At 64.2% G+C, this 55585-nt stretch carries 55 protein-coding genes, 1 tRNA gene and 1 pseudogene (2 of these 57 only partly in view); 31 read left to right on the forward strand and 26 right to left on the reverse strand.

The genetic code is table 11. The annotated features are described in order from the left end of the window. From lepB to rpoE, 6 genes are all read right to left on the reverse strand, one after another. Window positions 1–623: the 5' portion of a signal peptidase I gene (gene lepB, locus AC1MHZ_RS09270; RefSeq protein ID WP_084855944.1), read on the reverse strand. It extends 232 nt beyond the left edge of the window; the window shows 623 of its 855 coding nt (coding positions 1–623); its start codon is at window positions 621–623; its stop codon lies beyond the left edge, outside the window. A 5-nt stretch (window positions 624–628) separates the two neighbouring features. Continuing rightward, window positions 629–2428, reverse strand: coding sequence for a translation elongation factor 4 (gene lepA / locus AC1MHZ_RS09275; RefSeq protein ID WP_084855941.1), 1800 nt, complete (start codon window positions 2426–2428; stop codon window positions 629–631). A gap of 320 nt (window positions 2429–2748) precedes the next feature. Beyond that, window positions 2749–4149, reverse strand: a complete 1401-nt coding sequence (locus AC1MHZ_RS09280; protein ID WP_411969629.1) for a DegQ family serine endoprotease — start codon at window positions 4147–4149, stop codon at window positions 2749–2751. Window positions 4150–4351: 202 nt separating this feature from the next. Continuing rightward, entirely contained in the window at window positions 4352–5317 is a 966-nt protein-coding gene (locus AC1MHZ_RS09285; RefSeq protein WP_482966287.1) for a MucB/RseB C-terminal domain-containing protein, read from the reverse strand. 12 nt (window positions 5318–5329) lie between these two features. Continuing rightward, complete coding sequence (locus AC1MHZ_RS09290; RefSeq protein WP_084855936.1) at window positions 5330–5920, reverse strand: sigma-E factor negative regulatory protein; 591 nt, start codon at window positions 5918–5920, stop codon at window positions 5330–5332. Window positions 5921–5951: 31 nt separating this feature from the next. Further along, a complete protein-coding gene (rpoE, locus tag AC1MHZ_RS09295) occupies window positions 5952–6533 on the reverse strand; it encodes an RNA polymerase sigma factor RpoE/AlgU (protein WP_010220971.1) in 582 nt (193 codons plus the stop codon). Between the two features lie 435 nt (window positions 6534–6968). Between rpoE and nadB the strand changes: the two genes are divergently transcribed. Beyond that, window positions 6969–8573, forward strand: coding sequence for an L-aspartate oxidase (gene nadB / locus AC1MHZ_RS09300; RefSeq protein WP_084855934.1), 1605 nt, complete (start codon window positions 6969–6971; stop codon window positions 8571–8573). A 56-nt stretch (window positions 8574–8629) separates the two neighbouring features. Here nadB and AC1MHZ_RS09305 read toward each other — a convergent pair whose 3' ends face one another. Both AC1MHZ_RS09305 and AC1MHZ_RS09310 read right to left on the reverse strand, forming a co-directional pair. Then, on the reverse strand, window positions 8630–9088 hold the full coding sequence (locus tag AC1MHZ_RS09305) for a protein YgfX (RefSeq protein WP_482966288.1): 459 nt from the start codon (window positions 9086–9088) through the stop codon (window positions 8630–8632). Continuing rightward, the gene (locus AC1MHZ_RS09310; RefSeq protein ID WP_043206462.1) at window positions 9072–9326 is read right to left on the reverse strand and encodes an FAD assembly factor SdhE; all 255 of its coding nucleotides are present in this window, start codon (window positions 9324–9326) and stop codon (window positions 9072–9074) included. The genes AC1MHZ_RS09305 and AC1MHZ_RS09310 overlap by 17 nt, the downstream gene beginning before the upstream one ends. A 133-nt stretch (window positions 9327–9459) precedes the next feature. Between AC1MHZ_RS09310 and ygfZ the strand changes: the two genes are divergently transcribed. Next, complete coding sequence (gene ygfZ / locus AC1MHZ_RS09315; RefSeq protein WP_084855930.1) at window positions 9460–10401, forward strand: CAF17-like 4Fe-4S cluster assembly/insertion protein YgfZ; 942 nt, start codon at window positions 9460–9462, stop codon at window positions 10399–10401. A 53-nt stretch (window positions 10402–10454) separates the two neighbouring features. After that, window positions 10455–11261 (forward strand): HDOD domain-containing protein, encoded by an 807-nt coding sequence (locus AC1MHZ_RS09320; RefSeq protein WP_084855928.1) that lies wholly within the window; start codon window positions 10455–10457, stop codon window positions 11259–11261. Between the two features lie 167 nt (window positions 11262–11428). Here AC1MHZ_RS09320 and AC1MHZ_RS09325 read toward each other — a convergent pair whose 3' ends face one another. Both AC1MHZ_RS09325 and AC1MHZ_RS09330 read right to left on the reverse strand, forming a co-directional pair. After that, a complete protein-coding gene (locus AC1MHZ_RS09325) occupies window positions 11429–12808 on the reverse strand; it encodes a sensor histidine kinase (protein ID WP_482966289.1) in 1380 nt (459 codons plus the stop codon). Further along, complete coding sequence (locus AC1MHZ_RS09330; protein WP_368829526.1) at window positions 12801–13472, reverse strand: response regulator; 672 nt, start codon at window positions 13470–13472, stop codon at window positions 12801–12803. The genes AC1MHZ_RS09325 and AC1MHZ_RS09330 overlap by 8 nt, the downstream gene beginning before the upstream one ends. A gap of 199 nt (window positions 13473–13671) precedes the next feature. Here AC1MHZ_RS09330 and AC1MHZ_RS09335 point away from each other — a divergent pair, with 199 nt between their 5' ends. The 5 genes from AC1MHZ_RS09335 (at window position 13672) to AC1MHZ_RS09355 (ending at window position 19154) form a co-directional block, all read left to right on the forward strand. Beyond that, window positions 13672–14961 carry an OprD family porin gene (locus tag AC1MHZ_RS09335; RefSeq protein ID WP_368829527.1) on the forward strand — a complete coding sequence of 430 codons (1290 nt, stop codon included), beginning with the start codon at window positions 13672–13674 and terminating at the stop codon, window positions 14959–14961. A 32-nt stretch (window positions 14962–14993) separates the two neighbouring features. Further along, window positions 14994–15974 carry a Bug family tripartite tricarboxylate transporter substrate binding protein gene (locus AC1MHZ_RS09340; protein WP_368829528.1) on the forward strand — a complete coding sequence of 327 codons (981 nt, stop codon included), beginning with the start codon at window positions 14994–14996 and terminating at the stop codon, window positions 15972–15974. 179 nt (window positions 15975–16153) lie between these two features. Continuing rightward, window positions 16154–16612 (forward strand): tripartite tricarboxylate transporter TctB family protein, encoded by a 459-nt coding sequence (locus AC1MHZ_RS09345; protein WP_084855918.1) that lies wholly within the window; start codon window positions 16154–16156, stop codon window positions 16610–16612. 3 nt (window positions 16613–16615) lie between these two features. Next, window positions 16616–18130, forward strand: coding sequence for a tripartite tricarboxylate transporter permease (locus AC1MHZ_RS09350; RefSeq protein ID WP_368829529.1), 1515 nt, complete (start codon window positions 16616–16618; stop codon window positions 18128–18130). Beyond that, window positions 18123–19154: an AbrB family transcriptional regulator gene (locus AC1MHZ_RS09355; RefSeq protein WP_084855914.1), complete on the forward strand. Its 1032-nt coding sequence runs from the start codon at window positions 18123–18125 to the stop codon at window positions 19152–19154. The genes AC1MHZ_RS09350 and AC1MHZ_RS09355 overlap by 8 nt, the downstream gene beginning before the upstream one ends. A gap of 87 nt (window positions 19155–19241) precedes the next feature. On the opposite strand, the gene ung is transcribed toward AC1MHZ_RS09355, so the two are convergent. Beyond that, window positions 19242–19934 carry a uracil-DNA glycosylase gene (ung, locus tag AC1MHZ_RS09360; protein ID WP_084855912.1) on the reverse strand — a complete coding sequence of 231 codons (693 nt, stop codon included), beginning with the start codon at window positions 19932–19934 and terminating at the stop codon, window positions 19242–19244. A gap of 126 nt (window positions 19935–20060) precedes the next feature. On the opposite strand from ung, the gene AC1MHZ_RS09365 reads away from it, so the two are divergent. Continuing rightward, the gene (locus tag AC1MHZ_RS09365; RefSeq protein ID WP_368829532.1) at window positions 20061–21167 is read left to right on the forward strand and encodes an enoyl-CoA hydratase/isomerase family protein; all 1107 of its coding nucleotides are present in this window, start codon (window positions 20061–20063) and stop codon (window positions 21165–21167) included. 60 nt (window positions 21168–21227) lie between these two features. Here AC1MHZ_RS09365 and AC1MHZ_RS09370 read toward each other — a convergent pair whose 3' ends face one another. After that, on the reverse strand, window positions 21228–21677 hold the full coding sequence (locus tag AC1MHZ_RS09370; protein ID WP_084855909.1) for a hypothetical protein: 450 nt from the start codon (window positions 21675–21677) through the stop codon (window positions 21228–21230). 205 nt (window positions 21678–21882) lie between these two features. Here AC1MHZ_RS09370 and AC1MHZ_RS09375 point away from each other — a divergent pair, with 205 nt between their 5' ends. From AC1MHZ_RS09375 to AC1MHZ_RS09390, 4 genes are all read left to right on the forward strand, one after another. Continuing rightward, a complete protein-coding gene (locus AC1MHZ_RS09375; RefSeq protein WP_084855907.1) occupies window positions 21883–22104 on the forward strand; it encodes a cysteine-rich CWC family protein in 222 nt (73 codons plus the stop codon). 29 nt (window positions 22105–22133) lie between these two features. Next, the gene (locus AC1MHZ_RS09380; RefSeq protein WP_084855905.1) at window positions 22134–22826 is read left to right on the forward strand and encodes a pseudouridine synthase; all 693 of its coding nucleotides are present in this window, start codon (window positions 22134–22136) and stop codon (window positions 22824–22826) included. A gap of 348 nt (window positions 22827–23174) precedes the next feature. Beyond that, complete coding sequence (locus AC1MHZ_RS09385; RefSeq protein WP_084855904.1) at window positions 23175–24059, forward strand: alpha/beta fold hydrolase; 885 nt, start codon at window positions 23175–23177, stop codon at window positions 24057–24059. Between the two features lie 116 nt (window positions 24060–24175). Continuing rightward, window positions 24176–24249: transfer RNA gene (locus tag AC1MHZ_RS09390), tRNA-Gly, on the forward strand. A 165-nt stretch (window positions 24250–24414) separates the two neighbouring features. Here the strand turns inward: AC1MHZ_RS09390 and cynS are convergent. Beyond that, window positions 24415–24885 carry a cyanase gene (cynS, locus tag AC1MHZ_RS09395; RefSeq protein WP_084855902.1) on the reverse strand — a complete coding sequence of 157 codons (471 nt, stop codon included), beginning with the start codon at window positions 24883–24885 and terminating at the stop codon, window positions 24415–24417. 29 nt (window positions 24886–24914) lie between these two features. Continuing rightward, a complete protein-coding gene (locus tag AC1MHZ_RS09400; protein ID WP_224458109.1) occupies window positions 24915–25574 on the reverse strand; it encodes a carbonic anhydrase in 660 nt (219 codons plus the stop codon). A gap of 112 nt (window positions 25575–25686) precedes the next feature. Between AC1MHZ_RS09400 and cynR the strand changes: the two genes are divergently transcribed. Then, window positions 25687–26577, forward strand: a complete 891-nt coding sequence (cynR, locus tag AC1MHZ_RS09405) for a transcriptional regulator CynR (RefSeq protein ID WP_482966290.1) — start codon at window positions 25687–25689, stop codon at window positions 26575–26577. A gap of 111 nt (window positions 26578–26688) precedes the next feature. On the opposite strand, the gene AC1MHZ_RS09410 is transcribed toward cynR, so the two are convergent. The 4 genes from AC1MHZ_RS09410 to AC1MHZ_RS09425 are packed head-to-tail and all read right to left on the reverse strand — an operon-like array spanning window position 26689 to window position 29408. Then, window positions 26689–27156, reverse strand: a complete 468-nt coding sequence (locus tag AC1MHZ_RS09410; protein WP_084855896.1) for a nucleoside deaminase — start codon at window positions 27154–27156, stop codon at window positions 26689–26691. A 26-nt stretch (window positions 27157–27182) separates the two neighbouring features. Continuing rightward, window positions 27183–27518: a hydroxyisourate hydrolase gene (gene uraH, locus AC1MHZ_RS09415; RefSeq protein WP_465001767.1), complete on the reverse strand. Its 336-nt coding sequence runs from the start codon at window positions 27516–27518 to the stop codon at window positions 27183–27185. A gap of 45 nt (window positions 27519–27563) precedes the next feature. Beyond that, window positions 27564–28067: a hydroxyisourate hydrolase gene (gene uraH, locus AC1MHZ_RS09420; RefSeq protein WP_084855893.1), complete on the reverse strand. Its 504-nt coding sequence runs from the start codon at window positions 28065–28067 to the stop codon at window positions 27564–27566. A gap of 3 nt (window positions 28068–28070) precedes the next feature. Beyond that, complete coding sequence (locus AC1MHZ_RS09425; RefSeq protein ID WP_084855891.1) at window positions 28071–29408, reverse strand: MFS transporter; 1338 nt, start codon at window positions 29406–29408, stop codon at window positions 28071–28073. A 318-nt stretch (window positions 29409–29726) separates the two neighbouring features. Between AC1MHZ_RS09425 and AC1MHZ_RS09430 the strand changes: the two genes are divergently transcribed. From AC1MHZ_RS09430 to AC1MHZ_RS09450, 5 genes and pseudogenes are all read left to right on the forward strand, one after another. Then, a complete protein-coding gene (locus AC1MHZ_RS09430) occupies window positions 29727–30665 on the forward strand; it encodes a LysR substrate-binding domain-containing protein (protein WP_084855889.1) in 939 nt (312 codons plus the stop codon). A gap of 130 nt (window positions 30666–30795) precedes the next feature. Continuing rightward, window positions 30796–31323 (forward strand): 2-oxo-4-hydroxy-4-carboxy-5-ureidoimidazoline decarboxylase, encoded by a 528-nt coding sequence (uraD, locus tag AC1MHZ_RS09435; protein ID WP_084855887.1) that lies wholly within the window; start codon window positions 30796–30798, stop codon window positions 31321–31323. A 342-nt stretch (window positions 31324–31665) separates the two neighbouring features. Continuing rightward, window positions 31666–31898: pseudogene (locus tag AC1MHZ_RS09440) on the forward strand (type II toxin-antitoxin system RelE/ParE family toxin). Continuing rightward, entirely contained in the window at window positions 31895–32182 is a 288-nt protein-coding gene (gene nadS, locus AC1MHZ_RS09445) for a NadS family protein (protein ID WP_084855885.1), read from the forward strand. The pseudogene AC1MHZ_RS09440 and the gene nadS overlap by 4 nt, the downstream one beginning before the upstream one ends. Before the next feature lie 95 nt (window positions 32183–32277). Continuing rightward, complete coding sequence (locus AC1MHZ_RS09450; RefSeq protein ID WP_084855883.1) at window positions 32278–33294, forward strand: DUF4917 family protein; 1017 nt, start codon at window positions 32278–32280, stop codon at window positions 33292–33294. A 75-nt stretch (window positions 33295–33369) separates the two neighbouring features. Here AC1MHZ_RS09450 and AC1MHZ_RS09455 read toward each other — a convergent pair whose 3' ends face one another. After that, on the reverse strand, window positions 33370–34587 hold the full coding sequence (locus AC1MHZ_RS09455) for a class I SAM-dependent methyltransferase (protein WP_482966291.1): 1218 nt from the start codon (window positions 34585–34587) through the stop codon (window positions 33370–33372). 98 nt (window positions 34588–34685) lie between these two features. Beyond that, window positions 34686–35303 (reverse strand): TPM domain-containing protein, encoded by a 618-nt coding sequence (locus AC1MHZ_RS09460; RefSeq protein WP_084855880.1) that lies wholly within the window; start codon window positions 35301–35303, stop codon window positions 34686–34688. A gap of 223 nt (window positions 35304–35526) precedes the next feature. Here AC1MHZ_RS09460 and bglX point away from each other — a divergent pair, with 223 nt between their 5' ends. From bglX to AC1MHZ_RS09490, 6 genes are all read left to right on the forward strand, one after another. After that, window positions 35527–37818, forward strand: coding sequence for a beta-glucosidase BglX (bglX, locus tag AC1MHZ_RS09465; RefSeq protein ID WP_368829539.1), 2292 nt, complete (start codon window positions 35527–35529; stop codon window positions 37816–37818). 156 nt (window positions 37819–37974) lie between these two features. Then, complete coding sequence (locus AC1MHZ_RS09470) at window positions 37975–39732, forward strand: ATP-binding protein (protein ID WP_084855877.1); 1758 nt, start codon at window positions 37975–37977, stop codon at window positions 39730–39732. Beyond that, on the forward strand, window positions 39726–41060 hold the full coding sequence (locus AC1MHZ_RS09475; protein ID WP_084855876.1) for a sigma-54-dependent transcriptional regulator: 1335 nt from the start codon (window positions 39726–39728) through the stop codon (window positions 41058–41060). Before AC1MHZ_RS09470 ends, AC1MHZ_RS09475 begins: the two co-directional genes overlap by 7 nt. Window positions 41061–41326: 266 nt before the next feature. Continuing rightward, on the forward strand, window positions 41327–42646 hold the full coding sequence (locus AC1MHZ_RS09480; RefSeq protein ID WP_084855875.1) for an MFS transporter: 1320 nt from the start codon (window positions 41327–41329) through the stop codon (window positions 42644–42646). Between the two features lie 333 nt (window positions 42647–42979). Next, window positions 42980–43267, forward strand: coding sequence for a hypothetical protein (locus AC1MHZ_RS09485; RefSeq protein WP_084855874.1), 288 nt, complete (start codon window positions 42980–42982; stop codon window positions 43265–43267). Between the two features lie 119 nt (window positions 43268–43386). After that, complete coding sequence (locus AC1MHZ_RS09490; RefSeq protein WP_084855873.1) at window positions 43387–43998, forward strand: flavin reductase family protein; 612 nt, start codon at window positions 43387–43389, stop codon at window positions 43996–43998. Here AC1MHZ_RS09490 and AC1MHZ_RS09495 read toward each other — a convergent pair whose 3' ends face one another. Continuing rightward, entirely contained in the window at window positions 43999–44232 is a 234-nt protein-coding gene (locus AC1MHZ_RS09495) for a hypothetical protein (RefSeq protein ID WP_084855872.1), read from the reverse strand. A 66-nt stretch (window positions 44233–44298) separates the two neighbouring features. After that, window positions 44299–44592: a putative quinol monooxygenase gene (locus AC1MHZ_RS09500; RefSeq protein WP_084855871.1), complete on the reverse strand. Its 294-nt coding sequence runs from the start codon at window positions 44590–44592 to the stop codon at window positions 44299–44301. Between the two features lie 198 nt (window positions 44593–44790). Here AC1MHZ_RS09500 and AC1MHZ_RS09505 point away from each other — a divergent pair, with 198 nt between their 5' ends. Further along, complete coding sequence (locus tag AC1MHZ_RS09505) at window positions 44791–45699, forward strand: AraC family transcriptional regulator (RefSeq protein ID WP_084855870.1); 909 nt, start codon at window positions 44791–44793, stop codon at window positions 45697–45699. A gap of 124 nt (window positions 45700–45823) precedes the next feature. Here the strand turns inward: AC1MHZ_RS09505 and AC1MHZ_RS09510 are convergent, their stop codons facing one another. Further along, on the reverse strand, window positions 45824–47461 hold the full coding sequence (locus AC1MHZ_RS09510; protein WP_482966292.1) for a 5-guanidino-2-oxopentanoate decarboxylase: 1638 nt from the start codon (window positions 47459–47461) through the stop codon (window positions 45824–45826). Between the two features lie 114 nt (window positions 47462–47575). Here AC1MHZ_RS09510 and AC1MHZ_RS09515 point away from each other — a divergent pair, with 114 nt between their 5' ends. Next, the gene (locus tag AC1MHZ_RS09515) at window positions 47576–48451 is read left to right on the forward strand and encodes a LysR substrate-binding domain-containing protein (protein ID WP_084855868.1); all 876 of its coding nucleotides are present in this window, start codon (window positions 47576–47578) and stop codon (window positions 48449–48451) included. A gap of 69 nt (window positions 48452–48520) precedes the next feature. Here AC1MHZ_RS09515 and AC1MHZ_RS09520 read toward each other — a convergent pair whose 3' ends face one another. Then, window positions 48521–49396, reverse strand: a complete 876-nt coding sequence (locus AC1MHZ_RS09520) for an MBL fold metallo-hydrolase (protein WP_084855867.1) — start codon at window positions 49394–49396, stop codon at window positions 48521–48523. A gap of 104 nt (window positions 49397–49500) precedes the next feature. On the opposite strand from AC1MHZ_RS09520, the gene AC1MHZ_RS09525 reads away from it, so the two are divergent. Then, window positions 49501–50406, forward strand: a complete 906-nt coding sequence (locus AC1MHZ_RS09525) for a LysR family transcriptional regulator (protein ID WP_084855866.1) — start codon at window positions 49501–49503, stop codon at window positions 50404–50406. A gap of 56 nt (window positions 50407–50462) precedes the next feature. Here AC1MHZ_RS09525 and AC1MHZ_RS09530 read toward each other — a convergent pair whose 3' ends face one another. Next, complete coding sequence (locus AC1MHZ_RS09530) at window positions 50463–51332, reverse strand: isocitrate lyase/PEP mutase family protein (protein ID WP_084855865.1); 870 nt, start codon at window positions 51330–51332, stop codon at window positions 50463–50465. A gap of 385 nt (window positions 51333–51717) precedes the next feature. On the opposite strand from AC1MHZ_RS09530, the gene AC1MHZ_RS09535 reads away from it, so the two are divergent. Then, window positions 51718–53169 carry an MDR family MFS transporter gene (locus AC1MHZ_RS09535; protein ID WP_482966293.1) on the forward strand — a complete coding sequence of 484 codons (1452 nt, stop codon included), beginning with the start codon at window positions 51718–51720 and terminating at the stop codon, window positions 53167–53169. A gap of 85 nt (window positions 53170–53254) precedes the next feature. Here AC1MHZ_RS09535 and ttgR read toward each other — a convergent pair whose 3' ends face one another. Continuing rightward, on the reverse strand, window positions 53255–53887 hold the full coding sequence (gene ttgR, locus AC1MHZ_RS09540; RefSeq protein ID WP_084855863.1) for an efflux transport transcriptional regulator TtgR: 633 nt from the start codon (window positions 53885–53887) through the stop codon (window positions 53255–53257). A 255-nt stretch (window positions 53888–54142) separates the two neighbouring features. Here ttgR and ttgA point away from each other — a divergent pair, with 255 nt between their 5' ends. Then, window positions 54143–55297 (forward strand): toluene efflux RND transporter periplasmic adaptor subunit TtgA, encoded by a 1155-nt coding sequence (ttgA, locus tag AC1MHZ_RS09545; protein WP_084855862.1) that lies wholly within the window; start codon window positions 54143–54145, stop codon window positions 55295–55297. A gap of 3 nt (window positions 55298–55300) precedes the next feature. Next, window positions 55301–55585: the beginning of a multidrug efflux RND transporter permease subunit TtgB gene (gene ttgB, locus AC1MHZ_RS09550; protein WP_084855861.1), read on the forward strand. Its footprint extends 2868 nt past the window's final position; only the first 285 of its 3153 coding nucleotides appear in the window; it begins with the start codon at window positions 55301–55303; the stop codon falls past the right edge of the window.

Genomic DNA, 55585 nt, shown 5'->3' on the forward strand with positions numbered 1-55585 from the left:
ATGCGGTAACGGCTCATCTCCTTGCGGATCAGGTGCTCGGCCTCGCCCAGCTTCTCCTTGTACAGCTGGGCGCTGCCCAGGGTACCCGGCTCGGCGCCGACCAGTTGCTCGGCTACCGGCTGGCCATTGACATACAGGCGCTTGTCGCTGGTGTAGCGAACCTGGTCGCCCGGCAGGCCGACCACGCGCTTGATGTAGTTGACGTTCGGGTCGCTGGGGTAGCGGAACACCATCACGTCGCCCCGCTGCGGGTCACCGATCTCGATGACCTTCTTGTCGATCACCGGCAGGCGAATGCCATAGGAGAACTTGTTCACCAGGATGAAATCGCCCACTTCCAGGGTGGGTTTCATCGACCCCGAAGGGATCTGGAACGGCTCGACCAGGAACGAGCGCAGCACCAGCACGATGAACAGCACCGGGAAGAACGACTTGCCGTACTCGACCAGCAACGGCTCCTTGTTCAGGCGCTCGAGCACGGCCATCTCGGGCTGGCTGACGCTGCCCTGGTAGTTGGCGACCGCCGCTCGCCGGCGCGGGGCCAGGAACAGCAGGTCGATCAGACCCAACAGGCCGCAGACGGCAACGGCGATGACGAGCAACAGCGGGAAATTTAGCGACATAGGACCTAGCTATCCAACCTGAGCACGGCGAGGAAGGCTTCCTGTGGGATTTCCACATTGCCGACCTGTTTCATGCGTTTCTTACCGGCCTTCTGCTTCTCCAGCAGCTTCTTCTTACGGCTGACGTCACCGCCATAGCATTTAGCCAGTACGTTCTTTCTGAGTGCCTTGACGGTGGTACGCGCCACGATCTGGCCGCCGATGGCTGCCTGGATCGCCACGTCGAACATCTGCCGAGGGATCAGTTCCTTCATCTTTTCAGTCAGCGCACGGCCCTTGTAGTGGGCGTTGTCGCGGTGAACGATCAGCGCCAGGGCATCGACCTTGTCGCCGTTGATCAACACGTCCAGCTTGACCAGGTTGGCCGACTGGTAGCGATCGAAATGATAGTCCAGCGACGCGTAGCCACGGCTGGTCGACTTCAGCTTGTCGAAGAAGTCCAGCACCACTTCGTTCATTGGCAGGTCGTAGCGCACCTGCACCTGGCTGCCGAGGAACTGCATGTCGCGCTGCACGCCACGCTTCTCGATGCACAGGGTGATGACGTTGCCCAGGTGCTCCTGGGGCACGAGGATGGTGGCGGTGACGATCGGCTCGCGGAACTCCTGCACGGCAGAGACGTCCGGCAGCTTGGACGGGTTGTCGACGTAGATGGTCTCGCCGGTCTTGAGCACCAGCTCGTAGATCACGCTCGGCGCGGTGGTGATCAGATCCAGGTCGTATTCGCGCTCCAGGCGCTCCTGGATGATCTCCATGTGCAGCATGCCGAGGAAGCCGCAACGGAAGCCGAAGCCCAGGGCGTCGGAGCTTTCCGGCAGGTATTGCAGCGAGGAGTCGTTCAGGGTGAGCTTCGACAATGCGTCGCGGAAGTCCTCGAAATCGTCGGAGCTGACCGGGAACAGGCCGGCGTATACCTGCGGCTGGATCTTCTTGAAGCCGGGCAGCACTTCGACCTCGGGGGTCGAGGACAGGGTCAGGGTGTCACCGACCGGGGCACCATGGATGTCCTTGATGCTGGCGATGATGAAGCCCACTTCACCGGCCTTGAGGTCAGCGGTCTGGGTGTGCTTGGGGGTGAAGACACCGACGCTGTCGACCAGGTGCACCTTGCCGGTGGACTTGACCAGGATCTTGTCGCCTTTCTTGACCCGGCCGTGGCGTACACGCACCAGGGAGACGACACCCAGATAGTTGTCGAACCAGGAATCGATGATCAGCGCCTGCAGGGGGGCATCGATCTCGCCCTCGGGGGCAGGGATGGTCTGCACCAGGCGCTCGAGCACCTCGTCCACGCCCATGCCGCTCTTGGCACTGCAGGCCACGGCGTCGGTGGCGTCGATGCCGATGATCTTCTCGATCTCGTCCTTGACGCGGTCCGGGTCGGCCTGGGGCAGGTCCATCTTGTTCAGCACCGGCATGACCTCCAGGCCCTGCTCGATGGCGGTGTAGCAGTTGGCCACGGACTGGGCTTCGACACCCTGGCCGGCGTCCACCACCAGCAGTGCGCCCTCGCAGGCCGCCAGGGAACGGCTGACCTCATAGGTGAAGTCGACATGGCCGGGGGTATCGATGAAGTTCAGCTGGTAGATCTTGCCGTCCTGGGCCTTGTAGTGCAGCGTGACGCTGTGGGCCTTGATGGTGATACCGCGCTCGCGCTCGAGGTCCATGGAATCGAGGACCTGGGCTTCCATTTCGCGCGCAGTCAGGCCACCGCACATCTGGATGAAACGGTCGGCCAGCGTCGACTTGCCATGGTCGATGTGGGCGATGATGGAGAAATTGCGGATATGACTCAAATCACTCACGGGTCAACACTCGAAAAGGCTGCGAGCCGGACGCCCGCCGAAAAATAGCCGGGAATTGTACCTCAAGCCGCGGGGATATGGGAGATTCCTGATCAAGCGCCATGGCAGTGGGCGCTTACCCTACCGGAGCAGGCGCAGCGTCGACCTACCCTACCCTGTGGAAGCGGGCTTGCTCCGCGATCAGGGGCGCAGCCCTTGCCATACGGGCGCGATAACAGGGTCGACCAATCGCGGGATGTGCTGTGACCGGCGGCATATTTCATGAAATTCTTCATGAAAAAGGGCAGCCGAAGCTGCCCTTTCCTACGCCACCTTCAGCTCTATTCCGCCAGCTTGAAGGTGATGAAGCTGGCGCGGCCTTGGCGCAGCACGCGCATGGATACCGAGCGGTTCTTCGGCAGGTCCTTGGCGATTTCGGTGAACTGCTTGGCCGAGGTGATCGCCTGGTTGTTCAGGTGGCTGATGACGTCACCTGGGCGCAGGCCGATCAGCGCTGCCGGACCATCCTGGATCTCCTTGATCACCACGCCGCCCTTGAGCTCAAGCGATTTCTTCTGCTCAGCGGTCAGGTCGGTCACGGAGACACCCAGGCGGTTGCTGCTGCGCTCGGCGCCGCTCTGGCCACCGGTACCGATGTCGGCGTCATCCTCCGGCAGTGCGCCGATGGTGATGTCCAGGTTCTGGCGCTTGCCGTTGCGGATGATCTCCAGGCGCGCCTTGTCGCCATCCTTGAGGCTGCCTACCAGGTGCGGCAGGTCGGCCGACATGATGATCGGTTGGCCATTCATGCTCAGGATCACGTCACCCACCTGCAGGCCGCCCTTGGCCGCCGGGCCGTCTTCGAGCACCTGGGCCACCAGGGCGCCGGCAGGTTTGTCCAGGCCGAAGGATTCGGCCAGGTCCTTGTTGACCTCCTGGATCACCACACCCAGCCAGCCACGGCTGACCTTGCCGTCTTTCTTCAATTGGTTGGAGACGTCCAGCGCCACGTCGATCGGGATGGCGAACGACAGGCCCATGAAGCCGCCGGAGCGGGTGAAGATCTGCGAGTTGATCCCCACCACTTCGCCCTTCATGTTGAACAGCGGGCCACCGGAGTTGCCCGGGTTGATCGCCACGTCGGTCTGGATGAACGGCACGTAGGTGTCGTTGGGCAGGGTCCGGCCCTTGGCGCTGACGATACCCTTGGTCACCGAGTGGTCGAAGCCGAACGGCGAGCCGATGGCCAGCACCCACTCACCGACCTTGAGCTTCTCGGAGTCACCCAGCTTGACGGTCGGCAGATTCTTGCCCTCGACCTTGAGCAGGGCCACGTCGGTGCGCGGGTCGGTGCCGACCAGCTTGGCCTGCAGTTCGCTGCGGTCCGACAGGCGAACGATGATTTCGTCGGCGTCGGCCACCACATGGTTGTTGGTCAGCACATAGCCGTCGCTGGAGATGATGAAGCCCGAGCCGAGCGACTGCGCTTCACGCTGGCGATCGCCGCGAGGCGAACGCGGCATCTGCGGCATGTTGCGCTCGAAGAATTCGCGGAACATCGGCGGCAGGCCTTCGAGGTCCGGCATCTGCCCGGCAGCGACACGGCGGTCCGGCAGCTTCTGCTTGGTACTGATGTTCACCACCGCCGGCGAAGCTTGTTCGACCAGGGTGGTGAAGTCCGGCAAGGCCTCCTCGGCCTGGGCGGTGAGCACCTGGCCGAGCATCAGCACGGCGGCGAACATCGAGAGATAGGATTTCAAGCGTGGTATCGACATACGGCTCCCGTCACAACGAGCGTAGTTAACAAAGTGAGGCCCTTGCACAAGCAAGAAAGGCCAGACCCCGAGAAGCCTGACCTATAAAAAATTTACGGAAGGATTGCAAATGACAATGCTTTAATTTCATGTCAGCCGCATGACCTACGTGTTGTAGGAAAGCGCGCCATCATTGGCGCGCCTGGGCATCCTGGGGGCGCATGGACAAGGCGACACGCTCGGCGGTCCCCAGGGGAATCTCCCCGACCACCGTAACCATGACCTTGCCCTTGGGCGTATTGAGATGGCGCGAAACCGCCACCGTTGGCCCCAGCTGCGCGCGCGTGTCAGGGCCGACATCATCGCTGACAGGCTCCAGGAACACCGAGAAGCGTGCCAGGCCATCATCGTACATCAGGCTGCTGACCAGGCTGTCTCGCTTGGGATCGCGGCGCACCGAACTGTTGATCAGCTCGAAGCCCGGCGGCAGCCAGTCCGAACGCCAGCCGGCGACGGTTTCAGTGCTGGCCGAGGCGACACGCTCGACCGGCTTGCACGCGGCGCTGGCCTTGAGGTCATCGTCGGTGGGCAGGTCATCGGTGTCCAGACGGGTCATCTGGAAACGTTCGAGCAACTGGCTCTTGTCGTTGAGCATCAACGAGCGCAGCGGCAGGCCGGTACGGCGGTCCAGGTGCAATTCGAAGGCGTAGCGGTGCTGGTCCCGTGGGCTGAGCGTGACGATCACGGCGTCGCGACCGGCGACCCGCGACTTGCCTGCCACGCTCAAGTCGTACCAGCTCATCAATTTCAGGGGATCGAGTACACGCGGTGCGGAGTCCGGCGGCGTGCCGACACCGCTGGCCAGGGCCCCACTGACGCATTGCACCTTGCCGTCGATGCGCACGATTTCCTGGGCCGCGCCATCGAGCTGCAACAGACGCTCGCTGACCTTGCCGTCCTGGACGCGGTGCCAGATATCGTGGGAGGAGAAGCTGCCATTACGCTCGTAGACGAAGGAACCCTGGTAACTCTGCTCTTGCTCGGCCCGTGCCAGCTTGTTCAACCATTCGCTCGCCTCGGGCGAGGAGTTGGCCGCCAATGCCGGCACCGTCATGCAGCTGCCGAGCAGCAGCGACAGGAGAAGTAGCGCGCGCATGATCCTCCTTACTTAACGGTTTTCCAGGCTGGCGGCGCGTGCGTAGGGCAGAGCGGTTTCGGTGCCCTTGAGCGCGGATTCCTGGGCATGCTGGCGCAGGTAGCCTGGCAGACGCTGATCCCAGCCGGCCTGGTTCTGCAGCACGCCGTTGGCCATCGGCCCGGTCGGTTGCTCACTGCTTTCACTATAGCCTGCCAAAACAGCTGGGCCTTTGCTTTGTGGCACGCTCAGGCCTTGTTGGGCTGGCTGCTGGGAAGCGAGCTCGGCACCGGTGATCTCGTCCTGGTTGTACAGGCGCACACCAGCCAGCACGGCAACGGTCACCGAGGCTGCGACAGCCAGGCGGCCGATGCTGCGCCATGGGCCTTGCTTGACCTTGGCAGGCACGGCTTCGTCGGCCAGCGCGGCGGACACCGCCGAGGCGATATCGAGCTTCGGCAGCACCAGCTCGTTGTGCATGGCTGCACGGGCAACCTGGTAGCGCGACCAGGTGGCACGGGTTTCAGGATCGTCGACGGCGTTCAACACCCGACGCAGTTCCAGTTCGTCCGCTTCGTTATCCATCACCGCGGACAGCGATTCCTGCAAAGCTTCACGACTCATGGCGGTTCCTCTCTTGGCTGTCGCCGCTGTCTCAGGTTTCCTGCAACAACGGTTGCAGGGCTTTGTCTATGGCCTCCCGAGCGCGGAAGATTCGAGAGCGCACGGTACCCACCGGACATTGCATGACACTGGCAATGTCTTCGTAACTCAGTCCGTCGAACTCACGTAGGGTCAATGCCGTGCGCAGGTCCTCGGGCAGCTGCTGGATGGTGCGATGGACAGTGCCTTCGATTTCATCCCGCAACAACGCGCGCTCTGGGGACTCGAGATCCTTGAGACCATGATCGCCGTCGTAAAACTCCGCATCCTCGGAGCTCACATCGCTGTCTGGCGGCCGTCTTCCACGGGATACCAGATAGTTCTTCGCCGTATTGATGGCGATGCGGTACAGCCAGGTATAGAACGCACTGTCACCGCGAAAATTTCCCAGCGCCCGGTAGGCCTTGATAAAAGCCTCCTGCGCGACATCCTGGGCCTCGTGGGTGTCGTGTACGAACCGCACGATCAACCCGAGAATCTTGTGCTGATACTTCAGCACCAACAGATCGAACGCTCGCCTGTCGCCGCGCTGCACGCGCTCGACCAGCTGCTGATCCTCTTCCTGGGTTAGCATGAACACTCCTCAGTGGTCTCGAAGGAGCGTTGCAACAGCCATCGTTCAGGCTTGCAACCATAGACTCGGCGTTTGCGCAAAAGTTCTCCCCTCCAAGCAAGTTTCCTGCGGCCCTTGGTCGGCTCGCACGAAAGACGCAGCGCGGACATGGCCGGCTGCGTCGATAATCAGGTCTCGAATACGCACGTGTCAGCCCGGATAGAGCTGCCGCCATGCGTCGCCGCGGCATTCAGTGGCGTACGGGCAGCCTTCTTAGGATTTCCACCGGTATCGGAAAGTTCCCACAAAGATCGCCTCGACGGCGCAGATGCCATTGGAAATCAGGCACCTGTGGCTGCTATAAAGGCAGCCGGACAGGATCAACGATAGTTTCACAATGCCATCTGTGCCTGACTATTGTGCCGCTCCCCCTCTCAAGATTACTAGTGTCAAGACATGAGCCAACAATTCCAACATGATGTCCTGGTGATCGGCAGCGGTGCCGCTGGCCTGAGCCTGGCACTGAACCTCCCCAGCCACCTGCGCATCGCCGTGCTGAGCAAGGGCGACCTGGCCAACGGTTCGACTTTTTGGGCCCAGGGCGGCGTCGCCGCAGTGCTGGATGACACCGATACCGTACAGTCCCATGTCGAGGACACGCTCAATGCCGGCGGCGGCCTGTGTCATGAGGATGCCGTGCGTTTCACCGTCGAGCATAGCCGCGAAGCCATCGAATGGCTGATCGAGCAAGGCGTGCCATTTACCCGTGACGAGCATTACAGCGTCGATGACGGCGGCTTCGAATTCCACCTCACCCGCGAGGGCGGGCACAGCCACCGGCGCATCATCCATGCTGCCGATGCCACCGGCGCGGCCATCTTCACCGCGTTGCTGGCCCAGGCCCGGCAACGGCCGAACATCGAGCTGCTGGAGCAGCGGGTGGCGGTCGACCTGATCACCGAGCGTCGCCTGGGCCTGCCGGGCGACCGCTGCCTGGGCGCCTACGTGCTGGACCGCAACACCGGCGAAGTCGATACCTTCGGTGCACGTTTCACCGTGCTGGCCACCGGCGGCGCGGCCAAGGTCTATCTCTATACCAGCAACCCCGACGGTGCCTGCGGCGATGGCATCGCCATGGCCTGGCGCGCCGGGTGCCGAGTGGCCAACCTGGAGTTCAACCAGTTCCACCCCACCTGCCTGTATCACCCCCAGGCCAAGAGCTTCCTGATCACCGAGGCCTTGCGCGGCGAAGGCGCCTTACTGCGTCTGCCCAACGGCGAGCGCTTCATGCCACGCTTCGACCCGCGCGAAGAGCTGGCACCGCGCGATATCGTGGCCCGGGCCATCGACCATGAGATGAAGCGCCTGGGCGTGGACTGCGTGTACCTGGACATCAGCCACAAGCCGGCCGACTTCATCAAGAGCCATTTCCCCACCGTCTACGAGCGCTGCCTGGCGTTCGGCATCGACATCACCCGCCAGCCGATCCCGGTGGTGCCGGCGGCTCACTACACCTGTGGCGGGGTCATGGTCGACGACCGCGGGCACACCGACGTGCCAGGCCTGTATGCCATCGGCGAAACCAGCTTCACCGGCCTGCACGGTGCCAACCGCATGGCCAGCAATTCGCTGCTGGAGTGCTTCGTCTACGGCCGTGCAGCCGCTGCCGACATCGAGGCGCACCTTGCCCAAGTGGGCATGCCCACCGCCCTGCCCTGCTGGGATGCCAGCCAGGTCACCGACTCGGACGAGGACGTGATCATCGCGCACAACTGGGACGAACTGCGGCGCTTCATGTGGGACTACGTGGGTATCGTGCGTACCAGCAAACGCCTGCAACGCGCCGAACACCGCGTACGTCTGCTGCTGGACGAGATCGACGAGTTCTACAGCAACTACAAGGTCAGCCGCGACCTGATCGAGCTGCGTAACCTGGCCCAGGTGGCGGAGCTGATGATCCGTTCGGCAATGCAGCGCAAGGAAAGCCGAGGGCTGCATTACACCTTGGATTACCCGGGGATGCTGCCTGAGGCCAGAGACACTATCCTCAGCCCGGCCTGATATCGAAGTCGCCTTTTTCGCGGGTAAACCTGCGAAACGGGCGACACGCTCTTGGACTATTGGTTCGAGACCGCATCCCACCGCCTGCGACTGAACTTCAGCCGCACCCGCAAGCGCCGATGCTGGTCGGCATCCAGGGCATCGCGGGGCACGCACTGGCTCTGGCCAAGCCAGCGCCCCGGCCTTGCGAAACGCAACACCACCAAACCGGGCAACGCCACGCTATCACGATTCAGCCGCACCGGCTGCCACCCATGGGCACGGCTGAACAAGCGCCAGCCCGCCGGGTCACGGCGCAAACCGGTAATGGCCTCGGGGTGGGTCAACAGGATATGGCGGGGAATCACCCAACAGGCATGGGCAAGGCAGGCAACGGCGACGGAAAGGCCGAGCCACCAGGGCAGCGCGCTCGAGGTCAGGGCCGAGCACGCCAGCACCTGGCAGGCCAGGTAGGCCATCAGCAGCAGGCGTGAGCCTCGCCAACGGCATTCGAAATGCTCACTTGGGCTGGACACGGTCCAGGATGATGCGAACCATGCGTTGCAGCTCGGGGTCGTCGGACTCGGTGCGCTCCATGAACCAGCCGAACATGTCCTGGTCTTCGCAGGTCAGCAGGCGACGGTACAGCTCGCGGTCCGCTTCGCTCAGGGTGGGGTAGACCTCCTGGGTGAATGGCACCAGCAGCACGTCCAGTTCCAGCATGCCACGGCGGCTGTGCCAGAAAAGCCGGTTGAGTTCAGTTTGTTCGACCATGGGGCCCTCCTCGAATGGGCGGCCAGTATACAGCGGGGCACTCGCGGCGGCACAAGGCGTTGGTCTAGTCACCTACCTATTTTGTTACCAGCGTTCTATGATGGCCGCCAGTCTCAAGCAACCGCGATGACCCATGGCCGATTCCGCTTTCTTCTGTCCCCTGTCCCACGAGGGCATCCTCGCCGTCCGCGGCTCCGACGCCGGCAAGTTCCTGCAAGGCCAGCTGACCTGCAACATCAACTACCTAAGCCAGGAACATGCCAGCCTCGGTGCACGCTGCATGGTCAAGGGCCGCATGCAGTCGAGCTTCCGCATCCTTCCGGAAGGAAACGGCTATCTGCTGGCCATGGCCAGCGAACTGCTCGACACGCAGTTGGCCGACCTCAAGAAGTATGCCGTGTTCTCCAAGGCCACCCTGGCCGACGAAAGCGCTGCCTGGGCGCGTTTCGGCCTGGAACGGGGCGATGCCGCGCTCCAGGCATTGGGCCTGGCCATACCTGCCGAGGCCGGGGCCACAGTACGCCATGACGGCCTGATCGCGATCGCCGTCAGCAGCGGCCGCGTGGAACTCTGGGCCCCCGCCGCGCAAGCCTCCACCGTGCGCCAGGTGCTCGCCACGCACCTGGCCGAAGCGCCCCTCAACGACTGGCTGCTCGGCCAGGTCCGCGCAGGCATCGGCCAGGTCATGGGCCCGACCCGCGAGCTGTTCATCCCGCAGATGATCAACCTGCAGGCCGTCGACGGCGTGAGCTTCAAGAAAGGTTGCTACACCGGCCAGGAAATCGTCGCGCGCATGCAGTACCTGGGCAAGCTCAAGCGTCGTCAGTACCGCCTGGCGCTGGCCCAGGACAGCGTGCCCGCACCGGGTGCCGAGATCTTCTCGCCCACCCATGGCTCTTCGGTGGGGGAAGTGGTGATCGCTGCCAGTACCGGCCAGGGCTGTGAGCTGCTGGCGGTGCTCAGCGCCGAGGCGGTGGAAGACGACAACCTGCACCTGGGCAGCCTCGAAGGCCCACGGCTGGAACTGCTCAGCCTGCCCTACGAACTGGACCGCGACCGGGAAATCCTGCGCTGACCAGCCTGCCCCGTCACTTGGGCGGGGCTGCACCACTGCGTTAGAGAAGCTACATGAACAAGCTGGCCGAGATGGTTCAAGCACAATTGCTCGCAGCCATCGAAAAGGACGACCTGGTCCTGCCGACCCTTCCGGAAGTTGCCTTGAGCATCCGCGAGGCCGCCGAGGACAGCGAGATCAGCGTCGCCGCCCTGAGCCGGGTGATCGGCCGCGATGCCGCCCTTTCGGCGCGCCTGATCAAAGTGGTCAACAGCCCGTTGCTGCGAGCCTCGGTGGAAGTCACCGACTTGCACACCGCCATCACCCGCCTGGGCATCAACTACAGCTGCAACCTGGCGATCGGCCTGGTGATCGAGCAGATCTTCCACGCCCGCTCACCGTCGGTAGAGCATAAATTGCGCGATATATGGGCCAACAGCCTGGATGTTGCCGGCATCAGCTATGAGCTGTGCCGTCGCTACACCCAGCTCAAGCCGGACCAGGCGACCTTGGGCGGGTTGGTCCACCAGATCGGTGCGCTGCCGGTGTTGATCTACGCCGAGGAACATAACGAGCTGCTTTCGGACCCGGTGTGCCTGCACTATGTGATCGAGCAGATTCACCCGGTGCTGGGCGACAAGATCCTCGGCGCCTGGGAATTCCCCGAGCAACTGGTCAAGCTGCCCAGCCAGGTGCAGGATCTGGACCGGCGCACCGACAAGATCGACTACATCGATATCGTGCAGATCGCGCGCCTGCTCAGCCATCGTAATCGCAGCCGGCCATTGGCTGCCCTGCCTGCCTACCAACACCTGGGCCTGCCCCACGGCATGGAACTGGATGTCGCCGACCTGCTCGATGCGCGGAACATGTTGCGCTAGCAGGCTCTGGCACTCTCCTCTGTAGGAGCGGGCTTGCCCCGCGATTAGGCCGGACCTGCCAACGCTGCCGCCTGGCAAGGGCTTCGCCCTTGATCGCGGGACAAGCCCGCTCCTACAGAAAAACCAGCGCAGGACAGGTTGAGGTGGAAGCACCGGCACAGGCCGCGTCAATCGGCGATAAAACTCACCCGCACCCGCAGCCCACCGTTCTCGCCGTCATGCAGGCTGATCTGTGCCAGGTGCGCACGGCAGATCTCGCCGACGATCGCCAGCCCCAGACCGGTGCCCTGGGCACTGCGTCGGTAGAAGCGCTCGAATACCCGTTCACGCTCCTCCAGGGGAATGCCCGGCCCGTCGTCCTCCACTTCGAGTACGGCCGGCGCCAGCACCCGCAAGATCACGTTGCCGCCCTTCGGCGTATGGGCCAGGGCGTTGTCCACGAGGTTACTGAGCAACTCGTTGAGCAAGGTCGGTTCGCCCTTGAGCCACACCGGCGCTTCGGCCTCCAGGGCCAGGGCAACACCCCGAGCATGGGCCAGCGGTGCCATGGCCATGCCCAGCTCACGAGCCAGCTGACTCAGGTCCAGGCGCTGGGCGCCGCCTTCGGCAATGGCCCGAGCGCCGTTTTCCACCCGTGCCAGGGAGAGCAACTGGTTAGCCAGGTGGGTCAGGCGGTCGGTCCCCTGGGCTGCAGTCTCCAGGGTCTGACGCCACTGCTCCGGCTCCTGGGAGCGCATCCCCAGCTCGACCCGTGCCTTGAGCGCCGCCAATGGCGTGCGCAGCTCATGGGCCGCCTCGGCGATGAACTGCGCCTGGCGTTCGAACTGGCACCTGAGGCGTTCGGTGAAATGGTTCAGGGCGCGCACCAACGGGCCCAGTTCCCGCTGCACCTGCACCACCGGCAGAGCCCGCAGGTCGTCGGGTTGACGCTCCTCCACCGCTGTGCGCAGGCGTTCCAGCGGGCGCAACGCGGCGCTGACCGCGAACCACACCATCACCAACGCGCCGAGGGCCAGCATGCCCAGGCGCAGCAGGGTATCGGCCATCAACCCCCGGGCCATGCGCACCCGCGCCTCTTCGGTCTCGGCCACACGGATCTCGGCCATGCCGTTCATGTTCGGCTCGCTGACCGCCTTGAGCAGGCTGACCACCCGCACATCCTGGCCCAGGTAGGTGGCGTTGTAGAACCGCGCCAGGGCCGGGTAGTCGTCGGTGCGCGGGGTACCGGGCGGTGGCGGCGGCAGATTTTCATATCCGGAGATGAGCTCGCCGTGGATATCCAGTACCTGGTAGTAGATGCGCCCGGCACTGTCGTAGGCGAAGGTATCCAGGGCCACGTAAGGCACATCGGCGCTGAGCGTGCCATCGCGCTGGGACAGGCCGGCGGCGATGGTCCGCGCCGAGGCCAGCAAGGTACGGTCGTAGGCGGTATCGGCGGCTTCGCGGCCATTCCAGTAGGCGCTCAGGCCACTGGCCAGCATCAACACCACCAGCAGCAGCGCCAGGTTGCCGAGCAGGCGCCCGCGCAGGCTGCCGTTGTCACGCATCGCGGTGCTCGAGCAGGTAGCCAAGCCCGCGGAAGGTGACGATGGCGACCGGGTGACCATCGAGCTTCTTGCGCAGGCGATGGATGTAGATCTCGATGGCATCCGGGCTGGCCTCCTCGTCCAGGCCGAACACTTGGGCGGCCAGTTGTTCCTTGCTCATCACCCGGCCCGGGCGGGCGATCAGCGCCTCGAGCACGCTCTGCTCGCGCTGGGTCAGGGTCAAGGCATCATTCCCCAGGCTGAAACGGCGGGTGTCCAGGTCGTAGACCAGCGGGCCGCAGCGCTGCTGGCGTTCGCCGCCCAGCACGCTGCGGCGCAACAGGGCTTTTACCCGTGCCTCGAGCTCGGTCAGTTCGAAGGGCTTGGCCAGGTAGTCGTCGGCCCCCAGGTTCAGGCCGTGCACCCGGTCCTTGACGTCGCTGCGCGCGGTGAGCATCAGCACCGGCAGGGTCTTGCCGCGGCCGCGCAGGCGTGCCAGCACCTCGAAGCCGTCCATGCGCGGCAGGCCGACATCGAGCACGGCCACGGCATAGTCCTCGCTGGCCAGGGCCAGGTCGGCGGCCACGCCATCGTGCAGCACGTCCACTGTCAGGCCATGGCTCTTGAGGGCCTGGGCCACGCTTTCGGCCAGTTGCAGGTGGTCTTCGACCAGCAACACACGCATCGGATTCTCCCTGCTCGGGTGGGGCTTTGCCGCGGAGTGTACCGCCGTCGAGGGGCCTGTGAAGCCCTCGCGGCAAACCTTTCACACTGAAAGGTTAGCGAAAGGTTCATTACCTAGCATCGCACCACGGTCGCCCCGCGCGCCGAACAAAGCACCAGCAAGGTGCAACCGATAAGAACAATAAACGGAGTCATCGACGATGCTGTCCACGCAGCCTCAGGCCCTCGCGCCTACCCGTTCCCCGTACGTACGCCCTTCCGTCATCGCCAGCGCCGTCGCCCTCGCCGGTGTCGCCCCGATGAGCCAGGCCGCCTTCTTCGAAGACAGCACGGCCACCTTCGAAACCCGCAACATGTACTTCAATCGCGACTTCCGCGACGGCACCAGCAGCCAGCAGTCCAAGCGCGACGAATGGGCCCAGGGGTTCATGCTCAACTTCGAGTCCGGCTACACCGAAGGGACCGTCGGGTTCGGCCTGGATGCACTGGGGATGCTGGGCATCAAGCTCGACTCCAGCCCCGACCGCACCGGCAGCGGTCTGCTGCCCACCCATGACGACGGCAAGGCCGCCGACGAATACGCCAAGCTCGGCCTGACCGGCAAGGTCAAGGTCTCGAAGACCGAACTGAAGATCGGCACCCTGATCCCCGAACTGCCGACCCTGCAGCCCAACGATGGGCGCATCCTGCCGCAGACATTCGAAGGCGGCCTGGTCACGTCCAAGGAGATCAAAGGCCTGACCTTCACCGGCGCGCGCCTGGAAAAGGCCAAGGACCGTAACGACACCAACTGGGAAGACCTGGCCCTCAACAACAAGAACGGCCGCTTCGGCGGTACCTTCAGCGCCGACCATTTCGACACCGGCGGCCTGGACTACCAGTTCACCGACCGCATCACCGGCAGCTACCACTTCGCCCAGCTCGACGACATCTATCGCCAGCACTTCCTCGGTATGGTCGCCACCCAGCCGTGGGGCCCGGGCACCTTCGGTGCCGACCTGCGCCTGGCGGTCAGCGACGATGCAGGCCAGGCCAAGGCCGGCGACATCGACAACACCACGGTCAACGGCATGCTCAGCTATGCCCTGGGCGGGCACAAGTTCAGCGCTGCCTACCAACACCTGTCCGGCGACAGCGCCTTCCCCTATGTCGACGGCGCCGACCCGTACCTGGTCAACTTCGTCCAGATCAACGACTTCGCCGGTACCGACGAGCGCTCCTGGCAGGCCCGCTACGACTACAACTTCGCCGCCCTGGGCATCCCCGGCCTGACCTTCATGACCCGCTACATCAGCGGCGACAATGTCAGCCGCGCCGACGGCAGCGAAGGCAAGGAGTGGGAACGCAACACCGAGTTCAAGTACGTGGTACAAAGCGGCCCGTTGAAGGACGTCGCCGTACGCCTGCGCAATGCCACCTTCCGCTCCAACTTCGCCCGCGATGCCGACGAAGTGCGACTGCTGGTGAGCTACAGCGTGGCTCTGTGGTAACCCAATAACAACAACGCTCACGGAGAAAGACGATGACCTTTTCACTGCGCCGCCTCGTCCTCGCAACCGGCTGCCTGCTGCTGGCCGGCAACGCTTTGGCCGCCGAACCGAAACGCCCTGAATGCATCGCCCCGGCCTCGCCCGGCGGCGGTTTCGACCTGACCTGCAAACTGGTGCAAAGCGCCCTGGTCAACGAGAAGATCCTGTCCAAGCCCATGCGCGTGACCTACATGCCCGGCGGTGTCGGCGCGGTGGCCTACAACGCCGTGGTCGCCCAGCGCCCGGCCGACGCCGGCACGCTGGTGGCCTGGTCCAGCGGTTCGCTGCTGAACCTGGCCCAGGGCAAGTTCGGCCGCTTCGACGAGAACGCCGTCAAGTGGCTCGCCGCCGTCGGCACCAGCTACGGCGCCATCGCGGTCAAGAGCGATTCCCCCTTCAAGACCCTCGACGACCTGGTCGCCGCCCTGAAGAAAGACCCGGGCAAGGTGGTGATCGGCTCCGGCGGCACCGTCGGCAGCCAGGACTGGATGCAGACCGCACTGATCGCCAAGGCGGCCGGCATCAACCCACGTGACCTGCGCTACGTGGCCCTGGAAGGCGGCGGCGAAATCGCCACCGCGCTGCTGGGCGGGCATATCCAGGTCGGCTCCACCGATATCTCCGACTCCATGCCCCATATCCAGAGCGGTGACATGCGTATCCTCGCGGTGTTCGCCGAAAACCGCCTGGACGAGCCGGAAATGAAGGACATCCCCACCGCCAAGGAGCAGGGGTATGACATCGTCTGGCCGGTGGTACGCGGCTTCTACCTGGGGCCGAAGGTCAGCGACGAGGACTACGCCTGGTGGAAGGCCTCGTTCGACAAGCTGCTGGCCTCCGAGGACTTCGCCAAGCTGCGCGACCAGCGCGAGCTGTTCCCGTTCGCCATGACCGGCCAGGAGCTGGACACCTACGTGAAGAAACAGGTCGCCGACTACAAGGCGCTGGCCCGGGAATTCGGCCTGATCCAATGACCTGCCTTGCGCCGCTCCCCCTGTAGGAGCGGCCTTGTGCCGCGAAAGGGCTGCGTGGCAGCCCCGGCGATTGACACGGCATCGCTCGGGACCTGGGGCCGCTGTGCGGCCCTTTCGCGGCACAAGGCCGTTCCTACACAAGGGGCCGCGTCTTGCCGACAGACAACGAGGATTCCTTCATGATCCTGCAACGCGTTTTCGCCCTGGCCCTGCTGGCGGTGTGCGCCGCCCTGGCCGTAATGGCCTGGCCCTACCAGGCCGCGTTTTCCTATGAGCCGGTAGGCCCCCGTGCCTACCCCCTGCTGATGCTCGGGCTGATGGGCCTGGCCTTGCTCTACCTGGCCATTCGCCCTACGCCGATCGTGCGCAAGGATGACGAGCCGGAGCTCGACCGCGAGAGCCTGGTCAAGATCGTCGCCTGCATCGGCCTGCTACTTGTCTTCGCCAGCACCTTCGAGCCCCTGGGCTTCATCCTCAGCGCCATCCTGGTCGGCGTGCCCATGGCCCGGCTGTACGGCGGGCGCTGGCTGCACAGCGCAATCGTGGTCGCTGCCATGAGCCTGCTGCTGTACTGGCTGTTCGACCGCGTGATGGATGTGCCCCTGCCCCTCGGCCTGCTGGACGTACTGGAGAACTGACACATGGATACCTTGAGCTACCTGGGCCAGGGCTTCGGCGTCGCCCTGAGCCCGTACAACCTGGTCACGGCCCTGACCGGCACCCTGATCGGCACCGTGGTCGGCCTGCTGCCGGGCTTGGGCCCGATCAATGGCGTGGCCCTGCTGATCCCCATCGCCTTCGCCCTGGGCCTGCCCCCGGAATCGGCGCTGATCCTGCTGGCCGCGGTCTACCTGGGCTGCGAGTACGGCGGGCGCATCAGCTCGATCCTGCTCAACATCCCCGGCGAAGCATCCACCGTGATGACCACCCTCGACGGCTACCCCATGGCCCGCCAGGGCCTGGCCGGTGTTGCCCTGTCGCTGTCGGCGTGGAGTTCGTTCATCGGCGCCTTGATCGCCACCTGCGGCATGGTGCTGTTCGCGCCGCTGCTGGCGAAATGGGCAATCGCCTTCGGCCCCGCGGAATACTTCGTGTTAATGGTGTTCGCCATCGTCGCCCTGGGCGGCATGGCTGGCGACAAACCGCTGAAGACATTCATCGCCGCATTGATCGGCTTGTTCCTCTCCAGCGTCGGCATCGACGCCAACAGCGGCGTGTACCGCTTCACCGGCGACAGCGTGCACCTGGCCGACGGCATCCAGTTCGTGGTGCTGGTGCTGGGCCTGTTCTCCATCAGCGAAATCCTCCTGCTGCTGGAAAAGACCCACCACGGTCACCAGGCGGTCAAGGCCACCGGGCGTATGCTGTTCAACATCAAGGAAGCGGCCTCGGTGTTCCTTGTGAACCTGCGCTGCGGCCTGCTCGGTTTCGTCATGGGCGTGCTGCCCGGTGCCGGTGCCACCCTGGCCAGTGCCGTGGCGTACATGACCGAGAAGCGCATCGCCGGTGACAAGGGCAAGTTCGGCAAAGGCGATGCCCGCGGCCTGGCGGCTCCGGAAACGGCCATCGGCGCTTCCTGCTGTGGCGCCCTGGTGCCGATGCTGACCCTGGGCGTTCCGGGTTCGGGCACCACCGCCGTGATGATCGGCGCGCTGACCCTGTACAACATCACCCCCGGCCCACTGCTGTTCCAACAGCAACCGGATATCGTCTGGGGCCTGATCGCCTCGCTGTTCGTCGCCAACATCATGCTGGTGATCCTGAACATCCCGATGATCCGCATCTTCACCCGTATCCTCGCGGTGCCGAACTGGGCCCTGGTGCCGGTGATCGCCATCATCACCGGGATCGGCGTGTATGCCGTGCATGCCACCACCTTCGACCTGTTCCTGATGGTCGGCATCGGCATCATGGGCTACATCCTGCGCAAGCTGGACTTCCCACTGTCGCCGATCCTGCTGGGCTTCATCCTCGGAGGGCTGATGGAGCAGAACCTGCGCCGTGCCCTGTCGATCTCCAATGGTGAACTGGGCATCCTCTGGTCGAGCCCGATCAGTATGGGCGTCTGGGTGTTGACCCTGTGCATGCTGACCCTGCCGCTGCTGCGCATCTGGCGCAAACGCAGCCTGCAACGCCGGGCGATGGCCGATGCCTGACCGGTCGTTGCCGCTGTTCTGGGCGACCGGGCTGGTCGGCCTTGCGGGCGGGTTTCTCGCAAGCTTGGTCGGCTGGCCCCTGCCATGGATGGTCGGTTCCCTGTTGGCGATCATCCTGGTGCGCTGCCTGACGCCCTGGCAGCTCACGGAAATCCCCAACGGCCGCAAATGCGGCCAATGGATCATCGGTATCGGCATCGGCCTGCATTTCACCCCGGCGGTGATCGAGCAGGTCGCCGGCCATTTCGCCCTGATCCTGTTCGGCGCCTTGTTCACCACGTTCTCCAGTGTGATCAGCGTGTGGCTGCTGCGGCGCACCGGGGAAGACCGCGCCACGGCGTTCTTCGCCAGCATGCCGGGTGGTGCGGGGGAGATGGTCAACCTCGGTGCGCGCAATGGCGCAGTAATCAGCCAGGTAGCTGCCGCCCAGAGCCTGCGGGTACTGGCGGTGGTGCTGTGCATACCGGCGCTGTTCAAGTTCCTGCTCGGCGATGGCGTACCGCTGAGCCATTCGGGCAGTGTCAGCTGGGGCTGGCTGGCGTTGATCGCACCGCTTGGCGTACTGGTCGCCCTGGCCTGGCAGCGCCTGCGCCAGCCCAACCCCTGGCTGTTCGGGCCATTGCTGGTCGCGGCCAGTGTGAGCCTGGCCGGCAACCTGCAGATCGGCCTGCCCAATGGTGCCAGCCAGGTCGGCCAATGGCTGATAGGCAGCGGCCTGGCCTGCCATTTCAACCGGGCATTCTTCCGCCGGGCGCCGTCGTTTCTTGGGCGCACCTTGCTGGCGACCTTCCTGTGCATGCTGGTTGCCGCCAGTGCGGCCTGGGCCTTGAGCGTGATGACGCAACTGGACCTGCGTTCGCTGACATTGGGGATGATGCCCGGAGGCATCGCCGAGATGAGCCTGACGGCGGAGACTCTGCAACTGTCGGTACCATTGGTGACGGCGTTACAGATGATGCGGCTGTTGTTCGTGCTGTTTCTTGCCGAGCCCCTGTTCCAGCGGTGGAACTCTGGCCAACCATGATTTGGTGCAAACAGCTTCGCGGGTAAACCCGCTCCCACCTAGGCCAATGTGGGAGCGGGTTTACCCGCGAAAAGGCCAACGCAGTGTTTAAAGCGGCGGCAACGCCCAGTCGATCGGTGCCAGCCCACGCTGCTCGAGGAAGCTGTTGGTCCGGCTGAAATGCCCGCAACCGAAGAACCCGCGATACGCCGACAACGGCGAAGGGTGCACTGACTTGAGCACCAGGTGTTTGGTGCCATCGATCAGCTTCTGCTTGCTCTGGGCATGAGACCCCCACAACAGGAACACCACGTTCTCGCACTGCTCGCTGACCACCTGGATGATCCTGTCGGTGAACGGCTGCCAACCCGCATTGGCATGGGAGGCAGCGTTGCCACGCTGCACGGTCATGGTGGTGTTGAGCAGCAACACTCCCTGCTCGGCCCAGCTTTGCAGGTAGCCATGACTGGGGATCGGCAGGTTGAGGTCGCGGTGCAGTTCCTTGTAGATATTGACCAGCGATGGCGGCGTGGGCACGCCCGGCTGCACCGAGAAGCACAGGCCATGGGCCTGGCCTGGGCCGTGATACGGGTCCTGGCCGAGGATGACCACCTTCACCTTGTCCAGCGGCGTGGAATTCAGGGCATTGAAGATCATCGGCCCGGGCGGGTAGATCTCCTTGCCGGCCGCGTATTCCTGGCGCAGGAATTCGCGCAGCTGCTGCATGTAGGGTTGGTCGAACTCGGCGCGCAACGCGGCTTTCCAACCGGGCTCGAGCTTGATGCGATCGTCGTCAGTCATGAGGCCATCCGTAAACAATGGCGCGACACTAGGTAAGCTGCCCGGCCTTGTCAATCGATCCGACCGACGACCGGCATGATCACCCGTGGGGTCCATACTTGTGCGATGACGTACGCGAGGTTGCCCATGTCCATTCAATGCGAGGTACTCACCGGAGTCGATGGCGCGCGCATCGGCATCGCCACCCTGGATGTGCCCAAGGCGCTCAATGCCTTGAGCCTGCCGATGATCGAAGTGCTCGACCAACACCTGCACGCCTGGGCCGAAGACCCAGGCATCGTCTGCGTATTGCTGCGCGGCAACGGGCCCAAGGCTTTTTGCGCCGGCGGCGACGTACGCGCCCTGGTGCATGCTTGTCGCGAGCACCCCGGCAGCGTGCCCCCCCTGGCCGCCACCTTCTTCGCTGCCGAGTACCGGCTCGACCACCGCCTCCACACCTACCCCAAGCCCTTGCTGTGCTGGGGGCACGGCCATGTGCTGGGCGGAGGCATGGGCCTGCTGCAAGGCGCCGGGATACGCATCGTCACGCCCAGCAGCCGGCTGGCCATGCCGGAAATCAGCATTGGCCTGTATCCCGATGTCGGCGCCAGTTGGTTCCTCGCCCGCCTGCCGGGCAAGCTCGGCCTGTTCCTGGGTTTGACCGGCGCGCCGATCAATGCCCGCGACGCTCTGGACCTGGGCCTGGCCGATCGTCTGCTCGGCGAGCACCAGCAGGAGGCATTGATCGAGGAATTGCTGCAGCTGAACTGGCAGGAGCAGACCGCGCTGCAACTGAACAGCCTGCTCAAGGCCGAACAACACCGGGCATGCGCCGAACTGCCCGCAGCCCAGTGGCTGCCACGCCGGGAAGTGATCGACGGGTTGCTCGACGTGGCCGACCCGGTGGCAGCCTGGCGAGCCCTGTCAGGGTTGAGCAGGCATGCCGACCCGCTACTGGCCGAAGCTGGGCAACGTTTGCACGAAGGCTGCCCGCTGACGGCACACCTGGTCTGGGAACAGATCCGCCGCGCTCGCCACCTGTCGCTGGCCCAGGTATTCCAGATGGAATACACCATGAGCCTGAACTGCTGTCGGCACCCGGAATTCAGCGAAGGCGTGCGCGCCCGCCTGTTGGATAAAGACAACCAGCCGCGCTGGCACTGGCCGGATATCGATCAGGTACCTGCAGCGGTGGTGGAGGCGCATTTCGCCAAGGTATGGGAAGGGCGGCACCCGTTGGCGGACCTTGGCTGAAATCGCGCCGGGAGGCCGCTTTGCGGCCTGATCGCGGGACAAGCCCGCTCCTACAGGCGATCAACGCCGCCAGTGACGGTTACCCCCACGATCCCCATCGGACCGGCGATTTTCGCCCCTGCCATTGGAATGCCAACGCTCGTTCTGGTGGCGGCGGTTGTCGTTGCGATAGTCGTGTCGGTCCCTGTCACGCCCATAGTCGTAGCGCTGGCGGTTGCCGTAGTCGTTCCGCGGGTTGCCATGCCACTGGTTCACACGGTGGGCGGGGTATGGCTTGTAGTACGGCGAAGGTGCCGAGCGATAGTAGCGAGGGGCAGATTGGTAGTACCGGGGCTGGTAATAGCGCGGCTGCGGCGCGACATAGTAACGGTCGTGACGGTAGTAGCTGGGGTAGTAGTAGCGATCGCTCGTGTAGTAGTTCGAGCGGTAGTACCTGCCATCCTCGTAATAGGGAACGCAGGCGGAGGTAAGCAGGCCCAACAAGGCGATCAGCAGAATTCGACGGTACATGGCGGCCTCCTGGACCGCAGGCTGCCCGACACAGCGGCGCTGGCGAGCGTCGATGCAAATGCGTTCATCGACACCCGATCAGACCATCAAGCGAAGGTGCAGTGCCCTTTTCGCAATGAATTGAAACAGGTTGTCGACGACCGGAAGCCGCCGAGGTTTTTCCCCGGTAGAATCGGCTTCATTCCTGTACATCGCGGCTCGAACCATGAACGATCCCCAGCGCTGCCCCGCGTGCGGCGCCCTCAACCAGTGCTCCCTGGCAGACCCTCGCAGCGCCACGCAGCCGTGCTGGTGCTTCGGCGTGACCATCGACCCGGCGGTGCTCCAGGCCCTGCCCGAGGCACTGCGCGACAAGGCCTGCCTGTGCCCCCGCTGCGCGGCGGTGGATGACCGGCTCAAGGCAGCGCAGCCGACGGCAGCCCGCTAGAATCCATCACTTTTCTCAACGCCCACCCCATGCGCCTCGACCGCTTCCTCGCCAACCTGCCCTGCTATAACCGCCAGCAGGTGCGCCTGCTGCTGGCCCAGCGGCGCGTGTGCGTCGACGGCGTGGTGGCCACCGACTCCGACCATGAGGTTCGCGAATTCAGCCGCGTCGAGGTGGACGGCCAGGTGCTTCAGGCTGGGCGCCCGGCGCGCTACCTGATGCTGCACAAGCCCACCGGCTGTGTCAGCGCCACCCAGGACCCGCAACACCCTACCGTGCTCGACCTGCTGCCGGCCGAGCTGCGCGACGACCTGCACATCGCCGGCCGCCTGGACTACAACACCACCGGCCTGATGATCCTGACCAACGATGGCCAATGGTCCAGGCGCCTGACCCAGCCGAAGACGAAACTGCCGAAGGTCTACCAGGTTCACACCGAGGACGAGATCGGCGAACACTATGCGGCCACGTTCCGCGAAGGGTTGTACTTCGCGTACGAAGACCTCACCACCCAGCCCGCGCATCTGGAAATCCTGGGGCCACGCCACGCCCGGCTGGCGATCGTCGAAGGGCGTTATCATCAGGTCAAGCGCATGTTCGGGCATTTCGACAACAAGGTGGTGGGGTTGCACCGTGAGCGGATGGGCGGCATCGACCTGGATCCGGCCCTGGCGCCAGGGGAGTACCGCGACCTTACGGCCGAAGAGATCGCGACGGTGTGATTGCGCGATTGGGCCTGCCCTGCTGCCCCTGACCACCCAGCGGTTTTCCCTCGCGCATCGTCCAAACGGCACTTGCACGATCCCTACCCTGCTGCTTGAATCAAACTGGTCGGTCTGCATGTGACCAAACAGTCATGGATGCAGTCCAAGACGCCTTTTTGCCGGCCACCCAGGGCCTCGATGCCCTGGGGCACGGCAAATTGCCCACCTAGAACAAATACCGTCGAGATGCGTGCCAAGGATCGACACAAGGGCTTGCGGTTTCTCTTCCAGGCGAATGCCTACCTGTCATAAACAACGTGCACCCTAGGTCACGCGAATACCCTTTTTGCGCCAGGAGTCGATGACATGAGGCCAGAAATCGCTGTGCTTGATATTCAAGGTCAGTACCGGGTTTACACGGAGTTCTATCGCGCGGAAGCAGCCGAGAAGACGATCATCCTGATCAACGGCTCCCTTGCCACCACGGCCTCTTTCGCCCAGACGGTGCGCAACCTGCACCCACAGTTCAACGTCGTGCTGTACGACCAGCCCTACGCGGGCAAGTCCAAGCCGCACAACCACCAGGAACGCCTGATCAGCAAGGAGACCGAGGCGCACATCCTCCTCGAGCTGATCGAACACTTCGAGGCCGACCACGTGATGTCGTTCTCCTGGGGCGGGGCCTGCACCCTGCTGGCGCTGGCGCACCAGCCGCGGCGGGTGAAGAAGGCGGTGGTGAGTTCGTTCTCGCCGATCATCAACGCGCCGATGCGCGACTACCTGGAGCGCGGTTGCCAGTACCTGGCCGCCTGCGACCGCTACCAGGTCGGCAACCTGATCAACGACACCATCGGCAAGCACCTGCCGTCGCTGTTCAAACGCTTCAACTACCGCCACGTGAGCAGCCTGGACAGCCACGAGTACGCGCAGATGCACTTCCACATCAACCAGGTGCTGGAGCACGACCTGGAGCGGGCACTGAAGGCCGCGCGCAACATCGACATCCCGGTGCTGTTCATCAACGGCGACCGTGACGAGTACACCACCGTCGAAGATGCCCGGCACTTCAGCCGGCACGTCGGCCAAAGCCACTTCAGCGTGATCCGCGACGCCGGCCACTTCCTCGACATGGAGCACAAGGCCGCCTGCGAGGACACCCGCGCCGCGATGCTCGGCTTCCTCAAGCCGACCGTGCGCCAGCCCCGTCAACGCAGTCATTACGTACAGGGGCAGCATGCACTGGCTATCTGAGTGGTTCGGCGACCTGTAGCCCTGTAGAACCTTGGGCTACAAGTCGCCGACAGGTCTTTTTACACACTCGGGCTTTCCAGGCCCTGGGGGATCTGGTAAAAATGTCGGCCTCTGAAGCGGGTATAGTTTATTGGTAAAACTATAGCTTCCCAAGCTATTGAGGAGGGTTCGATTCCCTCTACCCGCTCCATCTTTCTTCCTGGTTTTACTCTTCCGCTCGTTGTTCCTGCCTGCTTTGGATCGGATCGCCCCAGAGCGGTACCTGCATCCGTACCCTGGCAAGAAACCGAATCGCATACACCAAACGGCCCGGCCGACGCATTACGTCGACCGGGCCGTTTCGCTTATCGCCGGGTCAGAACGGCTTGGTCGGCAGGTACTTGCCGTCCAAGGTGATCACGGCGCGGGAGCCGCCTTCTGGATCCTCGACCTTCTTGACGTCCAGCTTGAAGTTGATGGCGCTGATGATGCCGTCGCCGAACTTCTCGTGCACCAGCGCCTTGAGGGTGGAGCCGTAGACCTGCAGCATTTCGTAGAAACGGTAGATGGTCGGGTCGGTGGGGACGCGGTGCTCGATGCTGCCGCGCAGCGGGATGGTCTGCAGCAGGGCCACGCCATCGGCGTCCAGGCCCAGCTTGTCGCCGACCAGGCGGGCAGCGTCGGCCGGCAAGGCGTGCTGGCCGAGCAGCGCCGCGGTGACGAAGGCCTCGGAGAGGCCGGTGCCTTCGGTGATCTGCGCGAACGACAGGTCCTTGCGGGCCTTGGCCAGGAGGATGACGTCGGTCAGGGCCAGGCGTGCGTTCTGGCTGACTTGGGACTGGATCATGGTGCTATCTCCGTGGTGGATTGAAGGGTTCACCCTGCTCGCTGGAGCAGGTGCGAAACGGCGCGGACGTCGGGGTTGTCCGCAAGGGAAAGGAAGGTGCCGGTACGACCATCGAAGGCATCGATGCGCCCGCTTTCGATGTCGTAGACCCAACCGTGCAGGGTCACGCGTCCCTCTTCGAGGGCCAGGCGTACCGACGGATGCGTCTGGATATTGGCCAATTGGGCGATCACGTTCTCGCGCACCATGGCTTCGACCTTGGCGTGCGGCCCGGCATGCTGGCGGGCCTCGTTGACCACCCGGGCCGATTCGGCGTAGCGCAACCAGCCGGCCACGGCAGGCATGTGGTCCAGGCACGTACAGGTGGCGATGGCGGTCATGGCGCCGCAATCGGAATGCCCACAGATCACGATGTCGGACACCCGCAGGGCCGCGACCGCATACTCCACCGAAGCCGAGACGCCGCCAGGCTCAGGGCCATAGGACGGCACGATGTTGCCGGCGTTACGGATGACGAACAGGTCGCCTGGCTCGCGTTGCGTGACCAGCTCCGGTACCAGCCGGCTGTCGGAGCAGGAGATGAACAGCGCGCGCGGGCTTTGTCGGGTGGCCAGGTTCCTGAACAGGCCAGCGCGCTTGGGAAAGGCGTCCCGTTGGAATTTCAGGAAGCCGTCGATGATGTCCTTCATTGCTCTAACCTCTGTCTCGCGATGCGATGGAGCAAAGGTTACGCAGCGGTTCCAATAAGGTAAAAGTCTCATTTATGATGAACCGCATCAGATAAACTTATGCGACTTCATCATGCTCGCTCGACATATCCACTATTTCCTGGCCGTGGCGCAACACCACAGCTTCACCCGCGCGGCGGCGGCGCTGCATGTCTCGCAACCGGCCCTGTCGCAGCAGGTCAGGCAACTGGAAGAGAGTCTCGGCGCGCAGCTGTTCGACCGCTCGGGGCGCACCACACGCCTGACCGACGCGGGCGAGGTGTACCTGCGCTACGCCCGCAAGGCCGCGCAGGAACTCGAAGAAGGCAAGCGCGCCATCCATGATGTCGCCGACCTGAGCCGGGGGGCGCTGCGGGTGGCCGTGACACCGACCTTCACCACCTACCTGATCGGCCCGCTGGTGCAGGCCTTCCATCGCCGCTACCCCAACATCACCCTGACCTTGCGTGAAATCGCCCAGGAACGCATGGAAGCACTGTTGCTGGCCGATGAGCTGGATGTGGGGATCGCATTCGATCAGGTACATGCCCAGGACATCGAGGCGCAGCTGCTGCTGGTCGAGAGCCTGGCATTGGTGGTCGGCGACGCACACCCCTTGGCCGGGCAGCGTCGTGTCTCGCGGGAGGCGCTGGGCGCAGAATCCCTGGTGCTGCTGAGCGGCGAATTCGCCACCCGCGAGCAGATCGACCGCTACCTGCGCCAGCAGGGTGTACGTCCACGGGTGGCGATGGAGGCCAATGCCATTGGGGCGGTGATCGAGGTGGTACGCCGCACGACGCTGTCGACCCTGCTGCCGGCCAACCTCGCCAGCGCCCATACCGACCTCACCGCCCTGGACCTGGAGCCGCTGCGCCTGCAACGCACAGCCGTGCTCCTGCAGCGCAAGGGCGCCTACCAGACAGCCGCCGCGCGTGCCTTCATCGAGGTAGCGATGCAGGTAGCAATGGCGTTGCAGAAGGCTTGAGCACCGGCGACAGAAAAAAGGGCATGCCCGCACTCGACGAAGCATGCCCAAGCACGGTGCCCGGTATCGTGCTGTGGGGCCGGGGCACCGCTGACTCAAGGAGGGGGTAGATCAGGCGCCCTGGGTCTCCTGCCAGGCTTCGTAGAGGTCCTTGCCAGCGTCGCGTGCCGGCTGGTAGATCAGCTTCATCTCGCGCTCTTCCAGGGGCCGCGCAATTTCCACGTAGCCGCGCTCGGCCGACAGGTCGTAGGGCTCGCCGTCTTCGTTGGAATAGGCGTAGTAGACCTTGCTCACGCCCGCCAGGTACATGGCGGTCAGGCACATCGAGCAGGGATAGCCACTGGCGTACACCACCGAACCGCTCAGGTCAGTACTGCCCAGGGCCTTGGCCGCAGCGCGCACCGCCTGCATCTCGGCATGGGCGCTGGGGTCGCAGGTGGTGTCCACTTCGTTCACCGAACGGGCCAGCACCTTGCCGTCCTTGACCAGCACGGCGCCGAATGGCCAGTTGCGGCGCTCGCGCACGTTCTCCATGGCCAGGCGAATCGAGTCGATCAGGTAGGTCTCAGCGTTGGACATATAGCGTCTCCTTTCATGGGGTTGGGTTAACTGCCGCGGTAGGTGGAAAAACTCCACGGCGAGCAGATCAGCGGCACGTGGTAGTGCTGCGCAGGATCGAATACGGTGAAGCGCACCGGCACCACGTCGGTGAGCGCAGCCTGACCCTTGAAATGCGCGCCGATGGCGAAGCGCAGTTCGAAGTCCCCTGCCCGCGCGGCCGCGGCGGCCAGCATCGGTGCGTCCGTGCGGCCGTCGGCGTTGCTGACGGTACGGTTGAGCAGTTTCGGCGGGATGACGCCGAGGTCGTAGAGCTCGATGGGAACCCCGGCAATGGGCTTGCCGGAGGTGAGGTCGAGAATGTGGGTGCTGATGCCTGCCATGTACGTGCTCCGAATCAGGTGGATGAAGCCGGGCCAAGCGCAGGCCTAGCTGCCGCGGTAGTAGCCGTAGTTCCACGGCCCGAACTGCACCGGCAGGTGCAGACGCTCGGCCGTGTCGTTGATGGCGAAGCGAATCGGCACCTTGGACAGGAACGTCGGCGACGGCAGCCGGGCGCCCTTCATCCGGAAGTAATCGTCGATATGCAGGAGCAACTGGTAGTTGCCGGCCTGGTAGCTATCGTCGATCAGCAGCGGCGCCTCGGTGCGACCGTTCTGGTTGATCACCAGCGTCTGCAGCAGCACCGGGCGGTCCTGCTCCATCCGCGAGAATTCCACCTGCAGGCCGGTCGCGGCCGAACCGCTGTAGGTGTCGAGAATATGAATCGTCAGGCGTGGGCTGACTCCGTGCAGGGAGATCGGCCCGGCCGCCTGGGCGGGTTGCGGGTTGGCCGTGCCCGCCAGCCCCTGGCGGGCGACCAGCAGGCCGCCGGCCAGGGCCAGGGTACCCATGACGAACTGACGACGGTTGGGGGCGATAGGGTCATTCATGGCTCAACCCTCCTTGCGACGCGCTTGGGCGATGCCCACGATCACCAGCACCGCAGCCAGCAGCTCGATGGCCGCCACCAGGTACAGGCCTGGGGCCAGGCTGCCGGTTGCGTTCTTGACCAAGCCCAGTACATAAGGCGCGCCGAAGCCTGCCAGGTTCGATACCGAGTTGATCAGGGCCACGCCGATGGCCGCAGCGCTGCCGGCCAGGTACAGGTTGGGCAGTTGCCAGAACACCGGGATCGCACTCATGGTGCCCGCCAGGGCGATCACCATGGCGGCCATCACCAGCGCCGGCATCACACTGCTGACACCGAGCATCGCCGCCATCAGGGCCATGGCCACGGCACCGACGGCAGCCGGTATAGCGAAGTGCCAGCACACTTCCTTGTGGCGGTCCGAACGTGCGCCGTTGAGGATCATCCCGGCGGCACCGAAGACGTAGGCGAAGGCCGCGATCCAGCCGATCACCATGGTCGAGCCGAAGCCTGCGTCGCGAATGATGGTGGGGATCCAGAACGTCAGCGCCGAGTTCGCGCACAACAGGCAGAAGAAGATGCCGATCAGCAGCCAGACCTTCGGGTTGCGGAACAGCTGGCGCCAGTCATGGCCACGTTCGCCGAGCGCACGGCGGTCGTTCTCCAGGACATTGCCCAGCAACTGTTTTTCCGCGACCGTGAGCCATTTGGCCTGGTCGGGGCGGTCGGTCATGTAGAAGAACGCCACGATACCGGCCAGCACCGAAGGGATGCCTTCGATCACGAACAACCATTGCCAGCCATGGTGCCCGGCTGCGCCATCCATGGAGGTCATGATGCTGCCGGCCAGCGGCCCGCCGAGCACGCCGGCGATGGCCGAGGCCGACATGAAGGTGCCGAAGGCCTTGGCGCGGCGAGAGCTGGGGTACCAATAGGTGAGGTAGAGAATGATCCCGGGGTAGAAGCCGGCTTCGAATGCGCCCAGAAGGAAGCGCAGGATGTAGAACTCGGTGGGCGTGGTAACGAACGCCTGGAGGATGCAGATGATCCCCCAGCCGATGGTGATGCGCATGATGGTCTTCTTCGCGCCGATCTTCTGCAGCAAGGCGTTGGAAGGTACTTCGAAGAAGAAATAGCCGAGGAAGAAGATGCCGGCGCCCAGGCCATAGACCGCCTCGCTGAACTGCAGCGTGTCGAGCATCTGCAACTTGGCGAAACCGATATTGACCCGGTCCAGCCAGGCCAGCACCCAGAGGATGCAGAGGAACGGAAGCAGCCTCCAGGAGACCTTGCGGAACACGGCGTCTTCGGCGCAAGACTGCGTGGCGGGATGGATTGACGCGTGCTGTTCGGTGACAGACATGGTGGACTCCTGCAAGGGAATCGACCTTCCGCTGTCGTAGACGCACTGACCATGAATCGGGCCTGCAGCATCAACGACGTCGGGGGCCGTATTTTTGTTGTGGACCTCCACCATAGGTCAGCATCCGGCGCACCAACATCGCCATAGCGTTATAGACCCCATAGCAAACTCGTAGTCATGCAGGTTTGAAGCCGTCTGCAGGGCCGCTTGGAGTGACCAGGACGTGGGCCGCACGCGCCCGACGTTGCCGCTGCCGCAGGCCAGCCAGTAAAGTGCGGGCGATAACCGACAACAACAGCTGCGGACTTCGAGAACGCCATGCGTAGCGATGAGCCCCTGGATACCTACCTTTTGCGTGTCCTGTGCACCCTGGTCGAGGAACGAAGCGTTTCCCGCACCGCCATCCGGATGAACCAGTCGCAACCGGCCCTGAGCACCGCGCTCAAGCGGTTGCGCAAGCTGTTCGGCGACCCCTTGCTGATCCGCGAAAAGAACGAGATGGTGCCGACCGAGCGCGCCTTGCACCTGGTCCAGGATGCCCAGGTCGCCCTGCAGGCGCTGGAAAAGATGCTCAGCGCCGACGAGGCGTTCGACCCGGTGCGTTCGGAACGCACCTTCACCATCGCCATGCCTGACTACCTGGCGCCGCCGTTTCTCGCCGACCTGGTCCGGCGCTTTCGCCAGACCGCGCCGAAATCCAGGCTGGTGACACTGCCGCTGGGCAGTGAATACGACTACGAAAAGGCCCTGGCCGAAGGCCAGGTGGACCTGGTCATCGGCAACTGGCCGACGCCGCCCGAACACTTGCACATGGCCGTGCTGCTCGAGGACGAGGTGATCTGCCTGATGGCCAAGGACAACCCGCTGGCCAAGGCCGGCAAGCTCACCGCCCAGAGCTACATCAACGCCTCGCACCTGGTGCCGCTGCCCTACTCCAGTTCCCAGCGCGGCGTGGTGGAAAGCACCCTGGCCACCCTGCGCCTGAGCCGGGGCAAACAGGTGTCTTGCCCCTATTTCAGCCTGGCGCCCTACCTGGTGGGCGAGTCGGACCTGATCCTGACCACCGCCCGGCATTTTGCCGCCTACTATGCGCGGCGCCTGCCGCTGGTCATCAAGCCCTCACCGTTCGATTTCCCGCTGATGCGCTTCTACGCCCTCTGGCACCCCAACAAGCACCGCTCCAATGCGCACATGTGGCTGCGTGGCTTGCTGGCCGAAAGCGCCGGTGTACTCAAGGCCATCGGTGCCAGCCTATAGCGTTGCAGGCCAGGACAAGCGGGGAAAATGCGTCGATTGTTATACGCCCAATAGGGCCTGGCACCTGTCGGAGTCGAAAACGGCGTTCCTATACTCGGGCCTCGTTTTGGCTTCCCAGGATTCAACGACCATGTCCCAGCCCCAACCGCATGCCACCAGCCTCGCCGCGATCAACGCGATGGACAAGGCACAGTTCATCCAGGCCCTCGGCGATATCTTCGAGCACTCGCCCGATGTGGCCGAGGATGCCTGGAACGCCCGGCCGTTCGCCTCGGTGGCCTCGCTGCACGACGCCATGATGGCGAGCATTCGCGCCCGCGACATCGAGGCGCGAAAGGCCTTCTTCGATCGCCACCCGGAACTCTCCGCCGAGGCCGTGCGCGGTGGCGGGCTGACCAACGCCTCGGTCGACGAGCAGACCAGCGCCGGCCTGGATGCCTTGTCCCAGGACGAGGAAGCGCACCTGCAACGGATGAACCGCCAGTACCGCGAGCGCCACGGCTTCCCCTTCATCATCTGCGTACGCCACTACACCAAGGCCGGAATCTTCTTCGAACTGGAAAACCGCGTGGCCCGCGAGACACCGTTCGAACTGGACTATGCGCTGAACCAGATCAAGGCCATCACCCGCGGGCGGCTGAACCAGCGCGTGGCGTGATTGCAGCCGCATCTACAGGGGCGGAGGGTCATTTGCAGGACGATGACCTGCCCCTTAGGATGCGTTGCCATACAGAGCACATGCAGCAAGCACAACGCCTATGGGAGCGGGGTTCCCCGCATCCGTGAGGAAATGACCTACGTACTTGCAGGAGCGCTTCTTATTCAGGGGGATGACGCAAGACAGATAGTCTTCTGCTCTCCATTCCTGTAGCGCTGACATGCCAGGCACTACGCCAATGACGTATGCCATGCTATGCTTTTCATCGAAACGCCAGTGTTCACCAAACGCGTAAAAAGCCTGCTCGATGACGAGGCCTAACCTGCGTTGCAATTGAAACTAATGGGCACGCCCGAAGCAGGTGACCTCATCGAGCGTACAGGCGGATTACGCAAGATTCGTGTCGCAGCAAAGGCCATGGAACACGTGGCGGAGCCAGGGTTATCTATTACCACTTCGTATCCGCCTCGCAACTGGCCATGCTCTACATCTACCCCAAGAACGAAGAGCAGGAGTTGTCCAGCGCCAAACGCAGCGCATTGAGAACGATCATCGAAAACTGGAAGCGGTCATGAGTAGATTCTTCGACGAGCTGATGGAAAGCGTCCAACAGATGGACGAGATTGTACAAGGTACCCGCAAACCTTCTCGCATCTTCGAAATCGATGCCCTGCAAGTGAGAAACATACGCAAGGCCACTGGCCTTTCACAGGCACGTTTCGCAGAGATGATCGATGTTCAGGTTGCGACACTGCGTAACTGGGAGCAAGGACGCCGGGAACCTACCGGCGCAGCCAAGGCGCTACTGAGGGCGATACACAACGATCCCGAACATGTGCTCAAAGCCTTGTCCCATTGAGCTACCGGGCCGGACGGATGCACGGAGGCTGTCCCGCACAACATGCCCGGCATGCTAAAGTCCCCGCGTTTCCCGCCCAGCCCAATGGACTCATCATGCCCGCTCTCGATGCCCACTTGCCCGCCTGGCAGGTGCTCAACGACCGCCACCCCTGTTCTGCCCTGCTGCTGGGCAACGGCGCCAGCCGCGCCTTGTGGAAGCCGTTCGGCTACTTCTCGTTGTTCGAGGAGGCGCAACGGGTCCGTCACAAGGCGCTCGGCGTAAGCGACCAGGCGCTGTTCAAGGCCCTGGGTACCGAGCTGTTCGAGCCGGTACTGAGCACCCTCAACACCACCGTGCGTGCCAATGCCGCATTGGCGATCAATTCCACCGCACCGCTGAACCGCTACTACTCGATCAAGGAAGCCCTGATCCACGCCATACGCGCGGTACACGTGCCTTGGGCGCGGGTGCCGGGCGATACGCTGGCGACGATCAACCAGGCCCTGCGCGACTATCGCAACGTCTACACCAGCAACTATGACCTGGTGCTGCCCTGGGCCCTGCAGCAAGCGCCCGAAGGCTTCGCCGCGCTGTTCGACGAACAGGGCTTCTTCGATGTGCGCCGCACCTCAGGCGAAGGTACCCGGGTCGTCCACCTGCACGGTGGCCTGCACCTGCTCAAGCTGCCCGACGGCACCACGCGCCAGCGCAGCGCCGAATGCACGGAGCTGCTCGATGGCTTTGCCGTGAACATTCCCGGCGAGGTGCCGCTGTTCGTCAACGAGGGCCGCAGCGACGAAAAACTGCGAGCCATCCGCGCGTCTGACTATCTGTCATGGGGGTTGGGCCAACTGGCCAGGGAACGCGAGGGCCTGTGCCTGTTCGGCCAACACCTGGACGCCAGCGACCAGCACCTGCTCGATGCCATCCGCCAGGCGCGGCCACGGCATTTATCGATCGCCATCCGGCCGTTGAGCGAAGCGTCGGTCATCAACCAGAAGCAGCATTTCGTTCAGCGGTTTGCCGACATGCCGGAAACGGCGCTGCATTTCTTCGATGCCAGCAGCCATCCCCTGGGTAGTTCTGAACTGGCGATCGAGGTGCCGGTGGAGCGTGCTCGCCAGCGCTGAGTGCGCATGGGGCCGCTACGCGCCCCTATCGCGGGACAAGCCCGCTCCCACAGGGCTGCAGAGCAGGCCCAGCCGTCACGCCGCAATCAACCCATCCTGGCGTAACAATGTCTCCAGGCAATGCTCCTGCACGCCGTAGAACGCCTTGAGCTGCCCGATCTTCTCCAGCAGCGCGCGGTTGTCCACCGGCTGCCGGCGCTTGACCGCCAGGATCATCTTGTTCTTGTTGGTGTGCTCCAACGAAATGAACTCGAACACCTTGGTTTCGTACCCGCAAGCTTCCAGATAGAGCGCGCGCAGGCTGTCGGTGAGCATCTCGGCCTGCTGGCCGAGGTGCAGGCCATACTGCAGCATCGGCTGCAGCAGCCCCGGGCTGTGCAACTGCGGGCGGATCTGCTTGTGGCAGCACGGCGAGCACATGATGATCGCGGCGTTGCAGCGGATGCCGGTATGGATGGCGTAGTCGGTGGCGATGTCGCAAGCGTGCAGGGCAATCATCACTTCGATGGCCTCCGGCACCACACTGCGCACATCGCCGCACTGGAAGTCGAGGCCCGGGTGCTCCAGGCGCGCGGCGGCGGCATTGCACAGATCGACCATGTCCTGGCGCAGTTCGACGCCGGTCACCTGGGCGTCACGGGCCAAGGTGTTGCGCAGGTAGTCGTGCATGGCGAAGGTCAGGTAGCCCTTGCCAGAACCGAAGTCCGCCACCCGCAGCAGCTGGTCCGCAGCCAGCGACGCGCTGGCCAGGGCATGGTCGAAGACCTCGATGAACTTGTTGATCTGCTTCCATTTGCGCGACATCGACGGAATCAGCGCGCCTTGGGCATCGGTCACCCCCAGGTCGCGCAGGAAGGGTCGCGACAGCTCCAGGTAGCGCTTCTTCTCCCGGTCGTGGGCCGCGCCTGCCTGTTCACGGGCCGGCTGGGCGACATGGCGCTGGAGCATTGGCTTGCCTTTCTTGCTGAAGCCCAGCTGCACCTCGCCCTCGGCGCTGAACAGGTGGGCATTGCGAAAGCTTTCCGGCAGCAGATCGGCTACCAGTGCCTGGGCCTGATCCAACGGCAGGTTGCGAGTGATGTCGCGGGTCTGGTGACGGTAGACCAGCGACAGGCACGGCTGGCCCTTGACCACCACGGGCTTGGCGATGATGCGCTGCAAGGTCTGGTCGGCGCCGACATGGCGCGCCAGCACCAGCTTGGCCAAGCTGCCCCTGTGCAGGGCATCGGCCAGAAGGCCAAGGAACTGGGCACGCGCATCCGGCGCGGTGGTGGCGGAAGGTGTGGCGGACATGGGAATCGGGTGCCTCGAAATGCGGGAAGCGCAACGCGCAATGGCGGGCATTCTACGTCGATGCCTGGCCTGCGCGAAGGGTTTCTCGATAGACGCGGCTAGTCGAGAATCACCAGGCGATTGGGCAGTTCGTTGCGCGCGAAGGTCGGCGGCACATGTTCACTGAACAATTCGCCGCACGCCTCGATGCACTCGACGAAGCCTTGCAGGGTCTGCCCCTGGCGCACCTGCTCGGTGAAGCGCGCGACGAGCGCCTCGCGGGCCTGCTCCGGTAGATGGCGGGCGATGCCTTCGTCCACCAGGATCTCCACGTGGCGCTCCGCTTCGCTGACGAAGATCAGCACCCCCGTCGCGCCGGCGGTGCGTTGCAGGTTCAGCTCCAGAAACTGCTGCCGGGCCAGGCCCGACGCACGGCGCTGGCGCAACAGGCGCGGCACCAGGCAGCTGGCCAAGCGTGGGTTACGCAGCAAAAGACAGAGGATGACGAAGGTAACCATCTGCGCCACCAGCAAGGTGCGGATATCCGGCCAGCCCAAGGCCAGGCGTGCGAGGCCAGGTATCGCCAGGGCCAACAATGCGGCCCACAACAAAGGCAGGTAGGCGTAGTCGTCGGCGCGACGCGCCAGCACGGTCACCAGCTCCGCATCGGTGCGCTGCTCGGCGCGGGCGATGGCCTCGGCGATCTGGCGCTGTTCATATTCGTTGAAAACAGTCATGCCCTGGGTCTCTCGGTCGTTCTTATAGTTGTTGTCCCGGTAGCCGGTCGGCGGGAGTGTATCTCATGACACGCCCCAGATGAGGCATAATCCGCCGCTGCATTGGACCCTGCAGGGCGGATCGGCCAAGAAACGCCCGGCGAACCCTACAAGAACAGCCGCCAAAGAACTCGGCCACGCGCGTATCACCGTGGATACGGCACAGGCCTCGACAACGGAATTCATGATGAAACTGTGTTTGCTGGGCCTGGCCATGGGCCTTGCCAGTCAGGCGGCCCTGGCCGCTCCCTCCGCACCACCCCTGCAGGACAAGCAGGCATTCATCGAACACCTGATCGGCCAGATGACCGAAGCCGAGAAGATCGGCCAGCTTCGCCTTATCAGCATCGGGCCGGAAATGCCCCGCGAGAAGATCCGCGAGGAGATCGCCGCCGGGCGCATCGGCGGCACCTTCAACTCGCGCACGGCACCGGAGAACCGGCCGATGCAGGACGCTGCCATGCGCAGCCGCCTGAAGATCCCGATGTTCTTCGCCTACGACACCATCCACGGCGAGCGCACGATCTTCCCGATCGGCCTGGGCCTGGCGGCGACCTGGGACATGGACGCCATCGCCAAGGTTGGCCGTACCTCGGCGATCGAGGCCGCGGCCGACTCCCTGGACATGACCTTCGGGCCGATGGTCGACATCGCCCGCGACCCGCGCTGGGGCCGTACCAGCGAAGGCTTCGGCGAGGATACCTACCTCACCTCGAAGATCGGCCAGGTGATGGTCAAGGCGTTCCAGGGCTCGAGCCCAGCCAACCCCGACAGCATCATGGCCATCGTCAAGCACTTCGCCCTGTACGGTGCGGTGGAAGGCGGGCGCGACTACAACACGGTCGATATGAGCCTGCCGAAGATGTACAACGACTACCTGCCGCCCTACCGCGCCAGCCTCGAGGCGGGCGCAGGCGGGGTGATGGTGGCGCTGAACTCCATCAATGGCGTGCCGGCCACCTCCAACACCTGGCTGATGAACGACCTGCTGCGCAAGGAGTGGGGGTTCAAGGGCGTGACCATCAGCGACCACGGCGCCATCCAGGAGCTGATCCGCCATGGCGTGGCCCAGGATGGCCGCGAGGCCGCGAAGCTGGCGATCAAGGCCGGCATCGACATGAGCATGAACGACACGCTCTATGGCGAAGAGCTGCCGGGCCTGCTGAAGTCCGGCGAAGTGACCCAGGCCGAGCTGGACCAGGCGGTGCGCGAAGTGCTCGGTGCCAAGTACGACATGGGTCTGTTCAAGGACCCGTACGTGCGCATCGGCAAGCCCGAGAGCGACGTTGCCGACTACTACGCCGAAAACCGCCTGCACCGCGAGGCAGCCCGCGACGTGGCGCGCCGCAGCCTGGTGCTGCTGGAGAACCGTGACCAGACCCTGCCGCTGAAGAAGGCCGGCACCATCGCCCTGGTCGGCCCGCTGGCCGATGCTCCGATCGACATGATGGGCAGCTGGGCTGCCGACGGCAAACCGGAGCACTCGGTGACCGTGCGCGAAGGCCTGCGCCGCGCCCTGGCGGGCAAGGCCAAGCTGGTCTATGCCAAGGGTTCGAACGTGACCGGCGACAAGGCCATGTTCGACTACCTGAACTTCCTCAACTTCGCCGCGCCCGAGATCGTCGACGACCCACGCCCCGCCGCCGTACTGATCGACGAGGCGGTGAAGGCCGCCAGGCAGTCCGACGTGGTGGTGGCCGTGGTCGGGGAATCGCGTGGTATGTCCCACGAGTCTTCCAGCCGCACCACCCTGGAAATTCCCAAGGTACAGCGCGACCTGATCAAGGCGCTGAAGGCCACCGGCAAACCCCTGGTGCTGGTGCTGATGAATGGTCGCCCGCTGTCCCTGGCCTGGGAACGCGAGCAGGCGGACGCCCTGCTCGAGACCTGGTTCAGCGGCACCGAAGGCGGCAATGCCATCGCCGATGTGCTGTTCGGCGACTACAACCCGTCCGGCAAGCTGGCCATCACCTTCCCGCGCTCGGTCGGGCAGATCCCGATGTACTACAACCATCTGCGCATCGGTCGGCCCTATACGCCGGGCAAGCCGGGCAACTACACCTCGCAATACTTCGAGGAGCCCAACGGTCCGCTCTACCCGTTCGGCTATGGCCTGAGCTACAGCAGCTTCGAACTTTCGGGTCTGACCCTGGGCAGCCAGCAGCTCAAGCGTGGCGGTACGCTCGAGGCCAAGGTAACGGTGAAGAACACCGGTAAACGCGACGGCGAGACGGTAGTGCAGCTGTACCTGCAGGATGTCAGCGCGTCCATGAGTCGCCCGGTCAAGGAGCTGAAGAACTTCCAGAAACTGATGCTCAAGGCCGGTGAGTCGCGGACCTTGACCTTCCGCATCAGCGAGGATGACCTGAAGTTCTACAATGGCCAGTTGCAACGCGTCGCAGAGCCTGGGCAGTTCAACGTCCAGGTCGGCCTGGACTCCGAGGCGGTGCAGCAGCAGAGCTTCGAGTTGCTGTAGGCGATTACCCAGCCCCCTTGGGCTGGGCGATCATACAGAGCACAAAACCCGTAAACCCACAGGCCTCGCACAATCAGCCAGGCCTGCGTTGTCCCGCGATGAGGCCAGCACCGACAATCATCGATCGAATACCCGCACAGGCCAAGGACCCGCCTCATGCTTTTTTCCCTCCGAACCCTGCGCCTGGCCATGATCGTCCTGGTGATCCTCGTCGGCACCGCGCTCAGCGCCGGTTGGGCGATGCACCAGGCCAAGCGCCAGGCCATGGCGACCGACGCCCGCCGGGCCAGCCAGCAGCTGACCCTGTACGCCAATGCCCTGCACACCCTGATCGAACGCTACCGCGCCCTGCCGGCCGTCCTGGCGCTGGACCCGGAGCTGATCGCCGCCCTGCGCGGCCCGGTCAGCGCGCACGTGCAGGAGGCCCTCAACCGCAAGCTCGAGCGCATCAACGGCGCCGCCAACTCCTCGACCCTCGAGCTGCTCGACCGTACTGGCCTCGCCATCGCCGCCAGCAACTGGCGCCTGCCGACCACCTACGTGGGCTCCAACTACGGCTTTCGCCCCTACTTCAAGCAGACCCGCACCCACGGCAGCGGCCGCTTCTATGCGGTCGGCGTCACCAGCGGCGTGCCGGGATACTTCCTGGCCAGCGCGGTCAACGACGAGCATGGGCGTTTCCTCGGGGCGATGGTGGTCAAGCTGGAATTCCCCGAGCTCGAGCGCGAATGGCGCCAGGGCAGTGACATCCTGCTGGTCAGCGACGCCCGCGGCATCACCTTCATTGCCAACCAGGACGGCTGGCGCTACCGCGAACTGCAACCGATTTCCAGCGCCGACCGCGCCGAACTGGCCGAAACCCGGCAGTATGACAAGCAGCCTCTGGTGCCCCTGCAACACCAGGTGCTGAGCCATTTCGACGACAACAGCCGGCTGAGCCGTGTACAGGGCCCGGAAGGCACCGCCGACTATTTGTGGGAAAGCCTGCCGCTGGACGCCGAAGGCTGGACCCTGCACCTGCTGCGCAAACCCCAGGTCAGTGCTGACGGGCGCAACGCCGCCCTGGCCGCCGCGGCCATCTGGCTGACCTTGGTGTTCGCCGCACTCTTCGTCAGCCAGCGCTTGCGCCTGGACCGCTTGCGCAAGCGCAGCCGCGACGACCTCAAGCGCCTGGTGGAGGAACGCACCCGTGAGCTGCGTACCGCCCAGGAGGGCCTGGTGCAATCGACCAAACTGGCAGCGCTGGGGCAGATGTCGGCGGCCCTGGCCCATGAAATCAACCAACCCCTGACCACCCAGCGCATGCAACTGGAAACCCTGCGCCTGCTGCTCGACCATGGCCGTATCGACGAGGCCCGTCGCGCCCTGGAGCCCCTCGAGCAGATGCTCAAGCGCATGGCAGCGCTGACCGGGCACCTGAAGACTTTCGCCCGCAACAGCCCGGGCGGCCTGCGCGAGCGCCTGGACCTGGCGACCGTGGTCGATCAGGCCCTGCACCTGCTCGAAGCGCGCATCCGCGACGAGGGCGTCGAGGTCGCGCAGTACCTGGCGCGCCCGGCCTGGGTCCGCGGCGACGCGATCCGCCTCGAGCAGGTGCTGATCAACCTGCTGCGCAATGCCCTCGACGCCATGGCCGATAAACGCTACAAACGCCTGGAGATCCGCATAGAAGCCGACAACGGCCATTGGCGGCTGAGCGTGCTCGACTCCGGCGGCGGCATCCCCAAGGCGGACCTGATCAAGGTCTTCGACCCCTTCTTCACCACCAAGCCGGTGGGTGAAGGACTTGGTCTGGGCCTGGCGATCTCCTATGGCATCGTCCAGGAGGCCGGCGGCCAGTTGCAGGCCGAGAACCTACCGGGCGGTGCCCGCCTGAGCTTCACCCTGCCCCGCGACCAGGAGCCTGTATGTTGAATTCGGTGATCGTCGTCGATGACGAAGCCAGTATCCGTACCGCAGTGGAACAGTGGCTGAGCCTGAGCGGCTTCAGCGTCCAGCTGTTCGCCCGTGCCGAGGAGTGCCTGGCGCACTTGCCGGCGCATTTCCCTGGGGTGGTCGTCAGCGATGTACGCATGCCAGGCATCGATGGCCTGCAGCTGCTCGAGCGGCTGCAGGCACAGGACCCGGACCTGCCGGTGATCCTGCTCACCGGCCACGGCGATGTGCCCATGGCGGTCGAAGCCATGCGCAGCGGTGCCTACGACTTCCTGGAAAAACCCTTCACCCCGCAGACCCTGCTGGGCAGCCTGCGCCGCGCGCTGGAAAAGCGCCAACTGGTACTGGAGAACCGACGCCTGCATCAACAGGCCGACCTCAAGTCGCGCCTGGAAGGCACCTTGCTGGGCATGTCCCAGGGCCTGCAGCACTTGCGCCGCCAAGTCCTGGACCTGGCCAACCTGCCGGTGAACGTGCTGATCCGCGGTGAAACCGGCAGCGGCAAGGAACGCGTCGCCCGTTGCCTGCACGACTTCGGCCCGCGTGCCGACAAACCGTTCGTGGCCCTCAATTGCGCAGCGATCCCCGAGTCGCTGTTCGAGGCCGAGCTGTTCGGCCACGAAAGCGGCGCCTTCACCGGCGCCCAGGGCAAGCGTATCGGCAAGCTGGAATACGCCAATGGCGGCACGGTATTTCTGGACGAAATCGAAAGCATGCCCCTGGCCCAGCAGGCCAAGTTGCTGCGCGTGATCCAGGAGCAGAAGCTGGAGCGCCTCGGCGCCAACCAGAGCATCAGCGTTGATCTGCGGATCATCGCCGCGACCAAGCCGGACCTCTTGGAAGAGGCTCGGGCCGGGCGGTTCCGCGAAGACCTGGCCTACCGCCTGAACGTCGCCGAGCTGCGCCTGGCCCCCTTGCGCGAGCGGCGCGAAGACATCCCCTTGCTGTTCGAGCATTTCGCCCGAGCTGCGGCCGAACGCCTGGGCCGCACCGCGCCGCCCCTTGCGGGCGTGCAACTGGCGCGGCTGCTGGCCCATGACTGGCCGGGCAATGTCCGCGAGCTGGCCAATGCCGCCGAGCGCCATGCCCTGGGGCTGGACGCGCCCAACGTCGAAGCAGCGTCGGACGGACAATCCCTGGCCGGGCAGATGGAGGCGTTCGAAGCCCAGTGCCTGCGCGCAGCACTGCGCCAGCACAAGGGTGAAATCAAAGCGGTGATGGAAACCCTGCAACTGCCAAGGCGTACCTTGAACGAGAAGATGCAGCGGCACGGGTTGGTGCGGGAGGATTTTCTCGAGCGCGAATAGGCGGATTCTTGCCTATTGCTCGAGATGGATGAGCAAGATCTTGCTTATTTGCCCTGATGAATTGGGGCTGCCGCGCAGCCCATCGCGGGGCAAGCCCGCTCCTACAAGGGGGGCGTGAATGCCTGAGTTTCGGGGCTTTGAGCCGCGATAGGCTGCGTAGCGCCCCTTTCTGGACCGCCTCGCCCCTATTTGGCACACCTTCTGCAATCGCCTTCTCAAGCCGCGCCCAGGCGCGCTCCACAAAAACAACGAGAAGGTATCCCCTGATGGATAACGCCAGCACCCTGCCCACCGGGGCGGCCACCGTGCCCGCCGCGGAAAAAACCACCGCCAGCCGCCTCAAGTCGATCTTCAGTGGTTCCATCGGCAACATGGTCGAATGGTACGACTGGTATGTCTACGCCGCGTTCTCGCTGTACTTCGCCAAGGCCTTCTTCCCGGCTGGCGACACCACCGCACAATTGCTCAACACTGCTGCCATCTTCGCCGTGGGCTTTCTCATGCGCCCGATCGGTGGCTGGTTGATGGGCCTGTATGCCGACCGCAAGGGCCGCAAGGCCGCGCTGATGGCCTCGGTGCTGCTGATGTGCGCCGGCTCCCTGGTCATCGCCCTGACCCCGGGCTACGAGACCATCGGCGTCGCCGCGCCGATCCTGCTGGTACTGGCGCGCCTGATGCAGGGCCTGTCGGTAGGTGGTGAGTACGGCACCTCCGCCACCTACCTCAGCGAAATGGCCAGCAAGGACCGTCGTGGGTTCTTCTCCAGCTTCCAGTACGTGACACTGATCTCCGGCCAGCTCATCGCGCTGGCGGTGCTGATCATCCTACAGCAGACCCTCACCACCGAGCAGCTGTATGCCTGGGGCTGGCGCGTGCCCTTCGTGATCGGCGCGCTGTGCGCGGTGGTCGCCCTGTACCTGCGTCGTGGCATGGAAGAGACCAGCTCCTTCACCAAGAAGGAGAAATCCAAGGAAAGCCTGATGCGTACCCTGCTGCGCCATCCCAAGGAGCTGATGACCGTGGTCGGCCTGACCATGGGCGGCACCCTGGCCTTCTACACCTACACCACCTACATGCAGAAGTACCTGGTCAACACCGTGGGCATGAGCATCAGCGACTCGACCACCATCTCGGCGGCCACGCTGTTCCTGTTCATGTGCTTGCAGCCGGTGATCGGCGGGCTGTCCGACAAGATCGGTCGCCGCCCGATCCTGATCGCCTTCGGTGTGCTGGGCACCCTATTCACCGTGCCGATCCTGAGCACCCTGCACACCGTGCAGACCTGGTGGGGCGCCTTCTTCCTGATCATGGCGGCGCTGATCATCGTCAGCGGCTATACCTCGATCAACGCCGTGGTCAAGGCCGAGCTGTTCCCCACCGAGATCCGCGCCCTGGGCGTCGGCCTGCCCTACGCATTGACCGTGTCGATCTTCGGCGGTACTGCCGAGTACGTCGCCCTGTGGTTCAAGAGCCATGGCATGGAGACCGGCTTCTACTGGTACGTCACCGCCTGCATCGCCTGTTCGCTGCTGGTGTACGCCACCATGAAGGACACCGCCAAGCACTCGCGGATCGTGACTGACTGATCCCCAGTAAGTACCGCAGCAAAAAAGGGCGCCCCATCTGACGGGGCGCCCTTTTTTTATCCCTCTGTCCCGCGATGCAGGGCGAAGCCCCGGAAGGTTTCATTTAACCCGGCATTAATTCCCGCGCGGCACGCTTGAAGGGTCAAAAACGTTTCACTTGGGTTCAAGGCGGGCCGTGACCGGGCCTGACTGGAAGCAGGCTGCTCATGCGCCTTAACACATCTAAAAAAACGATTATTAAGCTCGGATATTTGCGCTTTTTAATCGATTTAATCGGCGTAGCATTGAATCCATAGAAACAAACAACCCCACGATTCCACTGGAGCAACGACCATGAAAAGCAAACTGATCCTGACCCTGGCTCTGTCGGCACTGGCTACCGGTGCATTCGCCGAAGACGGTTTCGACCGTACCAACGCCCACAGCTTCAACGCCGTCCCTACCCAGTCGGCCACTTATGCAGAAGATGGTTTCGACCGCACCGGCGCACAGCGCTTCGCTGAAGACGGCTTCGACCGCACTGGCGGCCAACGCTTCGCTGAAGACGGCTTCGACCGCACTGGCGCACAGCGTTTCGCGGAAAACGGCTTCGACCGCACCAACGCCCACCGCTTCAGCTGATCACTGAAAATGCGTACCCAGCCCGGCTTCGGCCGGGCTCGATCATTTCCAGCCAGGCCAAGCCTTGGCACACTAGGCGCCTCGTCCACACACAGGAAAGGCCCACAGGCCTTGCGCAGATGTATTACTACGAACCCGCCAAAGGCCACGGCCTGCCCCACGACCCCTTCAATGCCATCGTCGGCCCACGGCCCATCGGCTGGATCTCCTCACAGGATGCCGAAGGTCGCCTGAACCTCGCGCCCTACAGCTTCTTCAATGCCTTCAACTACATTCCCCCGATCATCGGTTTCTGCAGCGTCGGGCGCAAAGACAGCCTGAACAATATCGAACAAACCGGCGAATTCGTCTGGAACCTGGCGACCCGCCCGCTGGCCGAGCAGATGAACCAGAGCTGCGCGGCCGTGGCTGCGGATGTGGATGAGTTCGTGCTCAGCGGCCTGACCCCGAACGCTTCGCGTGTGGTCCAAGTGCCGCGCGTAGCCGAAAGCCCGGTGGCCTTCGAATGCAAGGTGAGTCAAATCGTCCAGCTCAAACGCGCCGACCAGGCACCGGTGCCCAGTTGGTTGATTCTAGGTGAGGTGGTCGCGGTGCATATCGCCGAGCATCTGCTCAAGGATGGCATCTACGACACTGCGGCAGCCGAGCCGATCCTGCGCGGCGGCGGCCCGGCGGACTATTTCGAGCTGGGCAACCTGTTCAAGATGGCCCGGCCCCAGGTCAACGGCTGATCACCAGAGCAACTCGCCTTCCTCGCCGACGCCCTGCAGGCGTGCAAGCTCGGCACAGGCGGCCTCATCGGCCGCCACCGCGCTCTTGAACACCTGACCCTCGAGCACCTTGTGAAAGCGCGGCGCGCCAGCGGCGCCCAGCCCCTTCACGGCGATTGCCGCGCTATAGCCGCCACCTTCGACGGGAACCATCGCCGAAACCGCTTCGAAACGAGGAAACTCTCTACGTGCCATCGTGCAAATCCGTGGTGTGAACAAAGGGCGGCATTCTACCCCACCCATCACGGTGACGACGGGACATCAGGCGAAGGTGTGCAGGTCCAGGCTGCTGACCACCTGGGCCTGCACCAGCTCACCGAAGACATCCAGGGTGGGTGACGCGAAATAGCCGCTCATCGCCTGCTGGTCGCGCCAGCTGCCGCTGAGCAGCCAGAGATCGCCATCGGCCTGGGATTGCTGCACGACGAAGCTCAGGCAACCCGGCGCCCGCAACGAAGGTTCCAGCAGATCACGAAGGCGCGCGCCCAGCTCTGCCGAGCGACCATTGCTGGCGCGGATGAAAGCCAGGTGTGTGACCGGTTGTGGCAGGGTCATGATCGATCTCCATGAACGAGGGGCAATGAAACCAGGCTGCCAAGGTTAGGCGCTCGCCCTCGTGCGTGGTTAGGCGATTACTGCCGCCCGATTGCCTGATCCTGCCGCGCGACAGGATCAGGCAATCGAGGTGCAGCTTTCGACTAGCGCCTACCCTTGCCCAAACCTATGCTGCGTCGGTCAGAAGAGGAACCGCCCATGCCCATCGACCCCGCATTGGAAGCGCAGCGCCAGGAACTGGCCGGCTTGATCCTGCGCCATGCCGGCGAGCCTCATGGCCCGCCCTCGGCCATCGACGACCTGTACCCCACGGCCTATCGCGAGAATATCCGCTCGATGCCGACCCTGGCCCAGCCCGCCCTGTGCATCCTGGCCCAAGGCAGCAAGAGCCTGTTCCTGGGCGATGAGCAATACGCCTACGACCCGCTGCACTACATGGTAGTGTCGGTGACCCTGCCGATCAGCGCCGTACGCCTGGATGCCAGTCCGGAAAACCCCACCCTGGGCCTGCGCCTGGATATCGACCCGACCCAGATCAGCCAGCTGATCGCCGAAAGCGGGCCGATGCTGGTACCCAATTTGCCTTCTGGCCGAGGCCTGTACGTGGAAAAGAGCGACCCGCAGCTGCTCGATGCCTTGATTCGCCTGATGCGCCTGCTCGATACGCCCCGGGATATCTCAGTCATGGCGCCGCTGATCCGCCGCGAGATCCTGTATCGATTGCTGCGCGGCCCCCAGGGCCATCGCCTGTACGAAATCGCCCTGGCCAACAGCCAGACCCACCGCGTGAGCCAGGCCATCACCTGGCTGAAGCATCACTACCACTTGCCCTTGCGCATCGAGGAGCTGGCGCGGGAGGTCAACCTGAGCACCTCGACGCTGCACCACAGGTTCAAGGCCGTGACTTCGATGAGCCCCTTGCAGTACCAGAAGCAACTGCGCCTGCAGGAGGCGCGGCGGCTGATGCTCAATGACGGGCTGGAAGCAGCGGTGGCCGGGTATCGGGTGGGCTATGAAAGCCCTTCGCAGTTCAGCCGTGAATACAGCCGGTTGTATGGCGCACCGCCGATCCGTGATGTGGCGCGGTTACGCGGCAACACGGGCTGACCCCGAATCTTGCAGGCCCCGTGGGATATTTACCCAGCCCTTCGGGCTGCGCTGTCTCGCAGAGAACAGGCGGCCAATGCTGCCTCTGTGGGAGCGGGTTCACCCGCTCCAACAAGATGGCACCTCAGCCCGCGACTGCCGCCTGCCACTGGGCCTGGTCGACCTGGATCAACGTCGGCCCCCGGCGCTCCACCGCCTGCTTCAAAGCGGCCTGCAACTGCGCCACATCTCCTACCTGCTGCGCCGCAGCGCCCAAGGCCTGGGCCACTGCGATGAAGTCCGGCGTATGGATATCCACACCCACCGGCTCGATGGCCCGGTTGACCATGTACTTCTTGATTTCTTCGTACCCCTGGTTGTTCCACAGCAGCACGATCAGCGGCACCTGTGCTTCCACTGCGCTGGCCAGCTCAGGCAGGGTGAACTGCAAGCCGCCATCGCCGATCAGGCACACCGTCGGAGCACGTTCATCGGCACGCTCCGCGCTGCCAAGCCAGGCGCCCATGGCCGCAGGCAAGGCGTAGCCTAGGGTGCCGTAGCCGGTCGAGGCGTTGAACCAGTGCCGCGGCTTGTCCATATCCAGGGTCAGGTTGCCGGTGTACACCGGCTGGGTGGAGTCGCCTACCAGGATCGCGTCGGGCAGTGCCGCCAGGATTCCAGTGAGCAGCCGCGTCTGGCTCAAGGTCGGCTGGTCCCAGCCCGCCGACAGGTTCTGGCGCAGGCGAGCCACACGACCGACGCCCCAATCGCTGCTTCGAGCAGGCTCAGGCAACGCTTGCAGGGCGACGAGCAGCGCCTGGGCCGCTTGCTCGGCATCGGCCACCAGGGCCAGCTCCGGCAGATAGTTGCGCACGGTCTGGTCTGGGTCGATATCAATGCGCAACAGGCTGCCAGGAATCTCGAAGCCACCTTTGAAGGTCACGTCGTAGTCGGTCTCAGCCAGCTCGGTACCGATGGCCAGCACCACGTCAGCCTCGGCGACCAGGGCTCGGGTGGCCGGCAGCGACTGGGTCGAGCCGATCTGCAGCGGGTGGCTGGACGCCAGCAGGCCCTTGGCGTTGATCGTCAGCGCCACCGGGGCCTGCAAGTGCTCGGCGAGCGCCGCCAGGGCCGGGCCTGCCGCCAGGGCGCCGCCGCCTGCCAGGATCAATGGCCGTCGGGCCTGGGCCAGGCGTTCGGCCATGAGCGCCACCATGCAGGGCGAGGCGCCTGCACGTGTGGTACGCACCGGGCGGCTGGGCAGAAGATGCTCGGCCGGCTCGACCAACACGTCCAGCGGGATCTCGATATGCACCGGACGCGGCCGGGCACCGTCGAACACGGCAAAGGCCCGGGCCAGGGCCTGCGGCAGGTCGTCGGCACTCATCAGGGTATGGGAAAAGGCTGCCACGCCGCCGACCAGCGCGCCCTGGTTGGGCAGCTCATGCAGCTTGCCGCGCCCACCACCGAGCTGGTCGCGCGACTGCACGCTAGAGATCACCAGCATGGGAATCGAGTCAGCATAGGCTTGGCCCATGGCAGTGGTGATGTTGGTCATCCCGGGGCCGGTGATGATGAAACACACCCCCGGCTTGCCTCGGGTACGGGCATAACCATCGGCCATGAACCCGGCGCCCTGCTCGTGGCGCGGCGTGATGTGCCGGATCGAGGAGCCCGCCAGGCCGCGGTAGAGCTCCACGGTATGCACACCGGGAATCCCGAAGACGTGGTCCACGCCGTAGCCTTCGAGGAGTTTGACCAATACTTCGCCACAGGTTGCCATTGTGAATCACCCTGGTTCTTGTTGAGTTCAGGTGCCCATGGAAGCAAGGCGCAGCTATCGCCACAATGCAAAAAAACACATACTAGCCATGTTCCTGGATCATGGCTCACGACAATGAAACGCCTGCCGCCCCTCCCTGCCCTGCATACCTTCCTGGTCACCGCCCAGCACTGCAATTTCACCCGTGCGGCGCAGCAACTGCACATTACCCAAGGCGCGGTGAGCCGGCAGATCGCCGGCCTCGAGGAGCACCTCGGCTATCCGTTGTTCCTGCGCCAGGCCCGTGGCCTGAGCCTGACCCGCGAAGGCCAGGACTGGCTGCCCCGGGTCCAGCAGGTGTTCGCGTTGATCGAGCAAGGCGTGCGTGAAGTCGGCGGACGCAGCACTACGCTGCAGTTGAAGGCGCCGACATGCGTGATGCGCTGGCTGCTGCCACGGCTGATGGAATGGCAGGCCCTGCGCCCGGATGTGCCGGTGGAACTGACTACCACTGTCCAGCACGGCGTGGATTTCCGGCGAGAAGGCTTCGATGCCGCAGTGGTCTACGGCGCGCCGCCTGACACTGGCCTGCAGGTGCGTAAGCTGTTCGACGAACAATTGACCCCGGTATGTGCGCCGTCGTTGCTGGAGGGGCCTGTGCCCCTGGCCCACGTGCAGGACCTGGGACGACACATGCTGCTGCACCCTTCCCGGGACGAACATGACTGGCAGCTCTGGCTGCAGGCCACGGGAACCGAGATCGTGCCGCACGGCCCTCGTCAACATTTCGAGACCCTGGACATGGCCATGGCCATGGCAGCCCAGGGCACCGGCGTGGCGATCGGCGACTGGGCCCTGGTCGGCGATGACCTGCGCAGTGGCAGGCTGTGCATGCCGTTCGAGCTGAAGGTGCTGACCGGCAAGGGGTATTACCTGGTCAGCCCTTCGAAGCACATGCCGGCAGGGTTGGGCGAACTGATGGACTGGCTCGAAGCGCGGGCCTGTCAGTGAAATGCAGGGTTGGTCTTGAGTAGGTGGGGGCTGTGAGATCGAGCGCCGCAATTGCCTAGGCAGACCCGATCACCACGCCATTTCCCCCTTGGCCACCTTGGCACTGAGTTCCAGCGAGCTGCCATCGGCAAGACCGGGGTAGCGTCGCTCCATTGCCTTGACCAGCGCAGCGGCATCGGTGGCCTTGGCCGTTTCGGCATCGAAGGCTCGGATGTAGCCGGCCGTGAAACGTACCGCCTCCAGCGAGCGGCTGCTCTGGCCCAAGTAATGGCCAGGGATCACGGTACGAGGCCCGAGCTGCTCGATACGTTCGAGGGTCTTGAGCCAGTCGGCATGGGACTGGGCGGTCTGGGTGTCGGCCATCCACACATGGATGTGCTCCGCCACGACCACGCCACCGACCACTGCCTTGATCGAAGGAACCCATACGAAGCTGCGCTCTGGCTGCGGGCCGTCCAGGCCCACGACTTCCAGCGCCTGGCCTTCCAGCTCCAGCTGGTCGCCGTCCAGGACCTGCGGCACGACCAGGTGCTCGGGCTTGTCGGTACCCATCTTCGGCCCCCAGTAGGCCAGCTTGGCCTCCATGGTCTTGCGAATATGCGCCACGGTAGGCGCCGAGGCGACCACCCGAGCCTGGGGAAACGCACGGACCAGGGTGTCGAGGCCAAAGTAATAGTCCGGGTCACCATGGCTGATGTAGATGGTGGTCAACCGCTTGCCGCTGGCGCGCAGGCGCTGGACCAACTGCTCGGCCTGGGCCTTGCCGAACTGGGCGTCGACCAGCACGGCATCGTGCTCACCGCTGACGATCACCGAGCTGACCGGGAAGATGGCCTCGTGGCCTGGGTTGTAGACCTCAAGGTGCAGCGGCTCGGCGGCAAGTACCTGGCCGACCAGTGCCAGGCTGGCCAGCGCCAGGCCACGTAGGGTGGTGATCAACGACATCGTATTGTTCCTGTGAGCGGGAAAGTGAACAACAGCTTAGTTGCCAGATTCGTCACAAAAAATGCGATGCTTGGACATAGTTTGTTTCTGAAATCGAGCAGATCATGGACCGTCTCAACGCCATGCGCGTCTTCGTCACCGTCATCGACCTGGGCAGCCAGTCGGCCGCAGCCGATCACCTGCAACTCTCGCGGCCGGTGGTATCACGCTATCTGGCCGAGCTGGAAGAGTGGGTCGGCGCCCGCTTGATGCAGCGCACCACGCGCAGGCTCAGCCTTACCGCCGCCGGCCAGGAAACCCTGCCCCGCTGTCGCCAGTTGCTGGAACTGGCCGGCGATCTGCAGGCCGCCGTGCGACAGCCTGACGAAGCACCGCGCGGTGAGCTGCGTATCAGTGTCAGCACCTCGTTCGGCCAGGCCCAGTTGGTGGATGCAGTGGCTGACTATGTGAAGCGTTACCCGGGGGTGAAGGTCGAGCTGCAGATGCTCGATCGCACGGTCAACCTGGTGGACGAGCGCATCGACCTGGCGATTCGCACCAGCAACGACCTGGACCCGAACCTGATCGCCCGCCGCCTGACCGTGTGCCGCTCGGTGGTGTGCGCCGCCCCGGCCTACCTGCGCGAACATGGCGTGCCCGAACAGGTCGAGGCGTTGAGCCGGCACAATTGCCTGACCCATGCCTATTTCGGGCACAGCCTGTGGCAGTTCGAGGTGAATGGGCGAAACGTGGCCGTGCCGGTGCAGGGCAACATCAGCGCCAACGAGGCCATGACCTTGCAGAAGGCTGCCCTGGCGGGTGCCGGGGTCGCCATGCTACCGACCTACCAGGCCGCACCGGCCTTGCGCAGTGGCGAGCTGGTGCGCCTGCTGCCCCAGGCGCGCCCCCGGGAGCTGAGCCTCAATGCGGTGTACACCTCGCGCAAGCACATGCCCGCAACCCTGCGCAGCATGCTGGACTTCCTGGCGCAGCGGTTCCAGGACGAACCGGAGTGGGACAAGGCGTTCTGATCAGCCGGCGCTGTACCGAGCCGGCGATCGGGCCGCAACGGGCCCGCCCTGGCCTGTCACTCCTCGACGCTCATGTATTCCTTGGCCCAGCGGATGTATTCCTCCGGCTGGGTATAGGTGTGCGAAAGCTCGGTGGCGCTGAGGTTCTCGGACTTGTTCTGTTGCCCACGCTGCAGGCGCAGGCAGTCGTAGGTGGCCTTGATCGCGGCGAAGTAGGCCGCATGGCCATCGACCACGATGCGTACGCCGAGGCTCGCCAGGCGCGCGTCGTCGCGCAGGTTCGGGTTGCCATAGCTCACCAGCATCAGCGGCACGCTCAGGTGTTCGGCGATCTGCTCGAGCTGGTCGAAATCCTTCACCCCCACCATGCAGATACCGTCGGCGCCCGCCTTCTGGTAGCTCTGGGTGCGTACGATGATTTCCTCGGTGGTCAGCACGCCAGCGTTGGTCCGGGCAATGATCGACAGCGCCGAATCGACCCGCGCCTCGATGGCCGCACGAATCTTGCCCACGCCCTCTTCCACCGGGATCAGGTCGGTCGATTTACGCCCGAACTGCGCCGGCAGCAGCGTGTCTTCGATGGTCAGCGCAGCAACGCCGGCGCGTTCCAGCTCGATCACCGTACGCATGACATTGAGCGCGTTGCCGTAGCCATGGTCGGCATCGGCGATCACCGGCAACTGGGCGACACGGCCGATACGGGTGGCCTGCTCGACGAATTCGCTCAGGGTGATCAGGGCGAAGTCCGGCGCGGCCAGGACCTGCAGCGAGGCAACCGAACCTCCGAGGATACCGACTTCGAAGCCGAGGTCCGCGGCAATACGTGCCGACATGGGGTCGAAAACCGAAGCGGTGTGATAGCACGAACCGGACGCAAGCAGTTCGCGGAAGGCAAAACGCAGATCGTGGTGGGAAGCCTTGGGCATGATCACTCCGCAATAACAGGAAAATTTGAACGGGCTGACTACCGACCCCTGAATCGGGTCTACCTGACCTGTTCCAACCGTCGCCATCAGGGCGGTCATGCTCGACATGCAGGCAGAGGAATAGAAGGTGTGGGATACAACGACAGGAAACAGAACCGGAAAATCTTGCACCATGCTGGTGCAGACCCCGTATTTCAGCCGCTGCGGTGAAGTCACGATATCACGCAGCCATGCACTACTGGATGAACGCGCCAATGCCGATCTTGCATAGGGGATGCACATAGTACATAGGGAGCTACCTAACTCAGCTACAATGCGGGCTCGGCCAGCCCCTTGCCGCGCGGCGCTGGCGCCCCTTCGACAATGACATCGACAAGGTTACTTCGTGACTGCCGCCCTGCCCCCCACTGTCCTGCGCAGTGTCCTCACCGCCTTGATGCTGGCGATCTTCCTCGGTGCCCTGGACCAGACCATCGTCGCAGTGTCGATGCCGGCGATTTCGGCGCAGTTCAACGATGTCGGCCTGCTGGCGTGGGTGATTTCCGGCTACATGGTGGCCATGACCGTGGCCGTGCCGATCTACGGCAAGCTTGGCGATCTGTACGGGCGTCGGCGCATGATCCTGGCCGGCACCGCACTGTTCACCCTGGCCTCGGTAGCCTGCGCCCTGGCCCAGGACATGCAGCAACTGGTGCTGGCGCGCGTGCTCCAGGGAGTCGGCGCGGGCGGTATGGTCTCGGTAAGCCAGGCGATCATCGGCGACTTCGTCCCGCCCCGCGAACGGGGCCGCTACCAAGGGTATTTCAGCAGCATGTACGCCCTGGCCAGTGTCGCTGGCCCCGTGCTCGGTGGGTGGCTGACCGAATACCTGTCGTGGCGCTGGGTGTTCTGGATCAACCTGCCGCTGGGCCTGTTCGCCTTGTGGGCGATCCGTCGCGCCCTCGGCGGGATGCCCGTACGTCGGCGCGAGGCGCAGGTGGACTACTTGGGCGCGTTGTTGCTGATCCTGGGCCTTGGCAGCCTGCTGCTGGGCATCACCCTGGTCGGCCAGGGGCACCCGTGGGCATCGTCGCCAGTGCTGGCCCTGCTGGCCTGCGCCCTGCTCGGCCTGTTGTTGTTCATTGCCCATGAACGACGCTGCCAGGAGCCACTGCTGCCGCTCACACTGTTCGGCAACCGCGCTGCCGTGCTGTGCTGGTGTGCGATCTTCTTCGCCAGTTTTCAGTCGATTTCCCTGACCATGCTGATGCCGTTGCGCTACCAGAGTATCACCGGCGCCGGTGCCGACAGCGCAGCGCTGTACCTGCTGCCGTTGGCCATGGGTTTGCCGTTGGGGGCCTTCACCGGCGGTCGACTGACCAGCCGCACCGGTCGCTACCGGCCACAAATCCTGGTCGGCTTCGTGCTGATGCCACTGGCGATTCTCGGCATGGCCCTGACGCCTCCCCAGTCGGCCCTGCTCGGCGCCTTGTTCATGTTGCTGACCGGCATTGCCTGCGGCTTGCAATTCCCCACCTCGCTGGTCGGCACCCAGAGCGCGGTCGAACTCAAGGACATCGGCGTGGCCACCAGTACCACCAACCTGTTCCGTGCTTTGGGCGGGGCGATGGGTGTGGCGTGCATGTCCAGCCTGTTGCTGGCCTTGTTGCACCAGGGCGGTTTCGAGGCGCTTGGCAATCCGCTGCTGGGCAGCCTCAAGGCCGGGGAGCCAGACCCGATCACCCAAGCGCGGTTGATGGAAACCTTCCGCCTGTTGTTGATGATCAGTGCCGGGGTCTCGTTGCTGGGGCTGGTTGCGGCAATGGCCATGCCTGATCGGCAGTTGCGGGGGCGGTGAGCGGTTGGGGGCGCTGTGCGCCCAAACGTATTAACGCCCCCTTAATGCAGTAGGGAAACACTTCATCACAATCATTAACAAAGTCTCATTTGCGTAACGAAGGGCTCAAGCGCAGCATATCCAACCCTGTGTCGACCCATTTCTCCACATCGCGCAGCAGGTCGAAGCTGTCCGGCAACAGCAACCAGCGCCCGATCAGGCCGTCGACATAGGCGAACATGGCGACCGCGGCACGCTCCACGTCCAAGTCGCCCGGCAACTGCCCGCGACGCACGGCATTGGCCATTGCCAGCGCAATACCCTGGTGGCAATCCAGTACTGCGCTCTGGCGTTGCTGGCGGATCTCGCACATGTCATCGGTGAACTCGCACTTGTGGTGCAGGATTTCATTGATACGCCGGGTCCTGGCATCGAGCACCAGCTCGTTGAGCACCTGCAGCAACAATGTGCGAATGCAGCCCAGCGGGTCGAGCTCGTCCTCGCTTTCGCTGGCACGGGCCAGGTGGTCATGGGTTTCATGCAGGCTGTCCAGCAGTGCCTGCACCAGTTCGGCCTTGTTGTTGAAATGCCAGTAGATCGCCCCCCGGGTCACGCCCGCGAGCTGCGCGATGTCGGCCAGGGTGGTTCGCGCAACCCCGCGCTTGTAGAAGGCCTTTTCCGCTGCCTCGATGATCTGGGCACGGGTTTCCTGGGCTTCTTCTTTGGTTCGACGGACCATGGCAGCTCAACCTCATCATGGCCCGCGTGCGCGTACGGCACGCGGTAGTTCAGGCCGGAGCAGCCTATTGAAGGCTCGCCCCGGGATTAATCGACGGATCCGCTGCGGCGTTGTGCACCCGCCTGCGGTATTTACAAACAAGCATGAATGTAAGTATATTCGTTAGTAAGCTATTTATCCACCGGATAGCACCTTTTCTGAAAGCACTTCCATTATTCTTGAGCGTCTCCCTGCTCTAGCGACCCGAGGATCCTCATGCAATTCAAGCCAGCCGTCACCGCCCTGGTTTCCGCCGTCGCCCTGGCAACCCTGCTAAGTGGCTGTAAGAAAGAAGAAGCAGCGCCCGCAGCGCAGGCTCCTCTGGTCGGCGTCGTTACCCTCCAACCGCAGGCCTATACCTTGACCTCGGAACTGCCGGGGCGTACCACCGCCTTCCGCGTGGCCGAGGTCCGCCCGCAGGTCAATGGCATCATCCTCAAGCGCCTGTTCAAGGAAGGCACCGAGGTCAAGGAAGGTCAGCAGCTGTACCAGATCGACCCGTCCGTCTACGAAGCCAACCTGGCCAACGCCAAGGCCAACCTGCAGGCCACCCGCTCGCTGGCCGAGCGCTACAAGCAACTGATCGACGAGCAGGCTGTCTCCAAACAGGAATACGACGACGCCAATGCCAAACGATTGCAGGCCGAGGCTTCGCTCAAGAGCGCGCAGATCGACCTGCGCTACACCAAGGTCCTGGCCCCGATCAGTGGCCGCATCGGCCGCTCCGCGGTGACCGAGGGCGCATTGGTGAGCAATGGCCAGAGCAACGCCATGGCCACCATCCAGCAGCTCGACCCGATCTATGTCGACGTCACCCAGTCCACCGCGGAGCTGCTCAAGCTGCGCCGTGACCTGGAGAGCGGCCAGCTGCAGAAGGCCGGCGACAACGCCGCCACGGTGCAGCTGGTGCTCGAGGATGGCAGCCTGTTCAAGCAGCAGGGCCGCCTGGAGTTCTCCGAAGTCGCGGTCGACGAGACCACCGGCTCGGTCACCCTGCGCGCGATCTTCCCCAACCCCGACCACACCCTGCTGCCGGGCATGTTCGTCCATGCCCGCCTGAAGGCCGGGGTCAACGCCAACGCCATCCTGGCGCCCCAGCAGGGCGTGACCCGTGACCTCAAGGGCACGCCGACCGCACTGGTGGTGAACAAGGAAAACAAGGTCGAACTGCGCCAGCTCAAGGCCAGCCGTACCCTGGGCAGCGACTGGCTGATCGAGGAAGGCCTGAACCCGGGCGACCGCCTGATCACCGAAGGCCTGCAGTTCGTGCGGCCAGGGGTCGAGGTCAAGGTCAGCGAAGCCACCAACGTCAAGAAGCCGGCCGGCCCAGCCCAGGCCAGCGCGGCGAAAGCAGACGCCAAAGCGGAGTAAACCATGTCGAAGTTCTTTATCGATCGCCCGATCTTCGCCTGGGTGATCGCACTGGTGATCATGCTGGTCGGCGCCTTGTCGATCCTGAAGCTGCCGATCAACCAGTACCCGAGCATTGCCCCCCCGGCCATCGCCATCGCCGTGACCTACCCGGGCGCCTCGGCGCAGACCGTGCAGGACACCGTGGTGCAGGTCATCGAGCAGCAGCTCAACGGTATCGACAACCTGCGGTACGTGTCCTCGGAGAGCAACTCCGACGGCAGCATGACCATCACCGCCACCTTCGAG

The organism is Pseudomonas sp. FA-1 (assembly GCF_056856075.1).

Bases quoted from the DNA above. Each gene is read 5' to 3' on its own strand.
- AC1MHZ_RS09280 (WP_411969629.1), bottom strand. From the start codon at position 4,149: ATGTTCGCCGCCGTGCTGATGCTCGGCCAGGTGCTCACCGCCCAGGCC.
- AC1MHZ_RS09285 (WP_482966287.1), bottom strand. From the start codon at position 5,317: ATGCGCGCGCTACTTCTCCTGTCGCTGCTGCTCGGCAGCTGCATGACG.
- AC1MHZ_RS09290 (WP_084855936.1), bottom strand. From the start codon at position 5,920: ATGAGTCGTGAAGCTTTGCAGGAATCGCTGTCCGCGGTGATGGATAAC.
- rpoE (WP_010220971.1), bottom strand. From the start codon at position 6,533: ATGCTAACCCAGGAAGAGGATCAGCAGCTGGTCGAGCGCGTGCAGCGC.
- nadB (WP_084855934.1), top strand. From the start codon at position 6,969: ATGAGCCAACAATTCCAACATGATGTCCTGGTGATCGGCAGCGGTGCC.
- AC1MHZ_RS09310 (WP_043206462.1), bottom strand. From the start codon at position 9,326: ATGGTCGAACAAACTGAACTCAACCGGCTTTTCTGGCACAGCCGCCGT.
- ygfZ (WP_084855930.1), top strand. From the start codon at position 9,460: ATGGCCGATTCCGCTTTCTTCTGTCCCCTGTCCCACGAGGGCATCCTC.
- AC1MHZ_RS09320 (WP_084855928.1), top strand. From the start codon at position 10,455: ATGAACAAGCTGGCCGAGATGGTTCAAGCACAATTGCTCGCAGCCATC.
- AC1MHZ_RS09325 (WP_482966289.1), bottom strand. From the start codon at position 12,808: ATGCGTGACAACGGCAGCCTGCGCGGGCGCCTGCTCGGCAACCTGGCG.
- AC1MHZ_RS09330 (WP_368829526.1), bottom strand. From the start codon at position 13,472: ATGCGTGTGTTGCTGGTCGAAGACCACCTGCAACTGGCCGAAAGCGTG.
- AC1MHZ_RS09335 (WP_368829527.1), top strand. From the start codon at position 13,672: ATGCTGTCCACGCAGCCTCAGGCCCTCGCGCCTACCCGTTCCCCGTAC.
- AC1MHZ_RS09340 (WP_368829528.1), top strand. From the start codon at position 14,994: ATGACCTTTTCACTGCGCCGCCTCGTCCTCGCAACCGGCTGCCTGCTG.
- AC1MHZ_RS09345 (WP_084855918.1), top strand. From the start codon at position 16,154: ATGATCCTGCAACGCGTTTTCGCCCTGGCCCTGCTGGCGGTGTGCGCC.
- AC1MHZ_RS09350 (WP_368829529.1), top strand. From the start codon at position 16,616: ATGGATACCTTGAGCTACCTGGGCCAGGGCTTCGGCGTCGCCCTGAGC.
- AC1MHZ_RS09355 (WP_084855914.1), top strand. From the start codon at position 18,123: ATGCCTGACCGGTCGTTGCCGCTGTTCTGGGCGACCGGGCTGGTCGGC.
- ung (WP_084855912.1), bottom strand. From the start codon at position 19,934: ATGACTGACGACGATCGCATCAAGCTCGAGCCCGGTTGGAAAGCCGCG.
- AC1MHZ_RS09365 (WP_368829532.1), top strand. From the start codon at position 20,061: ATGTCCATTCAATGCGAGGTACTCACCGGAGTCGATGGCGCGCGCATC.
- AC1MHZ_RS09370 (WP_084855909.1), bottom strand. From the start codon at position 21,677: ATGTACCGTCGAATTCTGCTGATCGCCTTGTTGGGCCTGCTTACCTCC.
- AC1MHZ_RS09375 (WP_084855907.1), top strand. From the start codon at position 21,883: ATGAACGATCCCCAGCGCTGCCCCGCGTGCGGCGCCCTCAACCAGTGC.
- AC1MHZ_RS09380 (WP_084855905.1), top strand. From the start codon at position 22,134: ATGCGCCTCGACCGCTTCCTCGCCAACCTGCCCTGCTATAACCGCCAG.
- AC1MHZ_RS09385 (WP_084855904.1), top strand. From the start codon at position 23,175: ATGAGGCCAGAAATCGCTGTGCTTGATATTCAAGGTCAGTACCGGGTT.
- cynS (WP_084855902.1), bottom strand. From the start codon at position 24,885: ATGATCCAGTCCCAAGTCAGCCAGAACGCACGCCTGGCCCTGACCGAC.
- AC1MHZ_RS09400 (WP_224458109.1), bottom strand. From the start codon at position 25,574: ATGAAGGACATCATCGACGGCTTCCTGAAATTCCAACGGGACGCCTTT.
- cynR (WP_482966290.1), top strand. From the start codon at position 25,687: ATGCTCGCTCGACATATCCACTATTTCCTGGCCGTGGCGCAACACCAC.
- AC1MHZ_RS09410 (WP_084855896.1), bottom strand. From the start codon at position 27,156: ATGTCCAACGCTGAGACCTACCTGATCGACTCGATTCGCCTGGCCATG.
- uraH (WP_465001767.1), bottom strand. From the start codon at position 27,518: ATGGCAGGCATCAGCACCCACATTCTCGACCTCACCTCCGGCAAGCCC.
- uraH (WP_084855893.1), bottom strand. From the start codon at position 28,067: ATGAATGACCCTATCGCCCCCAACCGTCGTCAGTTCGTCATGGGTACC.
- AC1MHZ_RS09425 (WP_084855891.1), bottom strand. From the start codon at position 29,408: ATGTCTGTCACCGAACAGCACGCGTCAATCCATCCCGCCACGCAGTCT.
- AC1MHZ_RS09430 (WP_084855889.1), top strand. From the start codon at position 29,727: ATGCGTAGCGATGAGCCCCTGGATACCTACCTTTTGCGTGTCCTGTGC.
- uraD (WP_084855887.1), top strand. From the start codon at position 30,796: ATGTCCCAGCCCCAACCGCATGCCACCAGCCTCGCCGCGATCAACGCG.
- nadS (WP_084855885.1), top strand. From the start codon at position 31,895: ATGAGTAGATTCTTCGACGAGCTGATGGAAAGCGTCCAACAGATGGAC.
- AC1MHZ_RS09450 (WP_084855883.1), top strand. From the start codon at position 32,278: ATGCCCGCTCTCGATGCCCACTTGCCCGCCTGGCAGGTGCTCAACGAC.
- AC1MHZ_RS09455 (WP_482966291.1), bottom strand. From the start codon at position 34,587: ATGTCCGCCACACCTTCCGCCACCACCGCGCCGGATGCGCGTGCCCAG.
- AC1MHZ_RS09460 (WP_084855880.1), bottom strand. From the start codon at position 35,303: ATGACTGTTTTCAACGAATATGAACAGCGCCAGATCGCCGAGGCCATC.
- bglX (WP_368829539.1), top strand. From the start codon at position 35,527: ATGATGAAACTGTGTTTGCTGGGCCTGGCCATGGGCCTTGCCAGTCAG.
- AC1MHZ_RS09470 (WP_084855877.1), top strand. From the start codon at position 37,975: ATGCTTTTTTCCCTCCGAACCCTGCGCCTGGCCATGATCGTCCTGGTG.
- AC1MHZ_RS09475 (WP_084855876.1), top strand. From the start codon at position 39,726: ATGTTGAATTCGGTGATCGTCGTCGATGACGAAGCCAGTATCCGTACC.
- AC1MHZ_RS09480 (WP_084855875.1), top strand. From the start codon at position 41,327: ATGGATAACGCCAGCACCCTGCCCACCGGGGCGGCCACCGTGCCCGCC.
- AC1MHZ_RS09485 (WP_084855874.1), top strand. From the start codon at position 42,980: ATGAAAAGCAAACTGATCCTGACCCTGGCTCTGTCGGCACTGGCTACC.
- AC1MHZ_RS09490 (WP_084855873.1), top strand. From the start codon at position 43,387: ATGTATTACTACGAACCCGCCAAAGGCCACGGCCTGCCCCACGACCCC.
- AC1MHZ_RS09495 (WP_084855872.1), bottom strand. From the start codon at position 44,232: ATGGCACGTAGAGAGTTTCCTCGTTTCGAAGCGGTTTCGGCGATGGTT.
- AC1MHZ_RS09500 (WP_084855871.1), bottom strand. From the start codon at position 44,592: ATGACCCTGCCACAACCGGTCACACACCTGGCTTTCATCCGCGCCAGC.
- AC1MHZ_RS09505 (WP_084855870.1), top strand. From the start codon at position 44,791: ATGCCCATCGACCCCGCATTGGAAGCGCAGCGCCAGGAACTGGCCGGC.
- AC1MHZ_RS09510 (WP_482966292.1), bottom strand. From the start codon at position 47,461: ATGGCAACCTGTGGCGAAGTATTGGTCAAACTCCTCGAAGGCTACGGC.
- AC1MHZ_RS09515 (WP_084855868.1), top strand. From the start codon at position 47,576: ATGAAACGCCTGCCGCCCCTCCCTGCCCTGCATACCTTCCTGGTCACC.
- AC1MHZ_RS09520 (WP_084855867.1), bottom strand. From the start codon at position 49,396: ATGTCGTTGATCACCACCCTACGTGGCCTGGCGCTGGCCAGCCTGGCA.
- AC1MHZ_RS09525 (WP_084855866.1), top strand. From the start codon at position 49,501: ATGGACCGTCTCAACGCCATGCGCGTCTTCGTCACCGTCATCGACCTG.
- AC1MHZ_RS09530 (WP_084855865.1), bottom strand. From the start codon at position 51,332: ATGCCCAAGGCTTCCCACCACGATCTGCGTTTTGCCTTCCGCGAACTG.
- ttgR (WP_084855863.1), bottom strand. From the start codon at position 53,887: ATGGTCCGTCGAACCAAAGAAGAAGCCCAGGAAACCCGTGCCCAGATC.
- ttgA (WP_084855862.1), top strand. From the start codon at position 54,143: ATGCAATTCAAGCCAGCCGTCACCGCCCTGGTTTCCGCCGTCGCCCTG.